Consider the following 56542-nt stretch of genomic DNA (forward strand, 5'->3'; position numbering starts at 1 on the left):
GAACCCCGCTCCCGCCCCGGCGGTTGGAGCGCGCAGAACCGAACTCAGGAAGGATCTTCATGGCCCAGGCCCCCGCTACTCGTCGCCGCACCGCGACCGCTCCCGCCCGCTCCCGGCTGATGACGGCCGGCATCGGCCTGCTGGGCGTGGCGCTCGGGCTTGGCGGCTGGCTGCTCGCGCGCCAGCAGCGCGATGCCCGCGCCGGCGACGTCGGCACCGGCGAGCACGTCCCCGTCGATCTCGCCCTCGACAAGCCGCATCCCGGCCCCAAGGATCGCGCGCCGGAGGCGTTCCGCCCCGATCCGACCGCGCCGGTCCCCGCCGGCGAGCGCGATGCGCTCCGGCCGGCGACCGGCCCCGCGCCGTCGCTGGTCCAGGACCGCGGCAGCATGCGCAGCCAGACCGGCAGCAGCAACGCCTGACGCCCAAGGCTTGCCGCACTGCGGCGCCGCCTCCGCTTGGAGGCGGTACCGCTCCCATACAGGGCCGATCGTTACGGGTCCGGCAGGTCGCTTCGGGTAATGCTGCGCCACGGCAGCCGCGTGTTTTGTTATCTCCTTACGCTTGACGGGGCGTATCCCATGGGCGAAGCAACCCGCGCTATGAAACGCTCCCTGCTCCCCACTGCCGCTGCGGCCCTCGCGCTTTCTCTTCTCGCGGGCTGCGAACAGAAGACCGAGACCGTCGACGCCCGTGCGCCGGACCCGATGGCCTCCCAGCTCGCCAACGCCGCTCCGGTGGAACTGCCGCCGGCGGTGAAGGCGACCAGCACCTTCCGCTGCAAGGACAACACGCTCGTCTACGTCGACTTCTTCGCGGGCGACAAGCTGGCCAACCTGCGCACCGAAAAGGGCGGCACCGCCGTTTCGCTCAAGGCCGAAAAGGCCGGCGATCCGCTCAAGGCCGATGGCTACAGCCTGACCGGCGACGCCAAGTCGATCACCCTCACCCAGCCGGGCAAGCCGGCGCAGAGCTGCAAGGCCTGATCCAACTTTCTCCGAGTCGGTTTCGAAGGGTCGGTGGCATGTGCCGCCGGCCCTTTTCCTTTGGGTCTCCAACCGGCTAGGCTTCCCCCATGGCCCCGTCCGTGCCCCTCGATCCCCAGACGGTGCTGCGCGCCTATGCCATGGGTGTCTTCCCCATGGCCGACCATCGCGATGCCGACTCGGTCTTCTGGGTCGAGCCGCGGCGCCGTGGCATCCTGCCGCTCGACGGCTTCCACTGCTCCCGCTCACTGCGGAAGACACTCGCCGCCGATCGCTTCCGCGTCACCGTCGACCAGGCTTTCGGCGACATCCTGCAGCTCTGCGCCGAAACCGCCCCCGACCGCCCGGAAACCTGGATCAGCGGCCCTATCGAAGACGTATTCCTGCGCCTTCACGCGCTGGGCTTCGCCCATTCGGTCGAATGCTGGGACGGCGACCGCCTCGTCGGCGGCCTCTACGGCCTGGCGCTCGGCCGCGCCTTCTTCGGGGAGAGCATGGTCAGCCGCGCCACCGACGCGTCGAAAGTCGCGCTCGCCTGGCTCGTCGCCCGGCTCCGGGTCGGCGGCTTCACGCTCCTGGACTGTCAATTTCAGACCGACCACCTCGCCACCCTGGGTGTCGTGGAGGTCGATCGAGCAGATTACTCGGTGCTGTTGGCCGCCGCGCTTGGCTCAGGAGCAGCCGGTCCCGACGCTACCGCGCCCGCCGACTCGCCGCCCGACTTCTTCGCGCTCGACCGGCTCCCGCCTGTGCTCGGCGCCGACACCGTGTCCGGCCCGGTTTCAGGGAAGCGCATCGTGCAGCTCTTGGGCCACACGTCGTAGATCGGGTGCTGCACCACGTTCAGCGCCGGCCGCTCCTTGAACAACCAGCCCGAGAAGGTGCGCCGCCAGCGCCCGTCTGCGCCGCGGGCGTCGAGCTGCACGAACGCGCCGGTATATTGCTCCTGCTCCCAGGGAGCCGTGCGCTCGCAGGCGCGCAGACGGACCACGGCATCGCCGATCCGCCGTGCCTCGCCCGGCTTCATGGTCAGCTCACGGGTTTCCCCGTTCCGCTTGTTCAGGAAGCCGATCACCGCGACCCGCTCCGCCATCGGCGTCGCGCCAGGCACCGCGACCGCGTCGCCGCTCGCCACGCTCACGACATCCGCTGCGGGCGCCGCGCCATCAGCAGCGTCGAACGCAACCGCCTCCGGATCGGGAGCACCGTCCCCCCGCTCAGCGCTCGGGCGCAGGTAAAGCCAGGCTCCGACCGCGATCAGCACCGCCAGTACCAGCCCGATCAGGGCCAGGCGGCGATTCACGCGTCGGGGCTCCACGCCTCGTAATCACCCGTTGCGCGAATGCGCTGGCCGCCCTGGTCCAGCGCGCCCGGCGGCCGCCACGCCAGCGGCGTGCCGGTGTGGTTGCCCTCTGCCGGCTTTTCCCAGGTACGGACCGGCGGCAGCGCCTCGCTCGGCAGGCCGTCGATCTGGTGGTGCAGCCAGCTGAACCACTCGGGCGGGACGAGGCTCGCGTCGTTGTTGCCCGCATAGATCACCCAGCGGCGCGGCTGGCCGTTCGTGTCGGAGCCGCCCTCGTAATAAACGTTGCCGAACGAATCGGTGCCCACCTTCTTCCTGCCGCGCAGTGCAAGCGTGGTGCCGATGGTGGCGCCTTCCCACCAGGTGAAGATCGATTTGAGCATGCCCATGCGCTGCCGCTTACCCCTGCCCGCGCCTGCCAGCAACCAGCTTCGAACGTCTCGGGGGGCGAAAGCGGGCGATCCGGCCATCTTTACTTGGCCGCGACGTCCTTCCAGCGCACCTTGTCGCCCTCGGCGATGCCCAGTTCGGCGGCACGGCCGCCGCGGATCTCCAGCACTGCGCTGACCGGCTCGCGCGACGATACAGGCGCTTCGGAAAAGGGAATGGTGTTCTCGGCAAGCGTCGCCACCGTGCCGTCCGCACGGATGAACAGAATGTCGAGCGGCGAAGGCGTGTTCTTCATCCAGAAGCTCGCCGCGCGCGGCGCCCCGCCACCGGCCGGATAGGGCGCGAACAACATGCCACCGTCCTGCGGGATGTTGGTGCGGTACATCAGGCCGTCAGCCTGCTCCTTTTCGGTACGGGCGACTTCCACGTCGAACCGGTGCGCCCCGCCAGCACTTTCGATGGTGACCTCGGTCCGGGGCAACACGCTCGTCGCATTGCTCGCCTCATTGCCGTTGCTCGTGCACGCACCGCACAGCGCCATCGCCGCTGCGACCAGCGCCGCCCGCACACCCTTGCTGATCACGCTTCCGCCCTCTCGACAACCACGGCGAGCAACCCGCGCTCGCCTTCCACCACCCGTGCGCGCATCGGCTGGTCGGGCTCGAGTTCCTCGATACCACCGCGCCGCAGGGTTTCCATATGGACGAACACATCGGCGCCGTCGCTTGCACGCAACAGGAAGCCATAGCCCTTGAGCCGGTTGAACCATTTGACGGCGACGGGCTCGAACGCCCCGGCGGAAGCGATCAAGTCGACGCGCTCGCTTCGCCCGCTGGCGCGCGGCCGCTGTTCCTCCACGGCTTGGGACAGGTCGATCGAGAGCACTTCGCGGGCCTGCATGCCGCGCTGCCGCCACGTGGCCAGGCATTCGACCCGTGCGCCTTCCGGCAGGGTCCGCCTGCCGTGCGGCTGAAGCACGGAGAAGTGCACCAGCACGTCCCCATGTTCCGGATCGTCCGCGACGATGAAGCCGAAGCCTCGCGTCACGTCGAACCATTTGACGACGCCGGACACGGCAACGGCCGCATCGGCAACGCCGGCTCCCCTCTCTTGATCTTCGCGCGTCTCGCCTTCGCGGTCGAGCGGTGCGCGCTGCGGTTCCGCACGCATCTATATTGTTCCCCCGGCTCGAAGGCCTATCACAGCTCCCAGCCCGATGGCGACGTTTTGTTTCGGTTTTCCTCGTCCAGAAGAAATCCCGTGTCCTCTCCCGGCGTGAGGCGCACGATCCGCCATGCGATCGTCGGCGCGTGGCCAGCCCGGACCATCGCGGCCACCTGCTTCCGCACGAGGTCCGGCTCCGGAGGCGACGGCGAAAACGGCCCTATTTTCCGACGCTTGGCGAAACGCAGTGCGCTCTCCGCCGCCTCATCGGCGCTGGCCCCCGCGACTTCCTCGATGTCGTCAGCCTCGACGCCCGCGTGCCGGAGGGCCTCTTCGACGCGGCGCACCCCCAGTCCCCGCCGCCCCATTGCGGAAGCCTTGTTCTCTGCAAAAACGCGGTCGTCGACATAGCGCAGCTCGGCCATGCGTTCCGCCAGCGAATCGACCGCCGGCGCTTCTGCACCTTCCCAGCCGCGCTCGCGCAGCTTACGGGCAAGATACTGGCGCAGCCGTGCGCGGGTGGTCGCGTACCGCTCGACATAGCGCAACGCCAACCGCTCGAGCGCCGCTGCGTCGAGCGGCTTAGGCGAGGCGGTGGGGCGGCGGGCGTAGGACATGCGCCATGTTTGTGCCACACTGGGCAGTGATTTTGAACGGGATTGCCGTGACGCCAGGCCGTCGCGCGTTCGCGCGCTGGATGGCGGGCCGTCGCCGCAGGGAGGACGCTTTTTGACGATGAACACCGATATGGAAGCAACGGCACCGGGTGGCACGCCCACGATCGATACGCTGCCGCGCCGTTTTGCCGACTTCGATACGCTGGGTGAGGCGCTGAATTACGCAGCCTCCGGCGTCCGCGGGCTGAACTTCCATGATGCGCGCGGTACCCTGATCCGTGCCTACCCTTATTCCGAGCTCCGCGAAGACGCGCTGACCCAGGCGCGCCGCCTGATCGCGGCCGGCGTTCGCCCAGAGGACCGCATCGCGCTGGTCGCCGAGACCGGCGCCGAGTTCGCGAGCCTGTTCTTCGGCGTGGTCTATGCAGGCGCCTGGCCGGTTCCGTTGCCGCTGCCCACCTCCTTCGGTGGCCGCGAGGCCTATGTCGAGCAGTTGCGCGTCCAGCTTTCGAGCTGCGACCCCAAGATGCTGATCTTCCCGCCCGAGCTCGCGCAGATGGCCGGTGAAGCCGCGCGTATCGCCGGCGTCGAAGGGATCGACTGGTCCGAGTTCGCGACCCGCGAGGCGCCCGAGGCCGAGCTGCCGACCGCCAAGGGCGACGACATTGCCTATCTGCAATATTCGAGCGGCTCGACGCGCTTCCCGCATGGCGTCGCCATCACGCACCATGCGCTGCTCAACAACCTGGCCGCGCACAGCCACGGCATGAAGCTGGTCGGCACCGACCGCTGTGTTTCCTGGCTGCCCTGGTACCACGACATGGGCCTGGTCGGCTGCTTCCTGTCGCCGGTCGCGAACCAGGTTTCGACCGACTATCTCAAGACCGAGGACTTTGCGCGGCGCCCGCTCGCCTGGCTCGACCTCATTAGCCGCAACACGGGCACCACCCTCTCCTATTCGCCGACCTTCGGCTACGACATTTGCGCGCGCCGCATGTCGTCGCAGACCAAGGCGTCGGATCGCTTCGACCTGTCTCGCTGGCGCGTGGCGGGCAATGGCGCCGACATGATCCGCCCGGACGTGATGCAGAGCTTCGTCGATGCGTTCGGCGACGCGGGCTTCCAGGCCTCCGCCTTCCTGCCCAGCTACGGCCTTGCGGAGGCGACGCTGGCGGTCTCGATCATGCCGCCGGGCGAAGGCATCCAGGTCGAGCTGGTCGAGGAAACCGAGCTCTCGGGCGGGGACCGCCACGGCGATCGCCCGCAGCGATTCCGCGCGATCGTCAACTGCGGCAAGCCGGTGCGGGACATGACCGTCGAGATCCGCGAGGAGGACGGCACCCCGCTGCCCGAGCGCGCGATCGGTAAGGTCTGGTGCAAGGGCCCGTCGGTCATGGTCGGCTATTTCCGCGATGAGGCCGCGACCGAGGCGTGCATGGCCGATGGTTGGCTCGACACCGGCGACATGGGCTACATGTCGGACGGCTATGTCTATATCGTGGGCCGAGCCAAGGACATGATCATCGTCAACGGCCGCAACCACTGGCCGCAGGACATCGAATGGGCGGTCGAGCAGCTGCCCGGCTTCAAGGCCGGTGACATCGCCGCCTTTGCGATCACCACTCCTGGAGGCGAGGAGACGCCCGCGGTGCTAGTGCAGTGTCGCGCGTCGGACGATGCCGAGCGCCAGCGCCTGCGGGAAGAGATCCGCGAGCGCGTCCGCGCCGTCACCGGCATGAACTGCGTGATCGAACTGGTGCCGCCGCGCACGCTGCCGCGCACCAGCTCGGGCAAGCTCAGCCGCGCCAAGGCACGCAACCTGTACCTGAACGGCGAGATCAAGCCCTACGACATCGCCGCCTGAGTTCCCGGCTGCCCGTCGCGAGAGCCGGCGCCCGGTGCATCCGGCTCGTTTTTGCATGCCGAGGGCCCTTGCCCCCGGCGGAAACGGCGGATACAGGGCGGGGCAATAGGAGTGTAGCTCAGTTGGTAGAGCATCGGTCTCCAAAACCGAGGGCCGTGGGTTCGAGTCCCTCCACTCCTGCCAGCACCTGCCGTCGCCTCGCCTGAGGCGGCGGCAAGGTCTCCCTTCAGCAGCATGATGCGAGCACGCTCGCCCGACCACCGCTGCTTTGCCGCCTCAGGCGGGCGCACTATCCCTCGACCGCTTGCCTGCCCTTTGCGGGCCGCCTAGGAAACCCGCGCCTGACGCGACCGCGACGGGTTTCCGGCACGCCTTCCGGCATGTCGCCTGCCTTTTTCCAGGACCTGTCGATGTTTCGCGCGCTCTACGACTGGACGCTCCGCCTCGCCAACCATCGCCACGCCGTCCGCAGCCTGGCGGTGGTGTCGTTTTGCGAGAGTTCCTTCTTCCCCATCCCGCCCGACGTGGTGCTCGTCCCGGTGGTGCTGCAGCATCGCGAGCGCGCCTATCGCATCGCCGCGATCTGCACGATCGCTTCCGTGCTTGGCGGCGCGTTTGGCTATGCGATCGGCTATTTCCTGTGGGACAGCCTGGGCCAGTGGCTGATCCACCTCTACGGGCTTGAGGACAAGGCACACGAGTTCCAGGCCTGGTACGCGCAGTGGGGCGCGGCGATCATCCTGATCAAGGGCCTCACCCCGATCCCGTTCAAGCTGGTGACGATCGCCAGCGGCCTGGCCAAGTTCAACTTCGCCGCCTTCATGGCCGCGGCGTTGGTCACCCGCGCCTTCCGCTTCTTCCTGATCGCGTTCCTGCTCAAGCGCTATGGCGCTCCCGTACAGGCGTTCATCGAGCGGCGGCTGAACCTGATCGGCATCGCCGTGCTGGTGGCACTGGTCGGCGGCTTCCTCGCGGTAGGGCTCCTCTGACAGCAGGGAAGAGGCCGCTGCTGGCCCTTCCCATCCATCGCTTGCACCGTGCAGGCTTCGTCGCTAGATACCAGACCCAATCCGACAGCGTGGATGGCCTGCGCCGGTTCCTTCGGAAAGGAACCGGGCAGCGGACCCTTGCCCCGCGGTCGGTGACGCACAAGACTTTCAGGTGAAACAGTGGCGAAGACATCTCCGGCAGAGTTCATCCGCCAGGTTCAGACCGAGACCAAGAAGGTCACGTGGCCGACGCGCCGCGAAACGGTCATGACGGCGGTCATGGTGGTCATCATGGCAACGCTGCTGGGCGTCTTCTTCTTCGCGGTGGACTCGGCGTTCGACGCGATCGTGAAGATGCTGCTGAGCCTGGCCGCCTAAAGGATACTGCATGTCGCGCTGGTACATCATCCACGCCTATTCGGGTTTCGAGAACAAGGTTCGCGACCAGATCCTGGCCGACGCCACCCGCCTCGGGCTCGACCGGCTGGTCGAATCGGTCGAGGTGCCGGTGGAGACCGTGACGGAGGTTCGTCGCGGCAAGAAGGTGCAGTCGGAGCGCAAGTTCTTTCCGGGCTACGTCCTCGCCAAGCTCGACATGAACGACGACGTCTATCACCTGGTGAAGAACACGCCCAAGGTGACGGGCTTCCTGGGTTCGTCGGGCAAGCCGCAGCCGATCAGCGAGGCCGAGGCCGCGCGCATCCTGAACACCAAGCAGGAAGCCGCCGCTGCTCCCAAGCAGAAGATCAAGGTCGATTTCGAGATCGGCGATTCGGTGAAGGTGCTCGACGGCCCATTCGCCAGCTTCAACGGGCTGGTCGAGGAACTCGACTTCGACAAGTCGAAGGTCAAGGTGTCGGTGTCGATCTTCGGTCGCGCCACGCCTGTGGAACTGGACTTCGAGCAGGTCGAGCGCAGCAAGTAAGCTTCGCACGATCGCACTACGCGGTCGCGTCCTCACCGTACGAACAAGAAAGGCCGGAGCTTCATGCTCCGGCCTTTCTTTTGCGTCACCAGCCTGCGCTCAACGGAACTGCGCCTAGGCGACGCTGGTGGCCGCGAGCCACGCCTCCGCCTTGTCGAGCGCCCATTGGTCGTCGACGTCGATCCAGTCGAGGTCGCTGCAGTCGGTCACCCGTGCCTCGCCATCGCGGGAAAGGGCGCGCATCCCTTCCGTCAGCGAGGGCGCCGCGAGCGTCCGTAGCGAGGCGAACAGCCCCGCCCCCACCGCAAACACGCCCGTGTCGAAGCAGTCGTAGGGATGCAGCCCCTTGCCGATCGCGACGATGTGCTCGCCCGCGGTCTGCACGCGCGTCACGTCGTCCAGGTCGATCCAGTCGCTGTCGAGCCGCCGGTCGATGCCCAAGCGAGCGCCGGTGGTCGCCTCGCCCGTCTCCGCCATCCGTCGATAGAGGGCCGGGTCGACAAGATGATCGCACATGGCGAGCAAGGCAGGCGCGCCGGCGACATGCCGCTCTGCCGCCAACACGGACACGCCATTGGGCTGCCGATAATCCTCGACCCGGACCGTCTCGACGGCGAGCGGCCAAGCCCGCTCGCCGAGATGGGATTCGATCTGCTCGGCACCATAGCCGAGCACGACCACGACGCGCGCCATGCCTGCCTCCGCCAGCCCCGCAATCGCGTGATCCACCAGGGGGCGGCCCCCGACGGTACACAAGGGCTTGAACGGCGCTGCGGAACGCAGCCGGCTTCCTTCACCGGCTGCCAGCAGGATGGCGGTGTCGATCACCTCAATGGGCCGCGACGAACGCTTCCACCGCCTGCTGGGCGAGGTCGTCGGTCATCTGCGTGCGCGGATGCTTGCAGAAATAGGCGGAGGCGCCGTCGATCGGACCGGCGAGGCCCCGGTCCTTCGCCAGCTTGGCGCAGCGGATCATGTCGATCGCGACGCCGGCGCTGTTCGGGCTGTCCTCGACCGAAAGGCGCAGTTCGAGGTTCATCGGCACGCCGCCGAACATCGAGCCTTCCATGCGCAGGAAGCAGATCTTGTTGTCGTTCTGCCAGGGCACATAGTCGGACGGGCCGATGTGGACGTTGTCCTCCTCGAGCCGCTCGGCCGCAACCGACTGCACTGCCTCGGTCTTGGAGATCTTCTTGGACTCCAGGCGGCGATGGTTCGACATGTTGAGGAAGTCGGTGTTGCCGCCGGTGTTGAGCTGATAGGTCCGCTCCAGCTTCACGCCGCGCTTGGCGAACAGGTCGGTCAGCACGCGGTGCACGATGGTCGCGCCGAGCTGCGCCTTGATGTCGTCGCCGACGATCGGCACGCCCGCATCCTCGAACCGCTTCGCCCATTCCGGGTTGCTGGCGATGAAGACCGGGATGTTGTTCACGAAGGCGACGCCCGCCTCGATCGCGCATTCCGCGTAAAATTCGGTCGCGGCCTGCGAGCCCACCGGCAGATAATTCATCAGCACGTCGGTGTTGGTCGCGCGGAGCGCTGCGACGACCTCTTCCTTCGTCGGCTCCTTCGCGTCGGCGAGCAGGAAGGTGCGGTCGTCCTTGTACTCGGACATGTGGTCGGCGACGCCGTCCAACACCTTGCCCATCTGAACGATCGCGCCAGTCGGCTCGACTTCGGCACAGAAGATCGCGGTGCAGTTCGGCTTGGCGAAGATCGCTTCCGCCACATCCTTGCCGACCTTGCGCTGGTCCACGTCCCAGGCGGCCACGACCTTGATGTCGCTCGGGCGGTAGCCACCAAGGTCCCAATGCATCAGGCCCGTCCGCTCGTTGGCGCCGTCGCGATAGTGGGAAAGTCCCTGAACGAGGGAGCTGGCGCAGTTACCGACGCCGACGACTGCGATGTTGATGCTCGGCATTACTTCTTCACGTCCTTCGACTGGATGATTGGAATAGAGGAAAAGGCGCGCTCCACCGGAGACGCGCTGCGGGCTAGTCGGGCCTCGACGCTGCGATGCCAGACCAGCCCGATGATCAGAACAAGGGTGAGCGGTCCGATCTCGAACCACCAGAACAGCCGCGGATCGCCCGCCAGACACGCGACGAAGATCGCTCCCACCCGCGTGTTGGCGGTCAGCAACCGCATCAACCGCATCGGCCGGGCCGCCTGCTGGCCATAGGCAGCCGCAAGCCGCGCGGAGTCGCTCCGGTTGCGGAGGGCGTCGTCGAACGGGCGGGCGAACCGATCGACCGTCCCGGCAATGCCGTCGTAGAACCGGACAAGCGGGTTGCGACTGGGTTGCGGGGGCGCCGAGGCCAATCCCTTGCACCGGCGGTGGAAGCGCGCGCGCTCCCCTTCGTAGAGGTTGGATTGCAGCGCGTGCGCAACACCTGCTGCAATGGCCAGCAACCAGCCATCGAGCGTGCCGATCGACGAGGCGAGAACCAGGTAGATCAGAATGAAGACGCCATGATCGCACAGGCCGTCGAGCGCCCGTCCGAGCGGGCTCGCCGTGCCGGTCGCCCTCGCGATCATGCCATCGAGTCCGTCGGCGATCAGCCAAGCGACCGACAGCACCGATCCCGCCACGACGAACGGCCAGTGTTCCCAGCGGCCGAAGGCGAGAGCGGCCAAGACGCCGAGCGTCAGCCCCCCGACCGAAACGGCGTTTGCCGAGATGCCCCGGGCGATGAACCAGGGCAGCAGCATCCGCCCCGCGGGGTGTATGACCCACAGGTTGGTAGGATCCTCGATCCGGCGATCGCGTGACTGGTCCGGTGGAGGGGGGGTCATCGAAATGTCACGTACAGGTGCATCGGCCTTTCCAGCAAGCAGTTTGCGACGAGGCATCAAGCACTCAAGCCTTGAAGTGGACGCGGCACTGACAGCGGGGCATGAATACCGGAGGGTTTTGCAGGCCGTTTTCGACATCGTCGCCCGATCCGCACCATTCGCATGCGAGACTCTGCGGGAGATTGGTCTAAAGGGCTCCCTCTCCGGTCGCGACGGTCGCGACCCATGACGGACTAGACATGGCAGGGTACAAGACTCCCGATTTCTCCGAACGTGCAGCCGCATCGCGTGCCGCCAAGCAGACGGCGCTCGAAAAGCTCCGCAACAAGCCCGCCGCGGATCCGGCGACCATCGCGGTGCGCGAGGCGACCCAGGCAGCCCGCAAGGCTGCCGCGGCCGAGCGTCGTGCCGAGCGCCTGAAGGCCGCCGAAGCCGAGAAGGCAGCGAAGCTGGCCGAGGCGGAGGCAGCCCGTGCTGCCCAGGCACCTGCTGCGCCCAAGCCCCAGAAGACGGCGGAAGAGCTGAAAGCCGCTCGCGACGCCCGCTACGCTGCGCGCAAAGCCCGCAAGCGGTGACTCCGCGCGAGCTGATCGGAGTCGCCGAGGTCCCGGGAGGGCCGCCGCTGCGGCTGGTCCGCCGCGGCGGCGACTTCATGATCCTGCTCGAACGCAATGAGTTGATGAGCAGCCGCATGCGGGGATCCGAGGTCGCGCTGGGCACCATGACCTGCGATCGACTCGGCGCGCGCCCGGCACCGCGGCTGCTGATCGGCGGCTATGGCATGGGCTTCACGCTGCGTGCGGTGCTCGGCCTGGTAGGTCCCGACGCCCAGGTGACCGTTGCCGAACTGGTGCCCGGCATCATCGAATGGGCGCGCGGCCCGATGGCGGAACTCGCCCAGGGATGTCTGGACGATCCGCGCGTCACGATCCGGATGGGCGACGTGGGCGCGGCGATTGGCGAGGCTGCAGCAGGCCCCGAGCGCTATGACGCGATCCTGCTGGACGTCGACAATGGTCCGGACGGTCTTACCCGGCAAGAGAATGACGGCCTGTACACGGCGCGCGGGCTGGCGCGGGCGCGGGCAGCCCTACGACCGGGCGGCATCCTCGCCGTGTGGTCGGCCGCGCCCGATCCGGCATTCGCACGGCGACTTGCCCAGGCGGGCTTTGCCGTCGACGAGGTCCGCGTCCGCGCCCGGGAGAATGGCAAGGGACCGATGCACGTCATCTGGTTCGCACGGGTCTGAGGCTCCGGCACGGCCAATTGCCTTTCGCCCCGGCTTCGGCTATGCGCGCGCCTTCCAACGTCATGCGTGGAAAACTTGCGGGAGGCGTCTGTCCATCGGACGGCCGATCGAACCGCTAAACTTGAAACGGGCGAGGTCGCCAGACCCTGCCCCGCTACAGAGTGAGAAACATGGCAAAGAAGATCACCGGCTATATCAAGCTGCAGGTTGCAGCTGGTGCCGCCAACCCGTCGCCGCCGATCGGCCCGGCGCTGGGTCAGCGCGGCGTGAACATCATGGAATTCTGCAAGGCGTTCAACGCGCAGACCGGCGACGTCGAGAAGGGCACCCCCCTCCCGACCGTCATCACCGTCTATGCCGACCGCTCCTTCTCGTTCGAGACCAAGACGCCGCCGGCGACCTACCTTCTCAAGAAGGCGGCGAACCTGAAGTCGGGCTCCAAGGAGCCGGGCAAGGTGACCGCGGGTTCGATCAAGCGTTCGCAGGTGGCCGACATCGCCACCGCGAAGATGAAGGACCTGAACGCCAACGACATCGAGGCAGCGACCAAGATCATCGAAGGCTCCGCCCGCGCGATGGGCCTCGAAGTGGTGGAGGGCTGAGATCATGGCCAAGCTGACCAAGAAGCAGAAGACCTGGACGATCGACAGCGAGAAGCTGCACGGCGTTGACGAAGCGATCGCGCTGGTGAAGTCCAACGCGACCTCCAAGTTCGACGAGACCGTCGAAGTCGCGCTCAACCTGGGCGTCGATCCGCGCCACGCCGACCAGATGGTCCGCGGCGTCGTGACCCTGCCCAAGGGCACCGGCAAGACGGTGCGCGTGGGCGTGTTCGCCCGCGGCGCCAAGGCTGAGGAAGCAACCGCGGCCGGTGCGGACGTCGTCGGCGCCGAGGACCTGATGGAAGCCATTCAGGGCGGCAAGATCGACTTCGATCGCTGCATCGCCACCCCGGACATGATGGGCCTGGTCGGCCGCCTCGGTAAGGTGCTGGGCCCCAAGGGCCTGATGCCGAACCCGAAGCTCGGCACCGTGACCATGAACGTCGCAGCCGCCGTGGAAGCCGCCAAGGGCGGTCAGGTCGAGTACCGCGTCGAAAAGGCCGGCATCATCCATTCCGGCATCGGCAAGGCATCGTTCCCGGCCGAGGACCTGCGCGCGAACTTCGACGCGCTGGTCGACGCAGTGGTCAAGGCCAAGCCGACGGGCGCCAAGGGCAAGTACCTCAAGAAGGTCGCGCTCTCGTCGTCGATGGGCCCGGGCGTGCGGGTGGACGTGGCGGAAGTCGCCACCGCCTGATCCCTTCGGGACTCGATACAAACGGAAAGGGCCGGGAGCGATCCCGGCCCTTTTTTTGTGCGGCCGGCAGCAGGCCGCTGCGGCCCCTTACGCTGCTCCCTTGCCAGCGCTGCATCCTCCCCTGCCCGGACGCCTCTCGTCCATCTACCCGGCAGTAAGGGTCAGCAGGGCGCCGTCTTCAGCGGGACCCTCAACTGTGGGTCGGCGCGAGCATCCAGGGCGCCTGCCATGAAAAAAGCCGCCCGGGTCTCCCCGGGCGGCTGATTTGATCGTCCAATCTTCGCGGATCAGAACTTGGCGGTCGCCGAGACCCGGAAGAAGCGGCCCAGGATACCCGAGAAGTAGGTCTGGGTACCGAACCCGCCGGCCGGAACCGGATAGGGTGCCGACTTGTCGAACACGTTGTCGACGATCAGCTTCAGGCCGAACTGCTCGTTCACCTTCACACCGACGGTGGTGTTGAACAGCCACCAGTCGCCCACGCCGCTGATGTTGCGGGCATTGTCCGCCTCGTCAATGTCGAACTCACCCTTGCCGGTGTAGCGAGCCTGGAACAGCAGGTTGAAGCTGTCGCTCTCGTAGGTGAGGTTCGCCGTGCCGGAGTGGCGCGGATAGCCGACTTCACCCGCGAAGTGATTCACGTCGCCGGTGCCGACCTGGGTTTCCAGCTTGTCACGGTAGAAATAGTTCACCGACAGGCCCACCGTTCCACTGCTGTCCAGCCCGACGCGCGTAAGCGGCAGGCGGTAGGCCGCGGTCGCCTGCAACCCTGCCGTCTTGTAGCTTGCAGCGTTGTAGTAGCCCTCGTTGATGTTCGTCACCTGACCGTCTGCATCGCGGGTGACCAGGCTGCAGAAGCTGTTCGGGAAGTCCGCCGAGTCATAGCAGGCGTTGAGGATGTCCTCGCCGCCCAAGGACGTGATCGCATCCTTCAGCTCGATGTTGATCCAGTCGACTGCAAGCGTGAAGCTGCGCGCGAACCGGGGCTGGATGATGGCACCGACGGTCCAGCTATTCGCCTTCTCGTTTTCGAGGTTCGGGTTACCCGAAACCGTGACCGGGATGGTGAAGTTGCTGAAGTTGGAGTCGAAGGTTGCCGGGTTGATACCCGCGGCACGGCAATTCGCTTCACGAACCGCAGGGTTCGGCCCGCTCTGGTAGTAGCGCTGATCACACGGATCGGCGCCGCTGTCGAACGCACGCGAGGTGGGGTTGAACACTTCGGTGATCGCGGGCGAGCGGATGGAGCGGGTGAAGTTGCCGCGAATGGTGAAGTCGCGGATGAAGCCGATCCGGCCACCGGCCGTCCAGGTCAGATCGCCGCCCGAAAGGGAGTTGTCGACGTAGCGCGCCGCGCCATCGAACTCGAGCGTGTTCAGCCAGCTCAGCGCGTTCTTGCTCGAAACGAACGGGATCACCAGCTCGCCGAACACCTCGTTGGTGTGGAACTTGCCGCTGATCGGGTCGATCGGGATCGTGCGGCCGTACTGCACGCGCGAGCCGTCTTCCTGCTCCTCGCCACGATAGAAGTCGCCCGGATCGAACGAGGTCTTCTCTTCGCGATGCTCGTAGCCTGCCGAGATGTTCACGTCGTTGCCGAACAGCGTGAAGATCGGTCCGGTCACGTTGGCGTTGAACACCAGCTGCTCGTTGACCGACCGGGGCGTGGCGATCGCGAAGATGTAGTCGCGAGCGGCCTGGCTGGCCTGGCCACTCCCCAGGATGTTGAGCGGCGCGCAGGTCGATCCGATCGTTTCGATGCTGGCGCTGGTGTAGCCGGGCCGGCACACGATGTTGCCGCTGGCATCCACCACCGCGTCGAGCGCGTTGGCGAAGTTCTGCTGCACCAGTTCGTAGTTGCGGCCCTTCGTGACGGAGCGGCCGTACACCGCTGACGCTTCCCAGTTGAAGCGACGCTCACCAATGTTGAAGCCACCGTCGAACCCGCCGACGAAGCGGTAGGTTTCCACCGTCGCCTGCGAACGGCCGGTCGTGAGGTCGTTCAGCGCCCGGCCCAGGTAGAATTCCTCCTGGCCAGGCTCAAGGTTGGCGGCGATCGTCGCGCGATCTGCAGCGCTCAGGTACGGATTGTTGAGGCTGAGGATGATGTTGCCATCCGCGGTCCCCGCGTCGTCGAACAGCCAGGTGTTGTAGTTCGGCTGGTCGATCAGGTTCACGCCCTTGCTGTGCGAGTACCAAGCCTCGCCAAAGAAGCGAACGCTGTCCGTAAGCTCATAGCTGAGCTGCGCGTTGGCAAGGTAGCGCTCGGAATCGGTCAGCAGGTTGGTCTGCGCAGGCAGGTCGAAGCCGTTACCGCCGCTGCTGATGTAACCCTGCCGCATGGGGGTGCCGAGGTCGAGCGGAACCAGCGTGCCGTTGTCGCCGAACTGGAGCAGCTGGCCCGCGGCATTGCGAATGCCCGAGCGCGAAACCAGCGCGTCGTCGGCGCTGAACGGAACGCCGCCCGAGGTGAACGCCGTATAGCGCTGGTTCGGGAACAGCACGCGCTGGAAATCGGAGTCGCCGGTCGGCGAGCCGAAGAACAAGCCCTGCCGCGTGCGGCTGCGATCGTTCGCGACCAGGCCACTGACCCGGTTGTATTCGCCCGAGATGACGATGTTGCCGCGCCCGTCGGCGAAGTTCTTGCCGGCCAGCACGCTGATGCGGTTGTCCGGGGCATCGCCCTGCTCGGAGATGCCGGTCTGGCCTTCGATGCTCAGGCCTTCATAGTCGCGCTTCAGGATGATGTTGACGGTGCCCGCGATCGCATCCGAACCGTAGATCGGCGCACCGCCGATTGCGACCGTCTCGACCCGCTGGACCAGCGTCGTCGGGATGTTGTTGAGGTCGACCTGCGTGCCGGCAGCCACCGGGCCGAAGATGCTTGCGGTGTTCGAAGACACGAAGCGACGGCCGTTCACGAGCACCAGCGTGCGCTGCGTGCCCAAGCCAAAGAAGTCGACGAAGGTCTGCGCCGGGCCGAAGGACGACTGCGCACCCACACCGCTGTTGCCCGGAGGGCCGAAGGCCGGGATCTCGGTCAGCGCCTGGCCGACGTTGGTGTAGCCGCGGTTCTCGATCTGGGCCGCACCGATCACCTGCGTCGGCTGCAGCGTATCGAACTCGGGACGCGCGATGCGCGAACCGGTGACCACCACTTCGGTCGCCGGATCAGCCTCGTCCTGCGTGGTGGCGTCCGTAGCCTGCGACTCGGTGACAGGCGATGCGGACTGGGTGCCAGCCTGATCCGCGGTTTGAGCGAGGCCCGGAGCGGCAGTGCCCAAGGCAACGAGCGCGCTTGCGCTCAGGAGCGCCCGACGGCGCAGCGACAACATGGTCATGATCATCCCCTTTTACCCAACACGGGATGAGGCTCGCTTAGGCCTCAGGGATGAACGGCAGCAACAAACGAGAGCGGCATCCGCATGATTTCATGAGATTAGGTTGCAGAAATGCCACAGCCAGCAAAAGCGCGTGGTCTGAACCAGGACCTCAACCGGCTACCGCCACCTGAACCCCTTGGGTGCCGTACACCTCCGGCATCCAGTCGCGCGTCACCAGGACGGTGTCGCCCTTCCTGGCCTGCGCATAGAGCAGCGCTGCGAACTCGTCGGGGACGCCGATGCAGCCGTGGGTCGCATAGCGGCTGTCGACGTCCTCGCCCGACCCGTGGATCGCGACGCCGCCCCAGGTGAGCCGCAGCATGTACGGCATCGGCGCATTGTAGAGGTTCGAGACGTGATCGCGATCCTTTTCCAGGATCGGGAAGCTGCCCGTCGGCGTCGGCTTATGATCCGCACCATAGATGATCAGCGTCCGCCCGATCTCCACGCCGCCGCGATAGACGTAGAGCCGCTCGCGCCGGAGATCGACCACGATGGCGAGCTTGCCCGGCGGCACGCCTTCCGGCGCCCAGAGATATTCGCCGGGTTGCAGGACGCCGCCGGTCTCCATCACGCTCACCACCTTGGGCTGCACTGGCGCAGCGTGGGCCGGCGCGACGGCAAGCACCGTGCCCGCCAGCGCAGTTGCAAGGAAAAGGGAACGGGCGAAACGCATTGAACGGCCTCCGGGCCGTGGCACCGTGCCACGAGCGGAATCTTAACGTCTCGTTTACCAGTTTTTCTCCGATGTTCACCAGCAGCAGCTAAGTTGCTGGCGCCGCCCTGTTTCGTTCCGGGACCCCGTTCGGGTTTCGCTTGCTTCGCCGCGCCGGTCTGCTATGGGCGCCACCTGATCCGGCGCGCGTGCGCGTCCGGCTCGCCGTCCGAGACAGCAGGGGCCGGCTTCCGGCTTAATGTCCTGCCTAGACGGGGAAGGTGATTCTATTCCTGGCGACCTGCACCAGCAGCGCCGGGTCCGCCATCGGGTTGATCCGCTGGCACCAGAGCCCATGCCCCTCGGACACGTCGCCCCCGGTGGTTCGCCATCGGGACATGTACCGGGCTGTGCCTCGCGCACCGCCCATTTGTGAGGAGAACGGCATGGATCGCGCTCAAAAGAGTGAGCTGGTATCCGAGCTGAACCGCACCTTCAACGAGGTCGGCGTGGTGGTCATCACCCGCAACCTCGGGATGACCGTCGCCCAGTCGACGGCACTCCGCACGAAGATGCGCGAAGCCGGCGCCAGCTACAAGGTCGCGAAGAACCGCCTTGCCAAGATCGCAGCGGAAGGCACCGATTACTCGGTTATCGCCGACCTGCTGACCGGGCCGACCGCGCTTGCGACGTCTGCCGATCCCGTGGCTGCTGCCCGGGTCGTCAACGACTTCGCCAAGACCACGGACAAGCTCGAGATCGTCGGCGGGGCGATGGGCGGCCAGCTTCTCGATGCCGAAGGCGTGAAGGCTCTTGCCGCACTGCCGTCGCTCGACGAGCTGCGTGCGAAGATCGTGGGGCTCATCGTGGCACCTGCGACCAAGCTCGCGACCATCACCCAGGCACCGGCGGCGCAGATCGCCCGCGTGCTTGCGGCGCATGCGGAGAAGGAACAGGAGGCCGCCTGATCGGCGCCCCTGCCCTGACTATCAACCCGAACTACCTGATTTTGGAGATTACACATGGCTGACCTGAACGCGATCGTCGACCAGCTGAGCGAACTGACTGTCCTCGAGGCTGCTGAGCTCTCGAAGCTGCTCGAAGAGAAGTGGGGCGTTTCGGCCGCTGCTGCGGTTGCGGCTGCTCCGGCTGCCGGCGGCGCTGCTGGCGGCGCTGCTGCTGTCGAAGAGAAGACCGAGTTCGACGTGATCCTCACCGGCGACGGTGGCAAGAAGATCAACGTCATCAAGGAAGTCCGCGCGATCACCGGCCTGGGCCTGACCGAAGCGAAGGCTCTCGTCGAGGGCGCGCCGAAGCCGGTCAAGGAAGGCGTCGCCAAGGACGAAGCCGACAAGATCAAGGCGCAGCTGGAAGGCGCCGGCGCGACCGTCGAGGTCAAGTAAGCGGCGCCCGGCTTCGGCCGGGCGGCACTTGCCGACAAGAAGAGGGGCGGCTCCGACCAGGAGCCGCCCCTTTTTCGTGCTTGAAGGCGCCGGATGCGGGTCGCCGCTCCGACCGACGCAGACACGGTCCTGCGCCTTGCCGTGCAAACGCGCCTGAGAGTTCAGGCAGGTGCCCCATACCGGGGTTCGTGCGCTTCTGCCTAAGGCCGGTCGAGTACAGCCGCTTGGCCCGTGGGCCCCTGCCTGCACAGGAGCACGATGTTCTCGGAAGCCCCAGCTTCCGCCGGCGATGTCACGGCCCCGCCCGCCTCCTGGAAGAGGCTAGGCGAGGCTGTGCCTCCCTCAGTCCCGACGAACCTCACCGTGGAGCCGCGCCTCGAGCCGATCGACCATCCGGTCGCCACGGTCGAGAAACACCGGTGCCAGCTTGTCGCTGCCCTGGATCTGACGGCCGACCACAAAGGCGACGCGGGTGCGTGCCTCGCGTCCGTCGGACCAACGGTAGCGCGCGTCGATCGCCATCACCGGCACGAAGAAGCGGCGCTCGCCGGCGCTCAACACCGGCAGGTTGTCGAGCGGCAACGACACGGTCGCTTCGACCTTGCGCGCCTCCCCTGCCGCCACCGGGAACGGCTGGAGCTGCGCATGGACCGGCAGTTCCGCGAAGAAGCGTTCGATCTCGGCATCCTGCTGCGGGCTGGCGCCGAACAGGCCTGCGGCAAAGCGCAGCTCGGGCACAGCCATGTCGGTCGGATTGCTGGCTCCGAGTTCGAAGCGAACCACCGCCGTGTCGCCGTCGGTGCCCATCGCCATTGGCAGGAAAGTGAAGTCGAGCGGCGCCCGCTCTGTCGCCGGCGCTGGAGCCGGGGCGGGCGTGGCGGGCGGCGTGCGGAACGCGGTCGACACGACCAGGCCCTCTGGTTCCGGCATCGGACGCGTCAGGAAGCTCGGGCCTTCCGGCTCGGATGCCTGGGGCGGAGCAGCAGGCGTCGGCGCAGGGCCGGGCACCGCGCGGTTCAGAAAGCGCGGCTGTGCAGGTGTCGCGGGTTCCACCGGAGCGACAGGCTCCGGTGCGGCCGCCACGCGCGGTGCCACGATCGAGGCAGGCTCGGCCGCCACTTCGGCAACCTCGTCTGAGGTTTCTTCGGGCTTGCGGCGGCGCCAGAACAGCAGCGCGGCTAGTGCGGCGACCAGCCCTGCCGCGAGCAGCATCCACAACAGCGAACTGCGCGACTCCCCTGCGGGCTCGGGTGTCGACGGCGGCAGGTCGGTTGCGACTGATGGCTCCGGTGCCGGTTCGGCCTCGGGCTCGGGCTGAGCCACCGGCGTCGGCTCGGGCGTCGGCGCGGTTTCCGGAATTGGTTCAGCCGTTGGCGCCACTTCGGGAGTCGGCGAAGGAGTCGCCTGCGGTCGTGGCGCCGCGACCGGTGCTGGCGCGGGCGTCGCCGTCGACTGCGGGCGCGCGGTCCGGCGCGGGGTGGGCGTCGGCCTGGGCTCAGCTTCCGGACCCGACGGCGTCACTTCCGGCGGCTCGACCGCTGGCGGTGTCACACTGTTGCCGGGCGGCAGCGTCCAGGGAAGCGGCACCGGTCCTGGCGCCGCATCCTGCGCGGCGGCGGCCAGAGGCAGGAGAAGAACGGTGGTGGCAGCGATGGCGCGAATGGTCATGCGTTCCGCCAACGCCGATCCGCGTCCGCGCCGCCAGCACCCATCAGGCCCCGGTGCGCCGGACCGTGGCAATGCTGCGCCAGGCCGAACCACGCCCCTCGGCTCGGGATCAAGCGACGCCCTCACGCAACGTTCGCGTTTCCTTGACTGTTTCCGACCCCTCCCCTATATCCCGGCTCTGCCTCACGATCGGGAAATGATGCGTCGTCGCGCAACGCATTGGACGAATGGATCGGCCGAGGTCTTTCGAGACGCCCCGAAGCTGCGATCCCATCAGGGATGACGCGGCTTTTTGCGTCTCGTTCGCGCATCTGCCCGGGGCTCCCGGGCTTGAAATTTGACCAAGCGAGGCGACCTACTCCCATGGCGACCAAGGCAATCGAGAACGGCACCGCGAAGCGCCGTATCCGCAAGGTGTTCGGCGACATCCACGAAGTGGTGCAGATGCCGAACCTGATCGAGGTTCAGCGCGAATCCTACGAGCAGTTCCTGCGGAGCGATCCGTCGACGGGCTATGTCTCGGGCCTGGAAAAGACGCTGCGCAGCGTCTTCCCGATCCGCGACTTCGCCGGCACCGCCGAACTCGACTTCGTGACCTACGAGCTTGAGGATCCGAAGTTCGACGTCGAAGAGTGCCGCCAGCGCGGCATCACCTATGCGGCGCCGATGCGCGTCACGCTGCGCCTGATCGTGTTCGAGGTCGATCCCGATACGGAAGCCCGTTCGGTTCTCGATATCAAGGAGCAGGACGTCTACATGGGCGACATGCCGCTCATGACCGAGAACGGCACCTTCTTCATCAACGGTACCGAGCGCGTCATCGTCTCGCAGATGCACCGCTCGCCGGGCGTGCTGTTCGACCATGACCGCGGCAAGACCCACGCGTCTGGCAAGTACCTCTTCGCGGCGCGCGTGATCCCGTACCGCGGCTCGTGGCTCGACTTCGAGTTCGACGCCAAGGACATCGTCAACGTCCGTATCGACCGCAAGCGCAAGCTGCCGGTCACCAGCCTGCTGTACGCGCTGGGCCTGAACTCGGAAGAGATCCTCAACCACTTCTACAACACCGTCACCTTCGTGCGCGGTGAGGGTGGCTGGCAGATCCCGTACGCCGCCGAGAACTGGCGCGGCCAGAAGCCGGCGTTCGACATCGTCGACGCGAAGTCCGGCGAGGTCATCTTCCCGGCCGGCCAGAAGATCAGCCCGCGTGCCGCCAACAAGGCCGGCAAGGACGGTCTCACCGACCTGCTGATCCCGACCGAGGAAATCTACGGCCGCTACAGCGCCTATGACCTGATCGACGAGACGACGGGCCGCATCTACATCGAGGCAGGCGACGAGGTTTCGGCCGAGAACCTCGAGCTGCTGGACAAGGCCGGCATTGATCGCATCGAGCTGCTCGACATCGATCACGTGACCACCGGTCCGTGGATCCGCAACACGCTCAAGGCCGACAAGGCCGAGGAGCGCGAGCAGGCGCTGTCCGACATCTATCGCGTGATGCGCCCCGGCGAGCCGCCGACGCTGGAGACCGCGGAGTCGCTGTTCGGCGGCCTGTTCTTCGATCCCGAGCGCTATGACCTCTCGGCCGTCGGCCGCGTGAAGCTCAACATGCGCCTGGACCTCGACGCCGAGGACACGGTCACGACGCTGCGCACCGAGGACATCCTCGCGGTCGTGAAGACCTTGGTCGACCTGAAGGACGGCAAGGGCGAAGTCGACGACATCGACAACCTGGGCAACCGTCGCGTGCGTTCGGTGGGCGAGCTGCTGGAGAACCAGTATCGCGTCGGCCTGCTGCGCATGGAGCGTGCGGTCAAGGAGCGCATGAGCTCGGTCGACGTCTCGACCGTGATGCCGAACGACCTGATCAACGCGAAGCCCGCGGTCGCCGCGGTGCGCGAGTTCTTCGGTTCGTCGCAGCTGTCGCAGTTCATGGACCAGACCAACCCGCTCTCCGAAGTGACGCACAAGCGTCGCGTCTCGGCGCTCGGGCCGGGCGGTCTGACGCGTGAGCGCGCGGGCTTCGAAGTCCGCGACGTTCACCCGACCCACTATGGCCGTATCTGCCCGATCGAAACGCCGGAAGGCCCGAACATCGGCCTGATCAACTCGCTGGCGTCGTTCTCGCGCGTCAACAAGTACGGCTTCATCGAGACGCCGTACCGGAAGGTCATCGACGGCAAGGTCAGCGACGAAGTCGTTTACCTGTCGGCGATGGAAGAGCAGAAGCACACCGTCGCGCAGGCGAACGCCGAGCTCGATGCCGAGGGTCGCTTTGTCGAGGACCTGATTTCCGCGCGTCAGGCAGGCGAGTTCCTGATGGCGATGCGCGATCAGATCACCCTGATGGACGTCAGCCCCAAGCAGCTGGTGTCGGTCGCGGCCTCGCTCATTCCGTTCCTGGAGAACGATGACGCGAACCGCGCGCTCATGGGCTCGAACATGCAGCGCCAGGCGGTGCCGCTGGTCCAGGCCGAGGCTCCGTTCGTGGGCACCGGCATGGAAGAGACCGTAGCCCGGGATTCCGGCGCCGCGATCTCGGCCAAGCGTGCAGGCGTCGTCGACCAGGTCGACGCGACCCGTATCGTGATCCGTGCGACCGGTGACGTCGATGCGAACGAAAGCGGCGTGGACATCTACACGCTGATGAAGTTCCAGCGCTCGAACCAGTCGACCTGCATCAACCAGCGTCCGCTGGTGAAGGTGGGCGACGTGGTGAAGGCGGGCGACGTGCTTGCCGACGGTCCGTCGACTGAGTTCGGCGAGCTGGCGCTGGGCCGCAACGCGCTCGTCGCGTTCATGCCCTGGAACGGCTACAACTACGAGGACTCGATCCTCATCTCCGAGCGGATCGTGAAGGACGACGTGTTCACGTCGATCCACATCGACGAGTTCGAGGTGATGGCCCGCGACACCAAGCTCGGGCCCGAGGACATCACCCGCGACATCCCGAACGTCGGCGAGGAAGCGCTGCGCAACCTCGACGAGGCGGGCATCGTGTACGTGGGTGCCGAGGTTGAGCCGGGTGACATCCTGGTCGGCAAGATCACGCCGAAGGGCGAGAGCCCGATGACGCCGGAGGAAAAGCTCCTGCGCGCCATCTTCGGTGAAAAGGCCTCCGACGTCCGCGACACCTCGCTGCGTCTGCCGCCGGGCGTTGCCGGCACGATCGTAGACGTCCGCGTCTTCAATCGTCACGGCATCGACAAGGACGAGCGCGCGATGGCGATCGAGCGCGAGGAAATCGAGCGCCTGAAGAAGGACTCGGACGACGAGCGCACGATCCTCAACCGGGCGACCTGGAGCCGCCTGCGCGAGATGCTGCTCGACCAGACCGCCACCGCGGCGCCCAAGGGCGTCAAGAAGGGCGTGGTGATCGACAGCGACGTGCTCGACAGCGTCGACCGTCACGAGTGGTGGAAGTTCGCGGTTGCGGACGACACCGTCCAGTCGAACCTGGAAGCCGTGAAGGCCCAGTACGACGAGGCTGCCCGCAAGATCCGCGAGAAGTTCGAGGATCGCCGCGAGAAGCTGGAGCGTGGCGACGAGCTGCCGCCGGGCGTGCTCAAGATGGTCAAGGTCTTCGTCGCGGTGAAGCGCAAGCTGCAGCCGGGCGACAAGATGGCCGGCCGTCACGGCAACAAGGGCGTCATCTCGCGCATCCTGCCGCAGGAGGACATGCCGTTCCTGGAAGACGGCACCCCCGTCGACCTGGTGCTCAACCCGCTGGGCGTGCCGTCGCGCATGAACGTCGGGCAGATCTTCGAGACCCATCTGGGCATGGCCGCGCGCGGTCTTGGCCGGCAGGTCACCGAGGCGCTGGAGCAGTGGCGTGAGGCCAATCCGAACCCGTCGATCGGCGCGATGCCGGACGCGGTGAAGGATCGCCTCAAGACCATCTACGGCGAGCAGTACCACGACGAGATCGACGCCCGCGACGGCGAGGAGATCGTCGAGCTGGCGCAGAACCTGAAGAACGGCGTGCCGATGGCGACGCCGGTGTTCGACGGCGCCCGCGAAGCGGACGTGTCGCGGATGCTGGAGATGGCCGGGCTGGATCCGTCGGGTCAGGTGACGCTCTACGACGGGCGCACCGGCGACGCGTTCGACCGCAAGGTGACCGTGGGCTACATCTACATGCTGAAGCTCCACCACCTGGTCGACGACAAGATCCACGCGCGTTCGATCGGGCCGTACAGCCTCGTCACCCAGCAGCCGCTGGGCGGCAAGGCGCAGTTCGGCGGCCAGCGCTTCGGCGAAATGGAGGTCTGGGCGCTGCAGGCGTACGGTGCTGCGTACACGCTGCAGGAAATGCTGACGGTGAAGTCCGACGACGTGGTCGGCCGCACCAAGGTCTACGAAGCGATCGTCAAGGGCGACGACACCTTCGAGGCCGGCATCCCGGAGAGCTTCAACGTGCTCGTCAAGGAAATGCGTTCGCTGGGCCTCAACGTCGAGCTCAAGGCACTCGAGGAAGACGACGGTCTGGCCGAGGCGGCGGAATAAGGGAGCTGGGGCGCCGCGCAGGCGGTGCCCCTCCCCGTTTCGCCCGGAGTTTTGCCCCTAGAGGGAATACGACATGAACGAACTGACCAACTTCGCGAATCCGGTCCAGAAGCCGGAGACCTTCGACCAGATCCAGATTGGCATCGCCTCCCCCGAGCGCATCCGTTCCTGGTCGTTCGGCGAGATCAAGAAGCCCGAGACGATCAACTATCGCACGTTCAAGCCCGAGCGCGACGGCCTGTTCTGCGCGCGCATCTTCGGTCCGATCAAGGACTATGAGTGCCTGTGCGGCAAGTACAAGCGCATGAAGTACAAGGGCATCGTCTGCGAGAAGTGCGGTGTCGAAGTCACCGTCTCGAAGGTTCGCCGTGAGCGCATGGGCCACATCGAGCTGGCCGCACCTGTCGCGCACATCTGGTTCCTGAAGTCGCTGCCGTCGCGCATCGGCCTCTTGCTCGACATGCAGCTCAAGCAGCTTGAGCGCGTGCTCTACTTCGAGAGCTACATCGTGATCGAGCCGGGCCTCACCAGCCTGGAGAAGTATCAGCTCCTCACCGAGGACGAGCTGCTCGAGGCGCAGGACCAGTTCGGCGAGGACGCCTTCTCCGCCGGCATCGGCGCCGAAGCGGTCAAGACGATGCTGATGGAGCTCGACCTGGAAGGTGAGCGCAAGGAGCTTCTCGAAGAGCTCGCCGTCACCAAGTCCGAGCTGAAGCCCAAGAAGATCATCAAGCGGCTGAAGGTCGTCGAGAGCTTCATCGACTCGGGCAACCGCCCCGAGTGGATGATCCTGGACGTCGTTCCGGTCATCCCGCCCGAGCTGCGCCCGCTGGTGCCGCTGGACGGCGGCCGCTTCGCGACCTCGGATCTAAACGATCTGTATCGCCGCGTGATCAACCGTAACAACCGCCTCAAGCGGCTGATGGAGCTGCGTGCGCCGGACATCATCGTCCGCAACGAAAAGCGCATGCTGCAGGAAGCCGTCGACGCACTGTTCGACAACGGCCGCCGCGGTCGCACGATCACGGGCGCCAACAAGCGTCCGCTGAAGTCGCTGTCTGACATGCTCAAGGGCAAGCAGGGCCGTTTCCGTCAGAACCTGCTCGGCAAGCGCGTCGACTATTCGGGCCGTTCGGTCATCGTGACCGGTCCGGAGCTCAAGCTGCACCAGTGCGGCCTGCCCAAGAAGATGGCGCTCGAGCTATTCAAGCCGTTCATCTACGCGCGCCTCGATGCGAAGGGTCTGTCGATGACCCTGAAGCAGGCGAAGAAGTGGGTCGAGAAGGAGCGCAAGGAAGTCTGGGACATCCTGGACGAGGTGATCCGCGAGCATCCCGTGATGCTCAACCGCGCGCCGACGCTCCACCGTCTCGGTATCCAGGCGTTCGAGCCGGTGCTGATCGAGGGCAAGGCAATCCAGCTCCACCCGCTGGTCTGCTCGGCGTTCAACGCCGACTTCGACGGCGACCAGATGGCCGTGCACGTCCCGCTGTCGCTGGAAGCGCAGCTGGAAGCGCGCGTCCTGATGATGTCGACCAACAACATCCTGAGCCCCGCAAACGGCAAGCCGATCATCGTGCCGTCGCAGGACATGGTCCTCGGCCTCTACTACATCTCCATGGAGAAGCAGGGCGAGCCGGGCGAAGGCATGATGCTGTCCGACATGGCGGAGGTGCACCAGGCACTCAACGCCGGCGCCGTCACGCTGCACACCAAGATCATCAGCCGCGTTCCGCAGACGGACGAGGACGGCAACACCTACATGAAGCGCGTCGAGACGACGCCGGGCCGCATGCTGCTCGGCGAGACGCTGCCGAAGAGCCACAAGGTGCCGTTCGAAACCGTCAACCGCCTTCTCACCAAGAAGGACGTGGGCGACGTGATCGACGAGGTCTATCGTCACACCGGCCAGAAGGAGACGGTGCTGTTCGCCGACGCCATCATGGCGCTGGGCTTCCGCAACGCGTTCAAGGCCGGCATCTCCTTCGGCAAGGATGACATGATCATCCCGGCCGCCAAGGAAGGCATGGTCGACGAGACGCGTGCGCTCGTGAAGGATTACGAGCAGCAGTATCAGGACGGCCTGATCACGCAGCAGGAGAAGTACAACAAGGTGATCGACGCCTGGAGCCGCTGCGGCGACCAGGTGGCGGCGGCCATGATGGACGAGATCAAGGCGGTGAAGCGCGACGAGAACGGTCGCGAAAAGCCGGTCAACGCGATCTACATGATGGCGCACTCGGGTGCTCGTGGTTCGGCAGCGCAGATCAAGCAGCTGGCGGGCATGCGCGGCCTGATGGCCAAGCCGTCGGGCGAGATCATCGAGACGCCGATCATCTCGAACTTCAAGGAAGGCCTGACCGTCCTTGAGTACTTCAACTCAACCCACGGCGCTCGTAAGGGCCTCGCGGATACCGCACTGAAGACCGCCAACTCGGGTTACCTGACCCGCCGCCTCGTCGATGTGTCGCAGGACTGCGTCATCATGGAAGAGGATTGCGGTACCGAGCGTGCGCTCGAGATGAAGGCGATCGTTCAGGGCGGTTCGACCATCGCGTCGCTCGGCGAGCGCATCCTGGGCCGCACCACGGCCGAGGACGTGATCGACACCAAGACCGGCGAGGTCGTCATCCCTTCGGGCACGCTGCTCGACGAGGCGATGATCACGCAGATCGAGGCGCTGAACGTACCGGGCATGAAGATCCGCAGCCCGCTCGTCTGTGAGGCCAAGATCGGCGTGTGCGGCAAGTGCTACGGGCGTGACCTCGCCCGCGGTACGCCGGTGAACATCGGTGAAGCCGTCGGCGTCATCGCGGCGCAGTCGATCGGTGAGCCGGGCACGCAGCTGACCATGCGTACCTTCCACATCGGTGGTGCGGCACAGCTCAACGAGCAGTCGAACCTGGAAGCGCCGGTCGACGGCAAGGTCGAATACCGCGACCTGCGCGTCATCATGGACCAGCGTGGCCGCCGCGTGGTGCTCAGCCGCTCGGGCGAGATGGCGATCGTCGACATGGACGGTCGTGAGCTCTCGGTGGATCGCATCCCGTACGGTGCTTATGTGCTGTGCGACGATGGCCACATCATCAGCGCGGGCGACCGCATGGCGGAGTGGGATCCGTTCACCATGCCGGTGATCACCGAGAATCCGGGTACCGTGAAGTACCAGGACCTGATCGACGGCAAGACCCTGACCGAGCAGGCCGACGAAGCGACGGGCATCACCCAGCGCGTCGTCACCGAATATCGCGGCAAGTCGAAGGAGGATCTGCGTCCTCGCCTGACCCTGCTCGACGAGAATTCGGGCGAGGCCGGCCGCTACATGCTGGCGCCGGGCGCGACGCTCTCGGTCGAGGATGGTGCGCAGGTCCAGGGCGGCGACGTTCTGGCTCGTGTCAGCCGCGAGGCTGCCAAGACCCGCGACATCACCGGTGGTCTGCCGCGCGTCGCCGAGCTGTTCGAGGCACGCAAGCCGAAGGAGAATGCGATCATCGCAAAGGTCTCCGGCCGCGTCGTGTTCGGCAAGGACTATAAGGCGAAGCGCAAGATCGGCATCCAGCCGGAGGACGGCGGCGAGGTCGTCGAGTATCTGGTGCCGAAGTCGAAGGTGATCGACGTTCAGGAAGGCGACTACGTTAAGCGTGGCGACAACCTGATCGGCGGCAGCCCGGATCCGCACGACATTCTGGAAGTGCTCGGCATCGAGCCGCTGGCAGAATATCTCGTGTCGGAAATCCAGGAAGTCTATCGACTGCAGGGCGTGAAGATCAACGACAAGCACATCGAGGTGATCGTTCGCCAGATGCTGCAGAAGGTCGAGATCACCGACGGTGGCGACACCACCCTGCTGGCGGGCGAGCAGCTCGACCGCGACGAGATGGACGAAGCCAATGCCAAGCTGGCCCCGGGCCAGCAGCCGGCACAGGGCAAGCCCATCCTGCTGGGCATCACCAAGGCGTCGCTGCAGACCCGCAGCTTCATCTCGGCCGCCTCGTTCCAGGAAACGACCCGTGTGCTCACCGAGGCTTCGGTGCAGGGCAAGATCGACTCGCTGAACGGCCTGAAGGAGAACGTGATCGTCGGCCGGCTCATCCCGGCGGGTACCGGTGCGGGCATGAACCGCCTGCGCGTGGCGGCGACCAGCCGCGACGTGGCGCTCCGCGCACAGCAGCGGGCGCTCCAGGCCGCTCTCATCGCGCCGAACAGCGCCGAGGAAGAGCATGAGGCCGAGCATGCGCGTTCTGTCCGCGACGATCAGGGCACGAGCGACGCCCTCGCCTCGGTCACCCCGAGCGGTCACGGCACCGACGAGGATGCCGGCGAGTATCTGAACGACTGATCGCCGCGATCAGCCTGAACAACGAAGCCGCCGTCCGGGAGACCGGGCGGCGGTTTTGTTTTGGGAATGATCCAGCGCTCCGCGCCGACAGGTGCGTCGCAGCCGATGAGGGTCACCGCTCGGGGTGGCGCGACGCTGGGTGCATCGCTATCGCAGCCATGTCGAGGCAGGCCTGCCGAGCCTCCGCACCCAGCTGCTCGCGTTTGCCGAACGCGATCGCACCACCCAATCTTCGGAGATCGTCGATGCGCACGCGCTGTTCCGCCCCGGGAGCCAAGTCCCGCCTGTTTCTTCTGGTCGGCAGCGCCCTTCTCTCCGTTGCCGCCGCCCTGCCCGCCCGTGCCCAGAGCGAAACGGAGCGCTCAACCCTTTCCGTGGAACTCACCACCGACGATCGCGAGCGGGGAATCAGCTGGAGCGACGGCGACGTCAGCCTGCGGGGCACGGCGACCATCCCGCTTGGGGGCCAGGGCTTCTCGGTCACGGGTTCGGTCGCGACGCTGAACGACAGCCCGCGCCACGGCGGCGCTGCGGTGGGGATCGATCTCGCCGCCAGCTACGCACAATATCTGGGACCGGTCCGCGTGGACGGTGGGGTCACCGGCCACTTCTTCCCGGGCAGCGACCGCGCGCTCAGCTATCTCGAGCTCGGCGGCGGCGCCGGCTTTGCGCTGGGTCCCGTGCAGCTCGACGGCTTTGCACGCTATGCGCCGAAGCAGTCGGCGATCGGGGGCGACAATTTCTACATCGGCGCGGAAGGGCGCATGGGCATCCCCGTGACGCCGTTCACGGTGATCGCGGGGATCGGCCGCAGCTCCGGGAACGTCGACAACACGCTGCGCGCTGCGCGCCTGCGGCCGGGCGGCAACTACATGGACTGGCGCCTGGGCGTGGAGCATGTCACCGGCCCGTTGGTGATCGGCATCGACTATGTCGATACCGACATCTCCGACCGGGCGATCGTCGACTCTCCCTATGCGGATGGCAGCAACGCGGACAGCCGGTTGCTGGCGCGGGTCGGACTCAACTTCTGATGCTATGACCAAGGCGCGGCGCTGCTTGCTTTCGCGGCAGTTCGCGCCTTGGGTACGCGCATGCTGGACAACATCTTCACTGCCATATCCACCCGCATCGCAACTGCTGCCGGACAGCCGCTGACGTTCGTGCTCGCGCTCGTAACGATCCTCGCTTGGGGGGTCAGTGGGCCGATCTTCGGCTATTCCGACACGTGGCAGCTGGTGATCAACACCGCGACCACCATCGTTACCTTCCTGATGGTGTTCCTGATCCAGAACTCCCAGAACCGGGACGGAGCGGCGATGCAGGCGAAGCTCGACGAGCTCATCCGCGCCCTCGACGCGGCTCGCGGCGAGTTCATCGGCATCGAGCATCTGACGGACCGGCAGATCGAGCAGATCCGGGCTGCGCTGGAGCAGGAGGCCGGCCATGAGCCGGGCAAGATCGGCACCGTCGACGACAGCGTGGAGACGCTGCTCAAGCGTCGCTAAGACGCCACCGCGAGCGAGTATGGCGCTGCCGATCGCGCCCGTTTCCGCCACCGGCAGCTACGGGCTCAGCGATACAGCGCCTGGGCATCCTGCTTGAACGACGCGCCGCTGTCGCTGCGGCTGTAGAACATGTGCCCGCCCGGATAGACGCGCAGCTGCACGCGCTCCGCCTGGCCGAACGCCGGCATCTGATCGACGATCAGGCGCGAGGCGAAGAAGGGGCAGGAGAGATCGTCCCAGCCATGGACGATCATCACCCGCATCTTGGGATCGTTCGCGATCGCCTTGCGCAGGTCGCTCACCGGCGTGTCGTCCGGCTTGCCGCGATCCCAGGCCTGGTTCACCTCGTAGGAAAGCGCATGGTAGCGCGCATCCGTCTTCCAGCCCACCTCCCGGGTGACGAAGTCGACCATCGCGCTGGTGGTCGGCGCGATCAGCGCGTCCAAGATCGGGTCGTTCGATTGCTGCTGTGCCGACCAGGGGAAGGGATCGAACGCCGTCACGTTGGAATCATAGATGCTGCCGATCCGTCCTTCGTTGCGATGGATTTCGCGTAGGTAGGTGCGGCTGTCGATCCGGCCGCCCAGCTTCTGCACCATCGCAGGATCGAGTCCGGTCAGTTCCGCCACGCGCTGCGAGATGCGCGCGGTCGCTTCGGGATCGGATCGGCCGCGCAGCAGGTCGCGTGCGTAATCGCCGCGGACATAGGCCTCCACTTCCGCCATCGCGGCCGGCGTCAGGCGGCCCTGCCGTTCCAGGTTGGAGGCCGCCATCGACGGTAGATCGATCATCCACGGCAGCGGCGACAGGGCGGTCGCGCCGTCCCCCGAGGCGGGATCGAGATACGGGGACACCAGGATCATCCCGTTGACCCCGACGCCGACCTGCGACTGGAGTTCATAGGCGATCCGCGGCGCGCGATACCCGCCGTAACTCTCGCCCATCACATATTTGGGCGAGCGCAACCGGCCTTCCTTGACGAGCCAGTCGTAGACGACCTTCGACAGATACTTGATGTCGGGATCGTTGGCGTAGAACGCCTTCTTGGTCTCCGCCTCGTCGACCAGGCTGCGGCTGAAGCCGGTGCCGACGGGATCGATGAACACCAGGTCGGTGAAGTCGAGCCAGCTGTTGGGATTGTCGCTCGCGATCGGGGCGTCGGAGGGCGCATCGCCCTGCGCACCGAACTGGACGCGCTTGGGCCCGATGGCGCCCAGGTTGAGATAGACCGACGCGGCACCCGGCCCGCCGTTGAAGGCGAAGGTCACCGGACGCGCCGGATCGCGTCCCGGCACGGTGTAGGCCGTATAGGTGACCTGGCCGATCTCCTTCCCCTTCCCGTCGCGCACGGGGATCGTGCCCACGGTCGCCTTGTACGACAGCGTGCGCCCGCCGATCCGCGCCGACTGGCTGATCGTCTTGTCGCCCGGCAGCGGCGGCGGCTTGGTCTCGTCCTCCGCCTTCTTCTTCTCGACGGTGGTGGTGGTCTCCGCCGACTGCGCATGGGCAAGGCTGCTGGTGCAGGCGAGCAGCAGGGCGGCGGCGGATAGGCGCAGAATCGATCGCAAGTGTTGGGCTCCCCTTCGCAAGGGAGAGAATGTTGCAGCGCGGGGACTGCGAGGCAATGATGAAGCCGCTTCAGAGGGCCTGGTACGCACCTTCTCGCATCATCGGAACGACGGCAGAATCCACCTCAAGCGCGACCTCGATATCGGCGGCGTATCCCCAACCGGAAAGTTCGCGGCCCGAGCGGCTGTCGCGGAGGATCTGGGCCAGGCGAGGCTTCGCTGCCCGGTACGCTTCTGCTGCCAGGTCGGCCTCTGCATTGGGTGTCCCGCCAAGAGCATCGATGATGGCGCCTGCTCCGAGCCAATCCTCGATGGCTGGTCGCAGCATTTGATCCGGCCACCGCTCCCCTGCAGCAATCACGACGATCGTTCCATCACCGGCGAGGCGGCTTGCCGCCGCACCGACCGCTCGGGCGTTGCGCAAGCAGCCGCAGATCGTCGGAGCGTCACCAGTGGCCAGCGACAGCCGGGAGCCATTCGGCGACGGCAGCAGGAGGCGGGTCCCCCACGCGATATGCTTGAGGCTGGCCGGCGAAAGACTGAGCTGCCCTCCTCCTGCACTGCGCGGTGACGCTGCAACCGCTTCATGCCGAGCAGCTTCGGCTGCTGCCGCGGCGGCATCGCCGTACGGAAAGGGGAACACGGTCGCACCGTTTCCGACGGCTACGCTCACCGCCGTCGAGAACGACAACACGTCAACGATGACGAAGACGTCCGCACAGGCCTTCCAAGCCTCAATTCCGGACAGGCCCCATTCACAGGCAATTTTCGGCATCATCGGACTGATGCCAGAGGGAAGCAGGGCTGCCAACCAGCAGGCCCGCATCGCGTCGACTAGTGTGGCCGCTACGCCGCTGCGCCCTCCAACGCCTCGCTGATCTCCATCCAGCGCGTCTCCGCGGCTTCGATCCGCTCGGACAGATCCGCTCGCCGCTTCATCAACTCGGTCATGGTGAGCTTCGCGAGCGCCGGTGCCGCCTCCGCAGGGGCGAACATCGCCTGGTCGATCGCCGTGCGCTCGGCGGTGAGCTTCACCACCTCCCGCTCGGCAGCCTGCGCCTCCTTGCGCAGCCCTTGGGCACGCTCGCGTGCTTCGGCCGCGGCTCGGCGGTCCTCCTTCTTGTTGGCTTTTTTCTCGGCCTTGTCCGCCTTGCTGCCGCCGCCCAGCACCAGCGCGATATAGTCGTCCAGGCTGCCGTCGAAGTCGCTGGCGGTGCCGCCGTCGACCAGCACCAGCCGGTCGGCCGTAGTCTCCAGCATGTGGCGGTCGTGGCTGACCACCACCACCGCGCCGGTGTAGGCGTTGAGCGCTTGGATCAGCGCCTCGCGCGCGTCGACGTCAAGGTGGTTAGTCGGCTCGTCGAGAATCAGCATGTGCGGCGCGTCGCGGGTGATGAGCGCCAGCGCGAGCCGCGCGCGTTCGCCGCCGGAAAGCTTGCCGACCAGCGTCGTCGCCTTGTCGCCCGAAAAGCCGAATCGCCCGAGCTGCGCGCGCACCGCGCCCGGCGTCTTGCCCTTCATCAGCCGGGTCATGTGCTCGAGCGGCGTGTCGCGCGCGTCGAGCTCCTCGACCTGGTACTGGGTGAAATAGCCGACCCGCATTTTGGACGAGGATGCCATCTCGCCTTCCATCGGCGTCAGCTGCGCGGCGAGCAGTCGGGCGAGCGTGGTCTTGCCGTTGCCGTTGCGACCAAGCAGACCGATGCGATCGTCGGGGTCGAGCCGCAAGTTGAGCCGCTTGAGGATCGGTTTTTCACCATAGCCGACGCTCGCCATGTCGAGCGTCACCAGCGGGGGGCGCAGTTCGTCGGGGTCGGGGAAATCGAACGACAGCGACGGATCCTCTGCCATCGCGGCGATCGGCGCCATCTTGGCAAGCGCCTTGATGCGTGACTGCGCCTGCTTGGCGGTCGAAGCGCGCGCAGAGTTGCGGGCGATGTAATCCTGCAGCTTTGCGCGCTGCGCGACTTGGTTGGCCCGCGCCGCCTCCAGCTGCGCCATCCGCTCGGCGCGTTGCCGCTCGAACGCGTCATAGCCGCCCGGGTAGAGCGTCACCTTGCCGCCTTGCAGGTGAAGGATGTGATCGACGACGTTGTTGAGGAAGTCGCGCTCGTGGCTGACGATCACGATCGTCGCGCGATAGCTTTTGAGGAAGTCCTCCAGCCACAGCACCGCTTCCAGGTCGAGGTGGTTCGAAGGCTCGTCGAGCAGCAGCACGTCGGGCTGGCTGAACAACAAGGCGGCGAGCGCGACGCGCATGCGCCAGCCACCGGAAAAGCCGTCGAGCGGTGACTGCTGCATGCTCTCGTCAAATCCGAGGCCCACCAGAATGCGCGCGGCGCGTGCCGGCGCGGTATGGGCGTCGATTGCGAGCAACCGCTCGTGCACCTCGGCCAGGCGGTCGGGGTCGTGTGACGTCTCGGCCTCTTCCATCAGCGCTGCCCGCTCCGTGTCGGCGGCGAGTACCGTTTCGAACGGCGTGGCGCTGCCAGCGGGCGCTTCCTGCGCGACATAGCCCAGGCGGCTGCCGCGCGGCATCTCCGCGGCGCCCCCATCGGGCTCCAGCTCGCCCGCGATCACGCGCACCAGGGTCGACTTGCCGGCACCGTTGCGGCCGATCAGGCCGACGCGGCTGCCCGGCGGCAGCGCCGCATTGACGCCATCGAGAAGGAGCCGCCCGCCCAGGCGCACCGTGATTCCATTGAGGTTCAGCATCGCCGCCGCCTAGCAGCCCGCGCGCCGCCGCGCGAGGGCTGGCGGAACCACTGGTGCTGCCCAGGCACTTCAGCATCCGCACAGGCAGGGAATGGTTCATGGCGAAGGACGGCGCGGGCGCGCACATCAAGAACAACCTCGTTCTCTATGGCGCGCTCGCGGCGAATCTCGGGATCGGTGTCGCGAAGTTCATCGCCGCCGGTATCACCGGCTCGTCCTCGATGCTGACGGAGGGCGTGCATTCGGTAGTGGACAGCGGCAATCAGGTGCTGCTGCTCTACGGGCAGAGGCGCGCGCGCCGGCCGGCCGATCCCAAGCACCCGTTCGGCTATGGCCGCGAGCTCTACTTCTGGGCATTCGTGGTCGCCCTGCTGATCTTCGCAGTCGGCGCCGGCGTATCGATCTACGAAGGCTACCTCCACATCCTGGACCCGGAGCCACTCAGCGATCCCCTCGTCAACTACGTCGTGCTGGGCGTCGCCGTCCTGCTGGAGGGATCGTCCTGGATGATCGCGGTACGCGAGTTCAACGCCAAGCGCGGGGATACCGGCTGGTGGTGCGCGATCCACGAGTCCAAGGATCCGGCTGGCTTCATCGTTCTGTTCGAGGATTCGGCGGCGCTGATCGGCCTTGCCGTCGCGGGCGCTGGCGTGTGGGCCAGCCATTATTTTGGGGATCCCCGCATCGATGGCGTCGCATCGATCCTCATCGGCCTGATCCTGGCGACCGTCTCCGCACTGCTGGCGCGGGAGGCCAAGGGGCTGCTGATCGGCGAGCGCGCGGACCCGGTGCTGATCGAGCGGGTGCGGTCCGTGGTGGGCGCGAAGCCCGGCATCTCGGCGGTGAACCACGTGCGCACCATCCACACCGCACCCGATGCGGTCTTCGTTGCGATCAGCGCCGATTTCGACGATGCGCTGACCATGGGCGCAGGCGAAACACTGATCGAGGAACTGGAGGCCGAACTGAAGGCCGCGATCCCCACCCTCACCTCCATCTACATCCGTCCAGAGAAGCACGAGGAGGCCATCCTCAGCTTCGCGCCTGCCGCCGGCTGATCGATGGAGAGCTTCGATGCGATCGTGCTCGGCGCGGGTGGCGCCGGGCTGATGGCCGCGGCCGTCGCCGGGCAGCGCGGCAGGCGCGTGGTCGTCGTGGACCATGCGCCGGAGCCGGGCCGCAAGATCCTGATTTCGGGCGGAGGCCGCTGCAACTTCACCAACCTGGGCACGGCGCCAGACCGGTACTTGTCCGCCAACCCGCATTTCGCCAAGTCGGCGCTCGGCCGCTACACCGCCGGCGACTTCCTGGAGATGGTCGAGCGGCACGGAATCGACTGGCACGAAAAGACGCTCGGCCAATTGTTCTGCGACGGCTCCGCGCGGCAGATCGTGGCCATGCTGCTGGACGAGTGCGCAGCGGGCGCCGTGGCGATCCGCCTGGGCGCCCCGATCCGGGACGTCTCGCATGCGGACGGACGGTTCACCGTGGTGCACGGTAACGCCAAGCTCACGGCGCCGGCGCTGGTGATCGCCACCGGCGGTCCGTCCATCCCAAAGCTGGGCGCAACCGGCTTTGCCTATGATCTCGCCCGCAAGTTCGGGTTGAAGGTCGTCGAGCCGCGCCCGGCGCTCGTGCCGCTGACGCTGCCGCCGGAGGAAGCGCTGTTCCGCTCCCTGTCCGGCGTGGCCACCGAAGTGGTCGCGCGCTGCGGCAAGGCGGCGTTTCGCGAGGCGGCGCTGTTCACCCACCGCGGCCTGTCGGGTCCGGCGATCCTCCAGGTGTCCTCCTATTGGCGTCACCGCGATGCGATCGGCATCGATTTCCTGCCCGATCAGGATGCTGGGTGGCTGCTGGAGGCGAAGCGCACCCGCCCCCGTGCGGGTCTGCGCGCGGTGCTTTCGACGGCGCTTCCCGACCGACTTGCCGAGGTTCTCGCCGAACGCCTGGCGGTAGTGGGAGAACTCGGCAACCAGCGCGACGCCACGCTTCGCGACGCCGAGCAGCGGCTTGGCGACTGGCGCTTCGTCCCGAACGGCAGCGAAGGCTTTGCCAAGGCGGAGGTGACGGTAGGCGGCATCGCGACCGAGGGGCTCTCCTCGCGCACCATGGCGGCGCGGCACCTGCCGGGGCTGTACGTCGTCGGCGAGGCGATGGACGTGACCGGCTGGCTCGGCGGCTACAACTTCCAATGGGCCTGGGCGAGCGGCTGGGCGGCGGGCCAGGCGCTGTGAGCGACCCGCTCAAGCGCAGCTTTCCGCCTGTGGTCGACGCGGGCACGCGCGTGCTGGTGCTCGGGAGCCTGCCCGGCGAGCGCTCACTCGCCGAGCAGCGTTATTACGCGCACCCGCAGAACCAGTTCTGGCGGCTGATGTCGCCGGTCGCCGGGCAAGACCTGGTGCCACTCGCCTACGCGGAGCGGCTCGCCACCTTGCAGGCCGCCGGGATCGGCTTGTGGGACGTCGTCGCCCAGGCGCGGCGGACCGGCAGCAGCGACGCGGCCATCCGTGACCTCGCCGCCAATGACCTCGCCTCGCTGGTCACAACGCTGTCGCAGTTGCGCGCGATCGGCTTCAACGGCGGCACGGCGCTACGTCACGGGCGGGCACAGCTGGGCGAGGCGGCGGCGCATTATGCGATCGTCGCCCTGCCCTCCAGCAGCCCGCTGCACACGGTCGGGGTCGCGGCCAAGCAGAAGGCCTGGCTGGCGCTCGCCGACTATCTCTGACCGGTCAGCGGCCGCTCGGCTGCGGCTTGCCCACGTCGCCGGCGGGATCGAAGTCCTTGGCCGGGGACACCTCGTCCGCAGGCTTATCGAGCGTGTCGCTCGGAAGGGCTGCGTCCCCCGTCTTCTGATGCTCGGTAGACAGATTGTGATCGGGCGTACCCTTGTCGCGGTCGACCATGACGCGTCTCCTCTTCTTCCCCCTCAACCGACGAACCGCCCCGCGGTTGCGGCAACGGCTCGGACGGCTCCTTGCGGGAGCGAAACGGCAGTCCGGACGTTATCTGCCTGCAAAATAACGAGGAGAAGCGGGTGCGCGTCGGTCTTATCGGTTCATCGTTGCTGGCGATGTCGCTCACGCTGTCGGCGTGCAACGTCAACACTTCCCCGTCCAATCAGACCGAAGCCGGCGAGAGCGCCCAGCCCGCGCAATGGTCGAAGTCGACAGCCGATCAGCTGCGCGACGCTCTCAACAAGCGCGCCGCCCATGGCCTCGACAAGATGAACTTTGAGGTTCCGGCCGGCGAGGACGAAGCGGCTTTGACCAAGGCGGCGCTCGCCTATGCCGGCGCGCTGGCTCGTGGCGCAACCGATCCGACCAAGCTCTATGAGGTCTACACCGTTCCCCGGCCGAACCCCGATCTGAAGCAGGGGCTCGCCCAGGCGCTTCAGCAGGGCAAGGTCGGCGAGTGGCTGGAAAGCCTGGCCCCGCAGGACGCGAACTACCGCAAGCTGTCGCAAGCCTATCTGGCGCTGCGCAAGCAGGGCGAGGCGGCGACGCCGGCGATCCCCGACAAGGGCGAGCCGCTGAAGCCGGGCGCAACCGACGCGCGCATCCCGATGATCGCCAGTCAGCTGGTCGCTTCCGACTATCTCGATCGGGCGGCGGCCGGCGGCAATCGCTACACGCCGGCCATGGCGGCAGCCGTCAAGCAGATGCAGGCCGACTACGGCATCAAGCCGGACGGCGTGATCGGCAGCGATGCGCTCGCCATTCTCAACCTTTCCGACGCGGATCGTGCGCGCGCGATCGCGGTGAACATGGAGCGGCTGCGCTGGATCGAGCGCACCCCGCCCGGTACCCGCATCGACGTCAATGTGGCGGCGGCACGGCTGAGCTACTGGCGCGACGGCAAGCTCGTGAACAGCCGCAAGGTCGTGGTCGGCGAGCCCGACAACGAGACGCCGCAGCTGGGGTCGCCGATCTTCCGCCTGGTCGCCAACCCGACCTGGACCGTGCCCCGCTCGGTCCAGGAAAAGGAGATCGCCGGCAAGGGATCGGACTATCTGCGCCGCAACAACATGGCTTGGGAAGACGGCTGGATCGTTCAGCAACCAGGCCCGAAGAACTCGCTCGGCCTCGTCAAGTTCGACATGCAGAACGATCACGCCATCTATCTGCACGACACACCGGCCAAGCCGCTGTTCCAGCAGGTGCAGCGCCAGCGCAGCCACGGCTGCGTTCGCGTCGAGGATGCGCTGGGCTTTGCCGAGATGCTCGCCAAGGACGAGGGCGTGATCGACGAGTGGAACAAGGCGCGCGCGACCGGCAAGGAGACCTTCGTCAAGCTGCCGCGCGAGATCCCGGTGCGGATGCTCTACCAGACCGTGCTGTTCGACGAAGCCGGCGAACCGGTGATCCGCAACGACCCGTATGGCTGGAACGACCGCGTCGCCCAGGCACTCGGCCTCGGCACCACCACCAACTATCGCCTGAAGCCCGACGGCGCGGACGTCGGCCCCTGATGCACCGTGAGGGCGGAGCTGACGGCATCAGCTCCGCCCTCGCCGATCCCCTGCTTAAGCCAGCGCTCTTCCCATGCGCGCACATAATACCAAAGACGCGCCTGCTCATTCTTCATTGATGACCAGAAGATTCGATCAGCAGGCAGATAGGCCAGCAACCGGTTCGACTCCGTAACAGATCTGTCATGGCTTTGCCGTAGCCGCTCGGCCCCAGTCGCCTGCCCTTTCCGGGTATTGTTCAGAACTGGGATATCATGCCGAACATCAAGCAGCTCGCCTACGCCGCTCTTCCCGCGCTGTGCTTCGTCGCCGCACCTTCCTGGGCGCAAGAAACGACTTCAGCGACCGCATCGGCCGAAGCGTCGGACCCGCAGGCAGCCGGCGACGTGTCGCCTGAAGAGATCATCGTCACCGGATCGACCCGCGCGCAGCGGCGGTTCGACGTGTCCTATGCGATCAACACCATCTCCCAGGCAGACGTCGAGAAGATCGCGCCGGTCAACTTCGCCGACCTGATCGGCCAGCTGCCCGGCTTCCAGACGGAGATCACCGGCGGTGAGGTGCAGAACATCTACCGTATCCGCGGCCTGCCGAACGACGGCGGCTTCGTCAGCTTCCAGCAGGACGGCCTGCCCCTGTTCCACGAGAACGACGGCGTGTTCTTTCGCGGCGACGCGATCCTCAAGCAGGACCTGATGACGGACCATGCCGAAGTCGTCCGCGGTGGTCCGGCGCCGGTCTACGCCAGCTATTCGGGCGCGATCATCAACGCCATCACGGTCACCGGCGAGGAGACGCCGCGCGGCAAGGCGCAGCTGACGCTGGGTGACACGGGCCTCTACCGCCTGGATGCCTATCAGTCCGGTCCGATTGCCCAAGACACCTACTACGCCGTCGGCGGCTTCCTGCGGTACCACGACGGTTACCGCGACAACGGCTTCCCGAACGACAAGGGCGGCCAGATCCGCGCGAACCTCAAGCACGACCTCAACAATGGCTCGATCAAGCTGAACCTCAACTACGTCAACGACCACAACGTCTTCTATCTGCCGATCCCGATCGCCGACCCGCGCGACCCGAGCGTCTCGCTCGATCCGTACATCGACTATTTCACCGGCACGATGAACTCGCCGGCGCTGCGCAACGTGAACCTGAAGTATCGCGACGGCGCAGGCGTGATCCAGAGCCGCACCAGCGATCTCTCCGACGGTCGCCACATGCAGATGGTGAACTTCGGCGCACAATATGACGCCGATTTTGACGGCTGGCTCGTTTCGGCCAAGGTCGGATACACGCAGGGCAAGCTCGACTTCACCGCCTTCTACTCGACCACCAATCCGGCCGACGCCGACAGCTTCGCCAACGGCTATCTGGCGCGCGCGACCGCTGCCTTCGGCGCGGTGAACCGCTTCGGCTATGTGCTGGCGGGGACCAACACCGTCTATGACCCCGATGCGGCATCGGGCCTGGTGATGCAGGGCCAGTATCGCGACATTCACTCGAAGTTCTATTCGGGCCAGGGCAATTTCACCGTCGCCAAGAAGTTCGAGACCGGCATCGGCAGCCACGACATCAAGCTCGGCCTCTACGCCAGCCTCTATGGCGAGGACAGCCGGACGCTCTACCAGAACTACCTGATCGAGGTCGCGGGTCAGCCGCGCACGCTGGACCTCGTCGCCTATTCGGCCTCGGGTGCAGAACTCGGCCGGGTGACGGACAACGGCGTGCTCAATTACGCCGCCACGCTGAACCAGGGCGACTCCGACGCGAAGATGTTCGCCATCTACGCCAACGACACCTGGGAGATCGTACCGGGCCTACGCATCGACGCAGGCATCCGCCACGAGCGCTACAGCTACGAAGGCTGGGCGGCACTGACCGAGCAGGCCGACCTGGGCGATCGTACCACGCTGGCGGACGATGCCACCCGCGCCTTCACCGGAGCGATCATCAACCAGAAGGGGAAGCCGAACGTCACCAACTGGACGGTCGGCGCCAACTACGACTTCAGCGACCATGTCGGCGTCTATGGCCGCGCCTCGCACCTCGAGACGCCGCCGAGCGTCCAGACGGTGATGAGCATCAACCCGACGATCATCACCACGGTCGCCGACCAGTTCGAGGCCGGGCTGAAGCTCGCCGCCGGGCGCTCCTACCTCTATCTCACCGGCTTCTACACCAACTTCGACCCGCTCAACGCGTCATTCCTGGCGTACGACCCGACCACGGGCCGCAACGACGTGAACGTCCCCTTCATCGGCGAGGCGCAGGTCAAGGGCGTGGAATTCGATGGCGCCTGGTCGGTGACTCCCTGGTTCACCCTGAACGGCGCGCTCACCATCAGCGACCCGAAGTACAAGAACTTCGAAAGCGCGACCGGCGCCGATCCCGAGCAGGCGGAAGGCAATCAGATCGTCCGCCAGCCCAAGATCTACGGCAACATCCGGCCGAGCTTCGACTTCACCTCGGGCGAGACGGACATCTCCGTCTATGGCCGCTACACCTATATGGGGAAGCGCTACGTCGACCTCTACAACAACACCGCGCTGCCCTCCTACGGCACGATCGGTGCGGGCGTGACGCTGCGCCGGGCGAGCTGGCAGGTGCAGGTGGTCGGCGACAATCTGTTCAACGCGCATGGGCTGACCGAAGGCAATACCCGCACCGACTCGCTGAGCGGCCAGGGCAGCAGCGAGGCCATCTACGGCCGCCCGATCTTCGGCCGGAACTTCCGTCTGGTCGTCTCCAAGTCGTGGTGAGGCATCGAGCGCTTCGCATCACCTTCGCCGCCGCGATGCTCGCGGCGGCGGTTCAGCCTGCTGTGGCAGCCGAGGTCCGCGACCGCGCGACCGAGGTTCTGGCGCAGCGGCTGTTCCCGATGCTCGATGCGATGGGTCGGTCGCCGGAGACGATCGCCCGGCTCCGCGCCGATCGCAGCCTCGCCACCACGCTTGCGACGCGTGCAAAGCGCACCGCCGCCTGCGCGGAAGCGGCCCCGTGCGTTGCGGAAGCCGCGCTGTGGGACGAGCAGGAACTGGCAGCGCTTGCGCATGCGGTGGAGCGGAATGCCGCCCCGCTGCTGCGTGATCGGCGGCTGATACCCGACGACGGCCTGGCCTCCGGCCTTGCCCGGGAGATCCGTGGGCTGAACGCGATCGTCCGCGTCTATGCTTTGGGAATGCCCGCGCGCTACCCTTCCATCGACGGGCCATCGGCGGCGTTCGGCAGCACGGAGGCGCAGACGCGCCTGGCGGCTGCGGTCCGCCTGCGCAACACGCCGCGTGCCGGCTCCCTGCAGGCGCTCGATCCCAGCGTGGAACTGGGCTTGGCCCTGCTCGACGTGAACGACCGCACCGATGCAAGCGGATTCGAGCCGATCGACGGCGGTGACAACGCCGCGGCGATGGCGCGAGCCCGGGGCCTCGACTGGTCCCGCTACCGCTATACGGCCATCGTGCTGACGGGGATCGGCCCCGAGGTTCCCGACATGCCGCTCAGTCCAGGCGGCAAATACCACGTCCGGCTCGCCGCGAACCGCTTTGCGGAGGGAGACGCCCCCTTCATCATCGTGAGCGGTGGCCGTGCACACCCGCACGGCACGCCCCATAACGAGGCCGTCGAGATGCGCCGCGCGCTGATCGGGCGCTATGGCGTGCCTGCCGAGGCGATCGTCATCGAGCCCTATGCTCGGCACACCACCACCAACCTGCGCAACGCCACGCGACGGCTGATGGCATTGGGAGCGCCGCTCGATCGCGAGGCGCTGATCGTCTGCAACCCGGACCAGAGCCGGATGATCGAGAGCCCCGCCTTTGGAGGGAGGAACCGTCGAGAACTCGGCTACGAACCCGGCGTGATCGGCCGCCGGCTCTCGCCTACCGAGCTCACCTTCCGCCCCGACCTTCGATCGGCGCGGATCGATCCACTCGACCCGCTCGATCCCTGATCGTCGGGCTGAAGCGGGTCTGTCGGGAACGACGGACCCGTCGGGCGGCGTCAAGTCGTCGAGATGCCGGACGAAAGATGTGCCGAGTTTCTGGCACAGGGCACCAACATGAAAAAACCCGCCAACGCAGTGCGCTGGCGGGTTTTTCCGTGGTGGGCGTGGCAAGGATTGAACTTGCGACCCCTGCGATGTCAACACAGTGCTCTACCACTGAGCTACACGCCCGCCGGGAGTGCGGCCTCTAGCGGGGAGCGCTGGGGAGCGCAAGCACCGAAAGTGACCGAACCTAAAAAATCTGCTCAGCTGTGCGAGGGGACGCTGTCCTCCGCAAACAGCTGGTCCACTTCGCGCACCAGGTCGCGCAGGTGGAAGGGCTTCGACAGCACCCGAGCCTGGGGCACGGCCTTGCCCGCCTTCAGCGTCACTGCCGCAAAACCGGTGATGAACATCACCCGCATCTCGGGTGCGATCTCCTGCGCCTTTTGTGCGAGTTCGATGCCGTCCATCTCGGGCATTACGATGTCCGTGAGGAGCAGATCGAACGTCTCGCTCTCCAGCAACGGCAAGGCGGCCGTCCCGCGATCGACCGCCGCCACGCGATAGCCGGAACGTTCGAGCGCGCGCGTCAGATACTCGCGCATCACCTGATCGTCCTCGGCCAACAGAATCCTGTACATGCATCCCTCTCGTACGAGCGCCCGCGTCTATGGGCGAACCCCTGGCGCTTTTCCAGCGCGTTGCTCCGGATCGCCGCGGGGCCTAGCATCCAGAGCGTGCCCGCGCCGCCTCTCCCCTTCGACCTGCACGGTCCCGCCGATCCGGTAACGCCGCTGGTGCTTTCGGTGCCGCATGCCGGCCGCGCCTATCCCGAGGAGATGCAGGACCTGCTGCGGGTGCCGGTTGCGGCGCTGCTACCGCTGGAGGACCGGCTGGTCGACCAAGTGGCGCTTGCGGCGCGGGGCCCCCACACGCTGTTCGTCGCCAAGCTTCCCCGCGCCTGGATCGACCTGAACCGCAGCGAGCAGGAGCGCGATCCGCAGGTCGACGCGGGCGCCGATCCGATGGCGCAGCCCCGGGCCTCGGCGCGGCTGCGCAGCGGGCTGGGGCTCATACCCCGGCGCGCCAGCAGCGCGGGCGACATCTGGAAGCGCCGGTTGCACGCGGACGAGGTCACCGCCCGCATCATGGGCCACCATCGTCCCTACCACGCCGCGGTAGCTGCCGCGCTCGCGTCGGCGCACGCGCGGTTCGGCGTCGCCATCCTGCTCGACATCCACTCCATGCCATCGCTGCCGGGCGTCACGCCTGCGCAGGTCGTGCTGGGTGACCGACACGGGCGCTCGGCAGCGCGGCGCCTGGTCGATACGCTCGAAGCCGCCGCGCAGGATGCCGGCCTTCGGATCGCCCGTAACCAGCCCTACGCCGGTGGGCACGTGGTGACGACCCATGGGGCGCCCGCACGCAACGTGCACGCGGTCCAGATCGAGTTCGATCGCGGCCTCTATCTGGATCCCACGCTGACGGAGGTTGGTCCCGGCTTTCCCCGCCTCGCTGCCGCCCTCGCCCACATGATCGCAGCCGTCGCGGCGGACGTGCTTCCGCAGGCGCTTGCCGCCGAATAGCGCAAAAAAAACCACCCCGTGCACGAAGCACGAGGTGGCCTAGGTTCAGGGAGGAGACACGCTGAAAGCGTGTCACACGATCCCGCGAAAGGGGGGAACACGAGACCGCGTACCAGAGAATATAGATATCAAGCGCAAAGGTTCAAGCGTTTGCCGACACTTGCGATGCATTGCCTGACGCGCACGACGAAACGCCGCCCGTCGGGAAGACGGACGGCGCTTGCGATTCGGGCTGCGTTCCGCCGGCCTTGCCCCGGCGGGACGTCCGATCAGGCGGTCGGCTGGGGCGCGATCATGCCCGCGCGCACCTGACGCGCGAACAGGTCCCGCATCAGCGACAGCGAGAAGATGTGCGCATAGAGCAGCGGCAGCATGCCGTTCTGCTGGATCTTGCGCAGCTGGTCGCCACGAAGCTCGTTGAGCTTCTTTTCGTCGACCATCTGGAAACCACGGTAGATGAACGGCTGCTCGGCGCCGTCCGGCTGGATCGAGACTTCACCGTCGATCAGAAGGCCCAGGTCCTTGACCTCCTTCATGAACATGGCGGTGCGCTGGCCGGCCTGCTCGAACTGCTCGTTGAACTGCAGGATCTGCTTGGTGGTCTCGCTCGGCTCGGTGCCGTCGAACAGCGCCTCGCCGTCCTCGAACGCGCCGATCGTGTCCGCGGTCGGATCGAAGCACAGCGACAGATCCTCGCTGTCCGGACGCAGGCGGGCGAGCATGTACGGATAGCGGCGGACATAGGCCGGGACGTACACTTCCGGGTCGATCAGCCGGCCGTCGGCGTCGATGAAGGTGTTGACGCCCTCGTTCAGGCCCATCAGCGCGAGCGGCACGGGATCCTCGCCAACCGAGAAGACGATCGGCATGCGACGCTGCACCAGCGGGAATTCTTCGACGGTGACCGGCACGGCATGCTCGTTGACCAGGAACGGCGCACGATCCGCAACGCGAACCTTGTAGTTGGCGTGCTGCTGGCTCGAAAGCGGTTCGAGCTGGTTGTAAAACAGAGGAAGCCCGTTGTTCTTCGGCGCCGTGGCCATTCTTGATCTCCTGGAACCCAGCTTGCGCGTCTATTTCGCCCCGTCGACGGGCGCAAGCGTCACCAGTTTGCCGGGATTGAACAGGTTCATCGGGTCGAGCCCCTGCTTGATGCCCCGCAGCGCCGCCAGGCGGGCGGGCGGGCCGAGGCGGGCAAGTTCGTCGCGCTTCATCTGGCCGATGCCGTGCTCGGCAGAGATCGAACCGCCGGCGGCAACCACCAGGTCGTGAACAAAGGTGGTGATGCCGGGCGCCTCCCCCGCCATCCAGCGGGCCGGATCAGCGCCCGCAGGCGCCCGTACGTGGAAGTGGACGTTGCCGTCCCCCAGATGCCCGAAGGCGGTGGCGTGGGTGCCCGGAAAGCGCGCCTCTGCCGCCGCGGCCGCCTCGACCATGAAGCGCGGCATCCGGTCCACCGGCACGGAGATGTCGTGCTGCACTGCCGGACCCGCGGCGCGCTCCGCCGCCGACAGCGAATCCCGGAGCCGCCAGAACGCGTCCGCCTGCGCCTCCGATGTGGCGATCACCGCGTCGGCGACGAGGCCGGCGTCCAACGCGCCACCGAGCAGTCGCGCGAGCAGGGCATCCGGCGCCTCGGCCTTCGGGGTCGCAGCGACCGCCTCGATCAACAGGTGCCATGGGTGGGTGCCGCTGAGCGGCGACCGCGCGTCCGGCAGATATTGCACCGCGCGCTCCAGCGTGTCGCCGGGGATGATCTCGAAGCTCTCGACCGCATCGGTCGTCCCTTGCATCCGTCGCAGGAGCGCCAGCCCCGCCTCCGGGTCGGCGATGCCCACCCAGGCGACAGCGCGGCCAAGGATCGCAGGGGCGAGGCGCAATGTCGCCGCGGTGATGATCCCCAGCGTGCCTTCGGCGCCGACGAGCAGTTGGTCGATGTCGTAGCCGCGATTGTCCTTGCGCAGCGGCGTGAGCCCATCGTGGATGCTGCCATCGGGCAGCACTGCCTCCACCCCGGCCACCAGCCGCCGCATCGTCCCCCAGCGCAGCACCTGGGTGCCGCCTGCGTTTGTCGAGACCAGGCCGCCGATCGTCGCCGTCCCGCGCGAGCCCAGGGTGAGCGGAAAACGGCAGCCGGCTTCCGCAGCGGCCTCATGAAGGTTCTGCAGGATCACGCCTGCCTCGGCCACCGCGAGTGCAGCCCCAGCGTCGAGGCGTCGAATGCGATCGAGGCGGCGAGTAGACAGCAGCAGCGCCGATCCGTCCGCAGGCGGCGTCGCGCCGCCCACCATCGATGTGTTGCCGCCCTGTGCGACCAGCGGCACCCGATGCTCAACCGCCAAGCGAACCATGGTGGCCACCTCGGCGGTCGAGGTCGGCAGCAGCATCGCGGCGGCCGCGCCATGAAACCGCCCGCGCCAATCGGTGAGAAAGGGCGCGATCCGGTCGGCGTCGGTGGTGAGGCTGCACTCGCCTAGCGCTTCCCGAATGGCATGGATCAGGCGGGTCTGTGCGGTCATCCCGTCGCGCTACACGGCCGAGAGGCTTGCCGCCAGTTCATCACCGGTTAAAACCCAGAGGCTGAGAAGAGAGCCCCATGCCCGTACCGAAGCCTGTACCCGTGCTTCTGCTGCTGACGCTCGCGGCCCCCATGGCCGGGGCCCAGCAGCGCGTGAGCGTTCCGGCCGGCACGGTCGTGCACAGGGAGGTGCGCATCCAGCGAATCATCGTGCGCGTGCCGCGCATGGAAGTCACCCCCGCCTCCAGTTCGCGTGCGCTGCCGGCGATCAACTGGGTGGAGAAACGCACCGACCGCTGTGTGCCCGTCGCCAACCTGGCTGCGGTGTCGATCACCCGCACCGACAGCGTCGACCTGATGCTGACCGGCGGGAAGCGGCTGCGGGCGCGCCTGGAGGAGGATTGCCCCACGCTCGACTTCTACTCGGGCTTCTACCTCAAGCCGACCGCGGACGGGATGGTGTGCGCGTCGCGCGATACGATTCGCTCCCGCTCTGGCGGGCAGTGCCGCATCTCGTCTTTCCGGATGCTCGTTCCTGGCCGCTGAAGCGCGTTCTGCTTGACAATCCGGCAGAAATCCGCAAGGCGCGGACCTGCATTCCGGTGCCGCGACGGTGCCGTTTTCCGGAAACCCCATGAACTTTGCCGATCTCGGTCTTTCCGATGAACTGCTGCACGCCGTAACGGAGGCGGGCTATACGGAGCCGACGCCCATCCAGGCGAGCGCGATCCCGTCCGTGTTGATGATGCGCGACCTGATCGGCATCGCCCAGACCGGCACCGGCAAGACGGCCGCTTTCGTGCTGCCGATGATCGACATTCTGGCCCAGGGTCGCAGCCGCGCGCGCATGCCGCGCTCGCTGATCCTGGAGCCCACCCGCGAACTCGCGGCCCAGGTTGCCGAGAACTTCGAGAAGTACGGCGCTGGCCATAAGCTGTCGATGGCGTTGCTGATCGGCGGCGTATCGATGGGAGACCAGCTGGCGGCGCTCGAAAAGGGCGTCGACGTGCTGATCGCGACCCCGGGGCGATTGATGGACCTGTTCAGCCGGGGCAAGATCCTGCTCACCGGCTGCAACCTCCTGGTGATCGACGAAGCCGACCGCATGCTCGACATGGGGTTCATCCCCGACATCGAGGAAATCTGCACCAAGCTTCCCAAGCAGCGGCAGACGCTGCTGTTCTCGGCCACCATGCCGCCGCCGATCAAGAAGCTGGCGGACAAGTTCCTCGAGAACCCCAAGACCATCGAGGTCGCGCGACCGGCGACCACCAACACCAACATCACCCAGCGGGTGGTGCATGTCAGTGCGGCCAAGAAGCGCGACGTGCTGCGACGGCTCCTGTCCTCCGACGAGGTCCGCACCGCGATCATCTTTTCCAACCGCAAGACGACCGTGCGCGAGCTCAACAAGAGCCTCCAGCGCGCGGGCTTCCGTTCGGCCGAGATCCACGGCGACATGGAACAGTCGGCGCGTATCGCCGAGCTGGACCGGTTCAAGAACGGCGAGGTCAACATCCTGGTCGCGTCGGACGTCGCGGCGCGCGGCCTGGACGTGAAGGGTGTCAGCCACGTCTTCAACTATGACGCGCCCTGGCATCCGGACGACTATGTCCACCGCATCGGCCGTACCGGCCGCGGTGGCGCGACGGGCACGGCCTACACCTTCGTCACGCCCGACGATGCCGAGAACATCGCCAACATCGAGAAGCTGACCGGTCAGAAGATCGAAGTGCTCGATCTGGGCGGCGGGCCGGCTGCGGAAGCGGAAGCGACGTCGGAGCCACGGGCACCGCGGACCGAGCGTTCACGCGATCGCCGCGGCCGCGAGGATCGCGCCCCGCAGTCTGAAGCGCCGCGTCGGGCGCGCGAGGAACGGGCGCCCCGCCATGAAGAACCACGCCGTCGTCGCGAGGCCGAGGATGCGGTGGCGGACGATGGCGGCTGGAACGGCCCCATCCCGGCTTTTCTGGACGTTCGACTCACCGCCTGATCGGGCAAGGCCGCGTGGACGATTTCATCGACTATGTTGCGCCGGTCGCGGTCGAAAGCCCGTGCGTCCTGGTGTGCACGCTCGACCTCGAGAGCGGCTGGTGTTTCGGCTGCGGTCGCACGCGCGAAGAAATTGCCGACTGGACGGCGATGTCGGCCGAGGAGCGGAGCACCGTGATGGCGGCCCTCCCCAAGCGCTGCAGCACACTCGAACAGCGGATTGCCGCCTCGATCCGCTGATTGCCGGCTTCGGCGGCCTAGCCGTCGATCTGGGCATGCAAGAAGCGCGTGGTCCGCTCCCAGGCGAGCTTTGCCGCCGCGGGGTTGTATCGTTCTGCCGACGTGTCGTTGTTGAAGGCGTGGTCGACGTCCGGATAGACATGGGCCTCCACCTGCTTGCCCGCCGCCTCCAGCGCCGTTGCCCACGTCAGGCCCGTTGCGTTCACGCGCTTGTCCTTGCCCGCATAGTGTAGCAACAGCGGCGTCTGGACCTTCGTCGCCTCGGAAGGGGCGGGCGCAGGTCCGTAATATGCCACGCCTGCGCTGAGCGCAGGTCCGGCGGCGATCGCCAGGCGATTGACGAAGGCGCCGCCCCAGCAAAAGCCGACCGCGCCCACCTTGCCGGAGCCGCCCCGCTGCCGCGCCGCACGATCGATGGTGGCGATTGCCTGACGAAGGGCCAAGTCCATGTCGATGCCGGCGATCATCTCGCGTGCGCGGTCCTCGTCGGCAGGCGTGCCGCCCTGCGGCGCCAGCAGGTCGAGTGCGACGGCTCGGAACCCGCTCAGCGCCACGCGCCTTGCAACGTCGCGAATATGCTCTGTCAGGCCCCGGTTCTCATGGATGACCAACACCGTACCGAGCTTGCGGCCGCCGGCCTCTCGGGGTGCCGCGAAATAGGCTGCGGCTGGTTTGCCCGCCTCGACCCCTTTGCGCGTGGCAGTGCGAAGGCGAGGATCGTCCGGCTGGACCTGCTGTGCTGCGGCAGGAGACGCCGCGATCGCTGCGACCAGCGCCTCGGCAGCGACGGCAGAGCCCGTGAGCGCGACCATCTCCCGCATGAAGGCGCGACGGTCGCGGTGCTCGTGGGTGAAGGCGTCGTAGAGCGCGACAGCGCGCTCGCGAAGGTCGGTCATGCCAGTTCTCCCCGAGTCGGACGGGGAGAAGCTAATCGGCTTTCTGCCTCAGCAGAAGCGGCAGGACCTCGGGCCCGCCGAGCCCGTCCCCCGCAAGCGCGGAGGGACGGGCGCGCTGGCGATCAGCGCTTGAACGGATCGATGAAGGCCGGGGCGGGCTCGGCAGTCTCGCCGTTCGCCAATGCCTCGGCATCGCGCGCCGCCTGCTGCCGCTCGTTGCGCAGCTGCTCCAGCAGTGCCTCGCGGTCGCCCTCCAGACGCGTGTCGGTCGGTGCTTCCATGCCCGCGGCCTTGGCGGCCTTGGTCACCAGTGCATCGAGCTCCCGCTGCGAGCACAGGCCGAGCGTGACCGGATCCTTCGGCACGATGTTGCCGATGTTCCAGTGCGTACGGTCGCGGATCGCGGCGATGGTGGTGCGCGTGGTGCCGATCAGCTTGCCGATCGCGCCGTCCGAGATCTCCGGATGGTTGCGGATGATCCAGGCGATGCCGTCCGGCTTGTCCTGGCGCTTCGACACCGGGGTGTAGCGCGGCCCCTTGGTGCGGCGGACCTGCTCGGGACCCTTCTGGATCTTGAGGCGATAGTTCGGATCGGCCTGGCCCTTTTCGATCTCGTCCTGCGTCAGTTCGTGGGCGCGGACCGGATCGCGGCCGGTGAGCTTGGTTGCGGCAGTGTCGTCGGCGATCGCCTGCACTTCCAGGATGTGCAGGCCGCAGAAGTCGGCGATCTGCTCGAACGACAGCGACGTGTTATCGACCAGCCAGGAAGCGGTCGCATGCGGCATCAACGGCTGGGCCACGGCAGTTCTCCAGAAACAATAAGGGCCACCCCTCGCGGGGTGGCCGTATCCGGAACAGACTTAGTGCGCGAAGTGGACAGAGGCAAGCACAGCTGCCGGCAAAGCGTTATTCCGGCAATGCTTTGCGAAAAGGGGCGCGGGTCCGATCAGACCGCCCTGCGCAGGAGCAACACCGCTTCCCCTTCGCTTGGCGCCGCTACTCCGCCGCAGCCGGTAGGTCCGCGGCGCCTGGCGTCACCGGACTGCCGGCTGGAAGCGCCGCGCCCTTTACCAGCCCGTCCAGCGAGCCACCGTCGAAACCGAGCTCCTTCATCAGCCCGTCGATCATCGGCGCCTGCGCGCGATAGCGGAGCGCCGCCTGCACCGCGGAGTTGGCGAGGTTGCGATCGCCGCCGCCGTCCGCGGCGACACCCGCCCCTGCCGTCCCGCCGGCGCCGGTCAGCCCGTCGACCTGGACGATCTTGATGCTGTCGATCGCCTCCAGCGGCTTGGATGCCTCACGAATGACCTCCGGCAGCACCTTCAGAAGCGCGAGCTTGGTCTGGAGCGACACCTGGTCCGACGACAGGAGGTTCGCCGCCTCGTTGACCGCACGCTGACCGGCGGCCTCCACCTCGAAGCGAACGCGGTCGGCCTCGGCGCGCAGCTTGGCGGCCTCTGCCTCACCCTCTGCGGCAAGGCGCGCGGCCTCGGCACGGTCGGCGGCGGCCTGCTTCTCCGCCTCTGCCTCGACGCGGATGCGGATCGCGGCGCGTTCCGCCTCCCGCGCGGCGTCGATCAACTCGATGCGCTTGGTACGCTCGGCGATCTCGGTCTCGCGGCTGGTCGACACCTGTTCCTCGGCCGCGACCGCATCGGCGCGCGCCTTGTCGGCCTCGGCGCGAGCCTGGCTCTCGTCGCGGCTCTTGTTCTGGACGGCGATCTGCTGCTCCTGACGCGCGAGTTCGAGCGCCTGTTCCTGGGCGATGCGCGCTTCCTTGATCGCGCGATCCGCCTCGATCTGCTGCGCGTCGATCTGGCGCTTGGCCTCGATCCGCGCGGCATCGGCTTCGCGCTGCCGGGCAGCCTGCTCGCGCGCGACCTCGGCCGCCTGCTCGGCGCGGCGCACCTCCAGCTCGCGCTCCTGCTCGAGCCGGGCGAACTCCTGGTCGCGGCCGATCAGGAACGACTGGCGGGCCGCTTCCAGGTTCTTGGTCTCGATCTGGACGCGGGTGTCCTGTTCGATGTCGTTGCGCGCCTTCTTGCGCAGCTCGATCTGCTCGGTGAGCTTGGTCAGGCCCTCGGCGTCGAACGCGTTGTTGGCGTTGAAGTGCTCGATCGACGTCTGGTCGAGACCGGTGAGCGAGACGCTCTCCAGCTCCAGGCCGTTCATCGCGAGATCGGCCGACGAGACCTGCTGCACCTTCTGCACGAATTCGCTGCGCTGCTCGTGCAGCTGCGCCATGGTCATGCCGGCTGCCACCGAGCGCAGCGCGTCGACGAACTTGCCCTCGACCAGTTCCTTGAGTGCATCGGGATGCATGGTGCGCATGCCCAGCGTCTGCGCGGCGATGGCGATCGACTGGGCATCCGGCTTCACGCGGACGTAGAACTCGGCCTTCACGTCGATCCGCAACCGGTCGAGCGTGATGAGCGCATCGCTGTTCTTGCGTTCCACGGCCAGCCGCACGGTGTTCATGTTGACTGGCATGGTCTCGTGAAACACCGGCAGCACCAGCGCACCGCCGTTGATGACCACCTTTTCCCCGCCGGCGCCGGTGCGGACGAAGCCGATCTCCTTCGAGGCGCGCTTGTAGAGCTTGGCGAACAATAGGCCGATCACCAGCAGCAGGATCAGCGCCGCCCCGGCCACGATGCCGACCGTGGTCAGCATTCCGGATTGGGGCACCACCACGTCGGTATTCATCGTCACGCTCCTAGCTGGGGCAACTTGTGATCGCCGCGAGAAATGGCACGGAACACGTCGTTCTCGCGCCGGACGAGCAGCACCTGCTCGCCCTCTTCGAAGATCTGTCCGGGGTTGTCGGGCTCGACCATCACGTAATGCGGTTGCCCGTGATGGTCTTCGACCCGCGCCCGAGCAGGCGCGCCGGGAACTGCGCGACCGATCACGATGCGGGCAAAGCGACCGACCAGTTCCTCGAGCAGGATCGCGGTGGTGTGGTCTTGCGGAAGCACCCGCGCCAGGCCACGTGCGGCGAGCCCGGTGAGCGGCAATGCGGCGATGGTGGCGGCCGGCACGGCGATCCAGCCGCTCAGCAGAGCGCCCGCCCATTCGAGCGCTGCCTGTTCACCCAGCAGCCCGATCGAGCCGAAGATCCCGAGGAACAGGACCAGCAGCATCAGCAGCGGCACTCGGCCGACACCGAGCCACGACAGCAGGTCGCCACCGATGTCGGCGTCCAGATCCGCATCGGCATCCAGCTCGACGCCGAAGCCGATCAACTGCACCAGTCCGATCAACAGCATCAGAACAAGCGCCGCAGTAAAGGCGATGTTCTGCGGCAGGCCCAGAAACTCGAGCAACTCCCCCTCCCCGATTCGAAGTCGAGCTTAGGGGTGCTTCTATTCACACTCTAGCGGAATCGGATCGACGCGGGGGAAGTCGCAGACGGTGCCCCCGCGGCTTTTCCTTGTCCGGTTGCGGCTTTGGTGGTTGTAGGCAGGCGCGGCGCATCGCGCCGCCGACGAGGCACCAACGAAGAGGGCCGTACGTGATCACTTCCCAAGACGTCCACGCAGCCGCTACCCGGATCGCCGGCAAGGTGATCCGCACCCCCGTGGTGCACAGCGATGCGATCAGCCGGATTACCGGCGCGGACGTCTGGCTGAAGCTGGATACGCTGCAGGTCACCGGCGCGTTCAAGGAGCGGGGCGCCGCCAACCGGCTCGCGCTGCTCTCCGCGGAAGAACGGGCTGCCGGGGTCGTCGCGATGTCGGCAGGGAACCATGCCCAGGCGGTCGCGCGCCACGCAGCGCTGCTCGGCATCCGCGCGGTGATCGTGATGCCGGCCTTCACCCCCTCCACCAAGGTCACCCGCACCGCCCGCTGGGGCGCCGAGGTCGTGCTGCACGGCACGACCCTGGCCGAGGCCGCCGCCCACGCCCACCATCTCGCCGACGGTCAGGGGCTGGTGTTCGTCCACCCATACGACGACGACGCGGTGATCGCAGGCCAGGGTACGCTCGCGCTCGAACTGATCGAGGATGTGCCCGAGCTCGACACGCTGGCGATTCCGGTCGGAGGCGGCGGGCTGGTCGCAGGCGCCGCGCTCGCAGCGGAGGGCGCCGGTCGCCCGATCGTCACCTATGGCGTCGAGGTCGAAAGCTATGCGGCCATGGCGCAGGAACTGGCGGGCACGCCCGTCAGCGTCGGCGGTGCGACCGTAGCGGAAGGCATTGCCGTCCGCGACGTCGGCCGCAAGCCGCTGGAGATCGTGCGCCAGCTGGTGAAGCAGGTGCTGACCGTGCCCGAACGCGCGATCGAGAGCGCGATCGCGCTCTTGGCCGAGGAAGCCAAGATCGTTGCCGAGGGGGCAGGAGCGACCGGCGTCGCCGCGCTGCTGACCTATCCGGAGCTGTTCCGTGGCCGCAAAGTCGGGGTGCCGGTGTGCGGGGCGAACATCGACAATCGCGCGCTCGCCAATGTGCTCCAGCGGGTGATGGTGCGCGACGGGCGGCTGATGCGACTGATCCTCGACATCCCCGACCGCCCGGGCGTCCTCGGCGAGATCTCCACGCGGATCGGTGCAGCCGGGGCCAACATCATCGAGGTTTCGCACCACCGGCTCTTCACTTCCCCCAGCGTCCAGGCTGCGCGGCTGGAGGTGATGTTCGAGGCACGCGACGCGACCCACAGCGATGCCGTGGTGGCCGCGCTGCAGGAGCATTATGCGGTGACGCGACTGTAGAGGCGTTCCGCCGGCGACCGAGTCGCCGGCGGTTCAGTCGCCGATCGTCAGCACGATCTTGCCGACGTGGTCGCCCGCCTCCATGCGCCGGTGCGCCTCGGCTGCTTGCGAGAGCGGAAAGCTGTGGTCCATCAGCGGGCGCAGCTTGCCTTCAGCCACGAACGGCCAGACCAGCCGCGCGATCTCTTCGGCGACCAGTGTCTTGAACTCCGCATCGCGCGGGCGCAGCGTCGAGCCGGTCAGCGTCAGGCGGCGGCGCATCACCTGCCAGATCGGAATGGTCGCCTCCGCGCCACGCTGCACCGCAATCGAGACGTGGCGCCCATCCTCGGCCAGGCACTTCAGGTTTCGCGGCACATAGTCGCCGCCGACCATGTCGAGCACCGCCGCGACGCCTGCGCCGCCGGTGATCGCCTTGACCCGCTCGACGAAGTCCTCGGTCTTGTAGTTGATCGCGTGGGTCGCGCCATGCGCCAGCGCCGCCTGGGCCTTGTCGTCGGAGCCCACCGTCACGATGATCTCGACCCCGAACAGCGCGCACAGGCTGATCGCCATGGTGCCGATGCCGCTGGTGCCACCATGGACCAGCACGGTGTCGCCGGCCTGGACATAGGCGCGCTCGAACAGGTTGGTCCACACGGTGAACAGCGTCTCCGGCAACGCCGCGGCCTCTGCCATCGAGAGCCCCTCGGGGACCGGCAGGCACTGGCCCGCGGGCGCCAGCGCATATTCGGCATAGCCGCCGCCGGCCAGCAGGGCACAGACGGCGGCACCGATCAGGCCTGGATCCACGCCTTCGCCGACCGCGGCGACCGT

The 56542-nt window shown here is 67.0% G+C and carries 51 protein-coding genes, 2 tRNA genes and 1 pseudogene (1 of these 54 cut by a window edge); 29 read left to right on the plus strand and 25 right to left on the minus strand.

Annotated elements, in window-relative coordinates:
* The first annotated feature begins 59 nt into the window (after positions 1 to 59).
* From MHZ35_RS05975 to aat, 3 genes are all read left to right on the plus strand, one after another.
* A complete protein-coding gene (locus tag MHZ35_RS05975) occupies positions 60 to 422 on the plus strand; it encodes a hypothetical protein (RefSeq protein WP_239434786.1) in 363 nt (120 codons plus the stop codon).
* Positions 423 to 602: 180 nt separating this feature from the next.
* A complete protein-coding gene (locus MHZ35_RS05980) occupies positions 603 to 986 on the plus strand; it encodes a hypothetical protein (RefSeq protein WP_132883488.1) in 384 nt (127 codons plus the stop codon).
* 89 nt (positions 987 to 1075) lie between these two features.
* Positions 1076 to 1810, plus strand: a complete 735-nt coding sequence (aat, locus tag MHZ35_RS05985; RefSeq protein ID WP_239434787.1) for a leucyl/phenylalanyl-tRNA--protein transferase — start codon at positions 1076 to 1078, stop codon at positions 1808 to 1810.
* Between the two features lie 35 nt (positions 1811 to 1845).
* On the opposite strand, the pseudogene MHZ35_RS05990 reads toward aat, so the two are convergent.
* The 5 genes and pseudogenes from MHZ35_RS05990 to MHZ35_RS06010 form a co-directional block, all read right to left on the minus strand.
* A pseudogene (locus MHZ35_RS05990) lies at positions 1846 to 2079 on the minus strand (DUF2155 domain-containing protein); the annotation flags it as partial.
* A 206-nt stretch (positions 2080 to 2285) separates the two neighbouring features.
* Positions 2286 to 2678, minus strand: coding sequence for an NADH:ubiquinone oxidoreductase subunit NDUFA12 (locus MHZ35_RS05995; RefSeq protein ID WP_239434788.1), 393 nt, complete (start codon positions 2676 to 2678; stop codon positions 2286 to 2288).
* A gap of 83 nt (positions 2679 to 2761) precedes the next feature.
* Complete coding sequence (locus tag MHZ35_RS06000; protein WP_274615691.1) at positions 2762 to 3220, minus strand: DUF192 domain-containing protein; 459 nt, start codon at positions 3218 to 3220, stop codon at positions 2762 to 2764.
* Positions 3221 to 3258: 38 nt separating this feature from the next.
* A complete protein-coding gene (locus MHZ35_RS06005) occupies positions 3259 to 3849 on the minus strand; it encodes a cold-shock protein (protein ID WP_125960781.1) in 591 nt (196 codons plus the stop codon).
* Between the two features lie 29 nt (positions 3850 to 3878).
* Positions 3879 to 4460, minus strand: coding sequence for a regulatory protein RecX (locus MHZ35_RS06010; protein ID WP_239434790.1), 582 nt, complete (start codon positions 4458 to 4460; stop codon positions 3879 to 3881).
* A 118-nt stretch (positions 4461 to 4578) separates the two neighbouring features.
* Between MHZ35_RS06010 and MHZ35_RS06015 the strand changes: the two genes are divergently transcribed.
* From MHZ35_RS06015 to nusG, 5 genes are all read left to right on the plus strand, one after another.
* Entirely contained in the window at positions 4579 to 6324 is a 1746-nt protein-coding gene (locus tag MHZ35_RS06015; protein ID WP_239434791.1) for a fatty acyl-AMP ligase, read from the plus strand.
* Between the two features lie 107 nt (positions 6325 to 6431).
* Positions 6432 to 6507 (plus strand) — tRNA-Trp (locus MHZ35_RS06020).
* A gap of 197 nt (positions 6508 to 6704) precedes the next feature.
* Positions 6705 to 7313 carry a YqaA family protein gene (locus MHZ35_RS06025; RefSeq protein WP_239434792.1) on the plus strand — a complete coding sequence of 203 codons (609 nt, stop codon included), beginning with the start codon at positions 6705 to 6707 and terminating at the stop codon, positions 7311 to 7313.
* Positions 7314 to 7493: 180 nt separating this feature from the next.
* Positions 7494 to 7691, plus strand: a complete 198-nt coding sequence (gene secE, locus MHZ35_RS06030) for a preprotein translocase subunit SecE (RefSeq protein WP_125960778.1) — start codon at positions 7494 to 7496, stop codon at positions 7689 to 7691.
* Positions 7692 to 7701: 10 nt separating this feature from the next.
* On the plus strand, positions 7702 to 8238 hold the full coding sequence (gene nusG / locus MHZ35_RS06035; protein WP_125960777.1) for a transcription termination/antitermination protein NusG: 537 nt from the start codon (positions 7702 to 7704) through the stop codon (positions 8236 to 8238).
* Between the two features lie 114 nt (positions 8239 to 8352).
* On the opposite strand, the gene MHZ35_RS06040 is transcribed toward nusG, so the two are convergent.
* Genes MHZ35_RS06040 through MHZ35_RS06050 form a run of 3 tightly spaced genes read right to left on the minus strand, consistent with a single transcriptional unit; the run spans position 8353 to position 11034 of the window.
* Positions 8353 to 9066: a phosphocholine cytidylyltransferase family protein gene (locus MHZ35_RS06040; RefSeq protein ID WP_239434793.1), complete on the minus strand. Its 714-nt coding sequence runs from the start codon at positions 9064 to 9066 to the stop codon at positions 8353 to 8355.
* A 1-nt stretch (position 9067) separates the two neighbouring features.
* Positions 9068 to 10159, minus strand: coding sequence for an inositol-3-phosphate synthase (locus MHZ35_RS06045; RefSeq protein WP_239434794.1), 1092 nt, complete (start codon positions 10157 to 10159; stop codon positions 9068 to 9070).
* The gene (locus tag MHZ35_RS06050) at positions 10159 to 11034 is read right to left on the minus strand and encodes a CDP-alcohol phosphatidyltransferase family protein (protein WP_239434795.1); all 876 of its coding nucleotides are present in this window, start codon (positions 11032 to 11034) and stop codon (positions 10159 to 10161) included. The genes MHZ35_RS06045 and MHZ35_RS06050 overlap by 1 nt, the downstream gene beginning before the upstream one ends.
* A gap of 239 nt (positions 11035 to 11273) precedes the next feature.
* Here MHZ35_RS06050 and MHZ35_RS06055 point away from each other — a divergent pair, with 239 nt between their 5' ends.
* The 4 genes from MHZ35_RS06055 (at position 11274) to rplA (ending at position 13582) form a co-directional block, all read left to right on the plus strand.
* Positions 11274 to 11609 (plus strand): DUF6481 family protein, encoded by a 336-nt coding sequence (locus tag MHZ35_RS06055; protein WP_239434796.1) that lies wholly within the window; start codon positions 11274 to 11276, stop codon positions 11607 to 11609.
* On the plus strand, positions 11606 to 12283 hold the full coding sequence (locus tag MHZ35_RS06060) for a spermidine synthase (RefSeq protein ID WP_239434797.1): 678 nt from the start codon (positions 11606 to 11608) through the stop codon (positions 12281 to 12283). Before MHZ35_RS06055 ends, MHZ35_RS06060 begins: the two co-directional genes overlap by 4 nt.
* 170 nt (positions 12284 to 12453) lie before the next feature.
* Entirely contained in the window at positions 12454 to 12885 is a 432-nt protein-coding gene (gene rplK, locus MHZ35_RS06065; protein WP_125960771.1) for a 50S ribosomal protein L11, read from the plus strand.
* Between the two features lie 4 nt (positions 12886 to 12889).
* Positions 12890 to 13582 carry a 50S ribosomal protein L1 gene (rplA, locus tag MHZ35_RS06070; RefSeq protein WP_239434798.1) on the plus strand — a complete coding sequence of 231 codons (693 nt, stop codon included), beginning with the start codon at positions 12890 to 12892 and terminating at the stop codon, positions 13580 to 13582.
* Between the two features lie 287 nt (positions 13583 to 13869).
* Here rplA and MHZ35_RS06075 read toward each other — a convergent pair whose 3' ends face one another.
* From MHZ35_RS06075 to MHZ35_RS17995, 3 genes are all read right to left on the minus strand, one after another.
* Positions 13870 to 16923 carry a TonB-dependent receptor domain-containing protein gene (locus MHZ35_RS06075; RefSeq protein WP_239434799.1) on the minus strand — a complete coding sequence of 1018 codons (3054 nt, stop codon included), beginning with the start codon at positions 16921 to 16923 and terminating at the stop codon, positions 13870 to 13872.
* A gap of 151 nt (positions 16924 to 17074) precedes the next feature.
* On the minus strand, positions 17075 to 17641 hold the full coding sequence (locus MHZ35_RS06080) for a L,D-transpeptidase family protein (protein WP_239434800.1): 567 nt from the start codon (positions 17639 to 17641) through the stop codon (positions 17075 to 17077).
* 247 nt (positions 17642 to 17888) lie between these two features.
* Positions 17889 to 18020: a hypothetical protein gene (locus tag MHZ35_RS17995; protein WP_274615684.1), complete on the minus strand. Its 132-nt coding sequence runs from the start codon at positions 18018 to 18020 to the stop codon at positions 17889 to 17891.
* Between the two features lie 46 nt (positions 18021 to 18066).
* Between MHZ35_RS17995 and rplJ the strand changes: the two genes are divergently transcribed.
* Both rplJ and rplL read left to right on the plus strand, forming a co-directional pair.
* Positions 18067 to 18588, plus strand: a complete 522-nt coding sequence (gene rplJ, locus MHZ35_RS06085; RefSeq protein ID WP_129340033.1) for a 50S ribosomal protein L10 — start codon at positions 18067 to 18069, stop codon at positions 18586 to 18588.
* Between the two features lie 54 nt (positions 18589 to 18642).
* Positions 18643 to 19023, plus strand: coding sequence for a 50S ribosomal protein L7/L12 (rplL, locus tag MHZ35_RS06090; RefSeq protein ID WP_239434801.1), 381 nt, complete (start codon positions 18643 to 18645; stop codon positions 19021 to 19023).
* A 342-nt stretch (positions 19024 to 19365) separates the two neighbouring features.
* On the opposite strand, the gene MHZ35_RS06095 is transcribed toward rplL, so the two are convergent.
* Entirely contained in the window at positions 19366 to 20691 is a 1326-nt protein-coding gene (locus MHZ35_RS06095) for a hypothetical protein (protein ID WP_239434802.1), read from the minus strand.
* Between the two features lie 363 nt (positions 20692 to 21054).
* On the opposite strand from MHZ35_RS06095, the gene rpoB reads away from it, so the two are divergent.
* The 4 genes from rpoB (at position 21055) to MHZ35_RS06115 (ending at position 31047) form a co-directional block, all read left to right on the plus strand.
* Positions 21055 to 25200 (plus strand): DNA-directed RNA polymerase subunit beta, encoded by a 4146-nt coding sequence (rpoB, locus tag MHZ35_RS06100; protein ID WP_239434803.1) that lies wholly within the window; start codon positions 21055 to 21057, stop codon positions 25198 to 25200.
* A gap of 73 nt (positions 25201 to 25273) precedes the next feature.
* On the plus strand, positions 25274 to 29539 hold the full coding sequence (gene rpoC, locus MHZ35_RS06105; protein WP_239434804.1) for a DNA-directed RNA polymerase subunit beta': 4266 nt from the start codon (positions 25274 to 25276) through the stop codon (positions 29537 to 29539).
* 245 nt (positions 29540 to 29784) lie between these two features.
* Positions 29785 to 30573 (plus strand): TorF family putative porin, encoded by a 789-nt coding sequence (locus tag MHZ35_RS06110; RefSeq protein WP_239434805.1) that lies wholly within the window; start codon positions 29785 to 29787, stop codon positions 30571 to 30573.
* Positions 30574 to 30636: 63 nt separating this feature from the next.
* On the plus strand, positions 30637 to 31047 hold the full coding sequence (locus MHZ35_RS06115; RefSeq protein WP_239434881.1) for a low affinity iron permease family protein: 411 nt from the start codon (positions 30637 to 30639) through the stop codon (positions 31045 to 31047).
* Positions 31048 to 31112: 65 nt separating this feature from the next.
* On the opposite strand, the gene MHZ35_RS06120 is transcribed toward MHZ35_RS06115, so the two are convergent.
* The 3 genes from MHZ35_RS06120 to abc-f form a co-directional block, all read right to left on the minus strand.
* Positions 31113 to 32615, minus strand: coding sequence for a S10 family peptidase (locus MHZ35_RS06120; RefSeq protein ID WP_239434806.1), 1503 nt, complete (start codon positions 32613 to 32615; stop codon positions 31113 to 31115).
* A 70-nt stretch (positions 32616 to 32685) separates the two neighbouring features.
* Positions 32686 to 33426 carry a 2-phosphosulfolactate phosphatase gene (locus MHZ35_RS06125; protein ID WP_239434807.1) on the minus strand — a complete coding sequence of 247 codons (741 nt, stop codon included), beginning with the start codon at positions 33424 to 33426 and terminating at the stop codon, positions 32686 to 32688.
* Between the two features lie 35 nt (positions 33427 to 33461).
* A complete protein-coding gene (gene abc-f, locus MHZ35_RS06130) occupies positions 33462 to 35330 on the minus strand; it encodes a ribosomal protection-like ABC-F family protein (protein ID WP_239434808.1) in 1869 nt (622 codons plus the stop codon).
* Between the two features lie 98 nt (positions 35331 to 35428).
* Here abc-f and MHZ35_RS06135 point away from each other — a divergent pair, with 98 nt between their 5' ends.
* The 3 genes from MHZ35_RS06135 to MHZ35_RS06145 are packed head-to-tail and all read left to right on the plus strand — an operon-like array spanning position 35429 to position 38058.
* The gene (locus tag MHZ35_RS06135) at positions 35429 to 36388 is read left to right on the plus strand and encodes a cation diffusion facilitator family transporter (RefSeq protein WP_239434809.1); all 960 of its coding nucleotides are present in this window, start codon (positions 35429 to 35431) and stop codon (positions 36386 to 36388) included.
* Positions 36389 to 36391: 3 nt separating this feature from the next.
* Positions 36392 to 37564, plus strand: a complete 1173-nt coding sequence (locus MHZ35_RS06140; protein ID WP_239434810.1) for an NAD(P)/FAD-dependent oxidoreductase — start codon at positions 36392 to 36394, stop codon at positions 37562 to 37564.
* Positions 37561 to 38058 (plus strand): DNA-deoxyinosine glycosylase, encoded by a 498-nt coding sequence (locus MHZ35_RS06145; RefSeq protein WP_239434811.1) that lies wholly within the window; start codon positions 37561 to 37563, stop codon positions 38056 to 38058. The genes MHZ35_RS06140 and MHZ35_RS06145 overlap by 4 nt, the downstream gene beginning before the upstream one ends.
* A gap of 4 nt (positions 38059 to 38062) precedes the next feature.
* On the opposite strand, the gene MHZ35_RS06150 is transcribed toward MHZ35_RS06145, so the two are convergent.
* Entirely contained in the window at positions 38063 to 38236 is a 174-nt protein-coding gene (locus tag MHZ35_RS06150; RefSeq protein ID WP_239434812.1) for a hypothetical protein, read from the minus strand.
* A gap of 131 nt (positions 38237 to 38367) precedes the next feature.
* On the opposite strand from MHZ35_RS06150, the gene MHZ35_RS06155 reads away from it, so the two are divergent.
* The 3 genes from MHZ35_RS06155 to MHZ35_RS06165 all read left to right on the plus strand — a co-directional run bounded on the left by MHZ35_RS06155 (position 38368) and on the right by MHZ35_RS06165 (position 43747).
* Complete coding sequence (locus MHZ35_RS06155; RefSeq protein ID WP_239434813.1) at positions 38368 to 39801, plus strand: L,D-transpeptidase family protein; 1434 nt, start codon at positions 38368 to 38370, stop codon at positions 39799 to 39801.
* Between the two features lie 254 nt (positions 39802 to 40055).
* Positions 40056 to 42560, plus strand: coding sequence for a TonB-dependent receptor (locus MHZ35_RS06160; RefSeq protein WP_239434814.1), 2505 nt, complete (start codon positions 40056 to 40058; stop codon positions 42558 to 42560).
* Positions 42554 to 43747, plus strand: coding sequence for a YdcF family protein (locus MHZ35_RS06165; RefSeq protein ID WP_239434815.1), 1194 nt, complete (start codon positions 42554 to 42556; stop codon positions 43745 to 43747). The genes MHZ35_RS06160 and MHZ35_RS06165 overlap by 7 nt, the downstream gene beginning before the upstream one ends.
* 150 nt (positions 43748 to 43897) lie before the next feature.
* Here the strand turns inward: MHZ35_RS06165 and MHZ35_RS06170 are convergent.
* Positions 43898 to 43972: transfer RNA gene (locus MHZ35_RS06170), tRNA-Val, on the minus strand.
* A 74-nt stretch (positions 43973 to 44046) separates the two neighbouring features.
* Positions 44047 to 44424, minus strand: coding sequence for a cell cycle two-component system response regulator CpdR (gene cpdR, locus MHZ35_RS06175; RefSeq protein ID WP_125960709.1), 378 nt, complete (start codon positions 44422 to 44424; stop codon positions 44047 to 44049).
* Between the two features lie 96 nt (positions 44425 to 44520).
* Between cpdR and MHZ35_RS06180 the strand changes: the two genes are divergently transcribed.
* The gene (locus MHZ35_RS06180) at positions 44521 to 45369 is read left to right on the plus strand and encodes an N-formylglutamate amidohydrolase (RefSeq protein WP_342453503.1); all 849 of its coding nucleotides are present in this window, start codon (positions 44521 to 44523) and stop codon (positions 45367 to 45369) included.
* 269 nt (positions 45370 to 45638) lie between these two features.
* Here MHZ35_RS06180 and MHZ35_RS06185 read toward each other — a convergent pair whose 3' ends face one another.
* Both MHZ35_RS06185 and MHZ35_RS06190 read right to left on the minus strand, forming a co-directional pair.
* Positions 45639 to 46412 carry a SapC family protein gene (locus tag MHZ35_RS06185; protein ID WP_125960707.1) on the minus strand — a complete coding sequence of 258 codons (774 nt, stop codon included), beginning with the start codon at positions 46410 to 46412 and terminating at the stop codon, positions 45639 to 45641.
* A gap of 30 nt (positions 46413 to 46442) precedes the next feature.
* A complete protein-coding gene (locus MHZ35_RS06190) occupies positions 46443 to 47888 on the minus strand; it encodes an FAD-binding oxidoreductase (RefSeq protein ID WP_239434816.1) in 1446 nt (481 codons plus the stop codon).
* A gap of 77 nt (positions 47889 to 47965) precedes the next feature.
* Between MHZ35_RS06190 and MHZ35_RS06195 the strand changes: the two genes are divergently transcribed.
* The 3 genes from MHZ35_RS06195 (at position 47966) to MHZ35_RS06205 (ending at position 50119) form a co-directional block, all read left to right on the plus strand.
* On the plus strand, positions 47966 to 48433 hold the full coding sequence (locus MHZ35_RS06195; RefSeq protein WP_132883467.1) for a hypothetical protein: 468 nt from the start codon (positions 47966 to 47968) through the stop codon (positions 48431 to 48433).
* Between the two features lie 88 nt (positions 48434 to 48521).
* Positions 48522 to 49880, plus strand: coding sequence for a DEAD/DEAH box helicase (locus tag MHZ35_RS06200; protein ID WP_239434817.1), 1359 nt, complete (start codon positions 48522 to 48524; stop codon positions 49878 to 49880).
* A 14-nt stretch (positions 49881 to 49894) separates the two neighbouring features.
* On the plus strand, positions 49895 to 50119 hold the full coding sequence (locus tag MHZ35_RS06205) for a DUF1289 domain-containing protein (protein WP_239434818.1): 225 nt from the start codon (positions 49895 to 49897) through the stop codon (positions 50117 to 50119).
* A 17-nt stretch (positions 50120 to 50136) separates the two neighbouring features.
* Here the strand turns inward: MHZ35_RS06205 and MHZ35_RS06210 are convergent, their stop codons facing one another.
* The 4 genes from MHZ35_RS06210 to MHZ35_RS06225 all read right to left on the minus strand — a co-directional run bounded on the left by MHZ35_RS06210 (position 50137) and on the right by MHZ35_RS06225 (position 54341).
* Positions 50137 to 51015, minus strand: a complete 879-nt coding sequence (locus MHZ35_RS06210; RefSeq protein ID WP_239434819.1) for a dienelactone hydrolase family protein — start codon at positions 51013 to 51015, stop codon at positions 50137 to 50139.
* A 122-nt stretch (positions 51016 to 51137) separates the two neighbouring features.
* Positions 51138 to 51800 carry a DUF1013 domain-containing protein gene (locus MHZ35_RS06215; RefSeq protein ID WP_274615698.1) on the minus strand — a complete coding sequence of 221 codons (663 nt, stop codon included), beginning with the start codon at positions 51798 to 51800 and terminating at the stop codon, positions 51138 to 51140.
* A 211-nt stretch (positions 51801 to 52011) separates the two neighbouring features.
* Positions 52012 to 53721, minus strand: a complete 1710-nt coding sequence (locus MHZ35_RS06220) for a flotillin family protein (protein WP_239434821.1) — start codon at positions 53719 to 53721, stop codon at positions 52012 to 52014.
* Between the two features lie 2 nt (positions 53722 to 53723).
* Positions 53724 to 54341: a YqiJ family protein gene (locus MHZ35_RS06225; protein WP_239434822.1), complete on the minus strand. Its 618-nt coding sequence runs from the start codon at positions 54339 to 54341 to the stop codon at positions 53724 to 53726.
* Between the two features lie 188 nt (positions 54342 to 54529).
* On the opposite strand from MHZ35_RS06225, the gene MHZ35_RS06230 reads away from it, so the two are divergent.
* Positions 54530 to 55726 carry a threonine ammonia-lyase gene (locus MHZ35_RS06230; RefSeq protein ID WP_239434823.1) on the plus strand — a complete coding sequence of 399 codons (1197 nt, stop codon included), beginning with the start codon at positions 54530 to 54532 and terminating at the stop codon, positions 55724 to 55726.
* Between the two features lie 33 nt (positions 55727 to 55759).
* On the opposite strand, the gene MHZ35_RS06235 is transcribed toward MHZ35_RS06230, so the two are convergent.
* Positions 55760 to 56542 carry the 3' portion of an NAD(P)H-quinone oxidoreductase gene (locus tag MHZ35_RS06235; protein WP_239434824.1) on the minus strand. Its footprint extends 231 nt past the window's final position, so only the last 783 of its 1014 coding nucleotides appear in the window; its start codon lies off the right edge, out of view — the gene reads right to left on this strand; the stop codon is at positions 55760 to 55762.

Source organism: Sphingomonas sp. ACRSK (assembly GCF_022346685.1).
In the GTDB taxonomy this organism is placed as follows: Bacteria; Pseudomonadota; Alphaproteobacteria; order Sphingomonadales; family Sphingomonadaceae; genus Sphingomonas; species Sphingomonas molluscorum.

Bases quoted from the DNA above. Each gene is read 5' to 3' on its own strand.
- MHZ35_RS05975 (WP_239434786.1), top strand. From the start codon at position 60: ATGGCCCAGGCCCCCGCTACTCGTCGCCGCACCGCGACCGCTCCCGCC.
- MHZ35_RS05980 (WP_132883488.1), top strand. From the start codon at position 603: ATGAAACGCTCCCTGCTCCCCACTGCCGCTGCGGCCCTCGCGCTTTCT.
- aat (WP_239434787.1), top strand. From the start codon at position 1,076: ATGGCCCCGTCCGTGCCCCTCGATCCCCAGACGGTGCTGCGCGCCTAT.
- MHZ35_RS05995 (WP_239434788.1), bottom strand. From the start codon at position 2,678: ATGGGCATGCTCAAATCGATCTTCACCTGGTGGGAAGGCGCCACCATC.
- MHZ35_RS06000 (WP_274615691.1), bottom strand. From the start codon at position 3,220: ATGGCGCTGTGCGGTGCGTGCACGAGCAACGGCAATGAGGCGAGCAAT.
- MHZ35_RS06005 (WP_125960781.1), bottom strand. From the start codon at position 3,849: ATGCGTGCGGAACCGCAGCGCGCACCGCTCGACCGCGAAGGCGAGACG.
- MHZ35_RS06010 (WP_239434790.1), bottom strand. From the start codon at position 4,460: ATGTCCTACGCCCGCCGCCCCACCGCCTCGCCTAAGCCGCTCGACGCA.
- MHZ35_RS06015 (WP_239434791.1), top strand. From the start codon at position 4,579: ATGAACACCGATATGGAAGCAACGGCACCGGGTGGCACGCCCACGATC.
- MHZ35_RS06025 (WP_239434792.1), top strand. From the start codon at position 6,705: ATGTCGCCTGCCTTTTTCCAGGACCTGTCGATGTTTCGCGCGCTCTAC.
- nusG (WP_125960777.1), top strand. From the start codon at position 7,702: ATGTCGCGCTGGTACATCATCCACGCCTATTCGGGTTTCGAGAACAAG.
- MHZ35_RS06045 (WP_239434794.1), bottom strand. From the start codon at position 10,159: ATGCCGAGCATCAACATCGCAGTCGTCGGCGTCGGTAACTGCGCCAGC.
- MHZ35_RS06050 (WP_239434795.1), bottom strand. From the start codon at position 11,034: ATGACCCCCCCTCCACCGGACCAGTCACGCGATCGCCGGATCGAGGAT.
- MHZ35_RS06055 (WP_239434796.1), top strand. From the start codon at position 11,274: ATGGCAGGGTACAAGACTCCCGATTTCTCCGAACGTGCAGCCGCATCG.
- rplK (WP_125960771.1), top strand. From the start codon at position 12,454: ATGGCAAAGAAGATCACCGGCTATATCAAGCTGCAGGTTGCAGCTGGT.
- rplA (WP_239434798.1), top strand. From the start codon at position 12,890: ATGGCCAAGCTGACCAAGAAGCAGAAGACCTGGACGATCGACAGCGAG.
- MHZ35_RS06075 (WP_239434799.1), bottom strand. From the start codon at position 16,923: ATGACCATGTTGTCGCTGCGCCGTCGGGCGCTCCTGAGCGCAAGCGCG.
- MHZ35_RS06080 (WP_239434800.1), bottom strand. From the start codon at position 17,641: ATGCGTTTCGCCCGTTCCCTTTTCCTTGCAACTGCGCTGGCGGGCACG.
- MHZ35_RS17995 (WP_274615684.1), bottom strand. From the start codon at position 18,020: ATGTCCCGATGGCGAACCACCGGGGGCGACGTGTCCGAGGGGCATGGG.
- rplJ (WP_129340033.1), top strand. From the start codon at position 18,067: ATGGATCGCGCTCAAAAGAGTGAGCTGGTATCCGAGCTGAACCGCACC.
- rplL (WP_239434801.1), top strand. From the start codon at position 18,643: ATGGCTGACCTGAACGCGATCGTCGACCAGCTGAGCGAACTGACTGTC.
- MHZ35_RS06095 (WP_239434802.1), bottom strand. From the start codon at position 20,691: ATGACCATTCGCGCCATCGCTGCCACCACCGTTCTTCTCCTGCCTCTG.
- rpoB (WP_239434803.1), top strand. From the start codon at position 21,055: ATGGCGACCAAGGCAATCGAGAACGGCACCGCGAAGCGCCGTATCCGC.
- rpoC (WP_239434804.1), top strand. From the start codon at position 25,274: ATGAACGAACTGACCAACTTCGCGAATCCGGTCCAGAAGCCGGAGACC.
- MHZ35_RS06110 (WP_239434805.1), top strand. From the start codon at position 29,785: ATGCGCACGCGCTGTTCCGCCCCGGGAGCCAAGTCCCGCCTGTTTCTT.
- abc-f (WP_239434808.1), bottom strand. From the start codon at position 35,330: ATGCTGAACCTCAATGGAATCACGGTGCGCCTGGGCGGGCGGCTCCTT.
- MHZ35_RS06135 (WP_239434809.1), top strand. From the start codon at position 35,429: ATGGCGAAGGACGGCGCGGGCGCGCACATCAAGAACAACCTCGTTCTC.
- MHZ35_RS06140 (WP_239434810.1), top strand. From the start codon at position 36,392: ATGGAGAGCTTCGATGCGATCGTGCTCGGCGCGGGTGGCGCCGGGCTG.
- MHZ35_RS06150 (WP_239434812.1), bottom strand. From the start codon at position 38,236: ATGGTCGACCGCGACAAGGGTACGCCCGATCACAATCTGTCTACCGAG.
- MHZ35_RS06160 (WP_239434814.1), top strand. From the start codon at position 40,056: ATGCCGAACATCAAGCAGCTCGCCTACGCCGCTCTTCCCGCGCTGTGC.
- cpdR (WP_125960709.1), bottom strand. From the start codon at position 44,424: ATGTACAGGATTCTGTTGGCCGAGGACGATCAGGTGATGCGCGAGTAT.
- MHZ35_RS06185 (WP_125960707.1), bottom strand. From the start codon at position 46,412: ATGGCCACGGCGCCGAAGAACAACGGGCTTCCTCTGTTTTACAACCAG.
- MHZ35_RS06190 (WP_239434816.1), bottom strand. From the start codon at position 47,888: ATGACCGCACAGACCCGCCTGATCCATGCCATTCGGGAAGCGCTAGGC.
- MHZ35_RS06195 (WP_132883467.1), top strand. From the start codon at position 47,966: ATGCCCGTACCGAAGCCTGTACCCGTGCTTCTGCTGCTGACGCTCGCG.
- MHZ35_RS06200 (WP_239434817.1), top strand. From the start codon at position 48,522: ATGAACTTTGCCGATCTCGGTCTTTCCGATGAACTGCTGCACGCCGTA.
- MHZ35_RS06210 (WP_239434819.1), bottom strand. From the start codon at position 51,015: ATGACCGACCTTCGCGAGCGCGCTGTCGCGCTCTACGACGCCTTCACC.
- MHZ35_RS06215 (WP_274615698.1), bottom strand. From the start codon at position 51,800: ATGCCGCATGCGACCGCTTCCTGGCTGGTCGATAACACGTCGCTGTCG.
- MHZ35_RS06220 (WP_239434821.1), bottom strand. From the start codon at position 53,721: ATGAATACCGACGTGGTGGTGCCCCAATCCGGAATGCTGACCACGGTC.